At 43.9% G+C, this 57,671-nt stretch carries 39 protein-coding genes (1 of these 39 cut by a window edge); 24 read left to right on the top strand and 15 right to left on the bottom strand.

Annotation, left to right across the window (positions count from 1 at the left end; genetic code table 11):
• Window positions 1–190: 190 nt before the first annotated feature.
• From katG to gap, 5 genes are all read right to left on the bottom strand, one after another.
• Window positions 191–2,419 (bottom strand): catalase/peroxidase HPI, encoded by a 2,229-nt coding sequence (katG, locus tag DN068_RS01185; protein ID WP_110997046.1) that lies wholly within the window; start codon window positions 2,417–2,419, stop codon window positions 191–193.
• A 297-nt stretch (window positions 2,420–2,716) separates the two neighbouring features.
• The gene (locus tag DN068_RS01190; protein ID WP_110997047.1) at window positions 2,717–2,950 is read right to left on the bottom strand and encodes a VF530 family protein; all 234 of its coding nucleotides are present in this window, start codon (window positions 2,948–2,950) and stop codon (window positions 2,717–2,719) included.
• A 132-nt stretch (window positions 2,951–3,082) separates the two neighbouring features.
• Complete coding sequence (locus DN068_RS01195; RefSeq protein ID WP_110997048.1) at window positions 3,083–4,087, bottom strand: phytanoyl-CoA dioxygenase family protein; 1,005 nt, start codon at window positions 4,085–4,087, stop codon at window positions 3,083–3,085.
• Window positions 4,088–4,417: 330 nt separating this feature from the next.
• The gene (locus DN068_RS01200) at window positions 4,418–5,629 is read right to left on the bottom strand and encodes a phosphoglycerate kinase (RefSeq protein ID WP_110997049.1); all 1,212 of its coding nucleotides are present in this window, start codon (window positions 5,627–5,629) and stop codon (window positions 4,418–4,420) included.
• A 133-nt stretch (window positions 5,630–5,762) separates the two neighbouring features.
• Window positions 5,763–6,776 carry a type I glyceraldehyde-3-phosphate dehydrogenase gene (gene gap, locus DN068_RS01205; RefSeq protein WP_110997050.1) on the bottom strand — a complete coding sequence of 338 codons (1,014 nt, stop codon included), beginning with the start codon at window positions 6,774–6,776 and terminating at the stop codon, window positions 5,763–5,765.
• A 440-nt stretch (window positions 6,777–7,216) separates the two neighbouring features.
• Here gap and DN068_RS01210 point away from each other — a divergent pair, with 440 nt between their 5' ends.
• The 13 genes from DN068_RS01210 (at window position 7,217) to DN068_RS01270 (ending at window position 30,521) form a co-directional block, all read left to right on the top strand.
• The gene (locus DN068_RS01210; RefSeq protein ID WP_110997051.1) at window positions 7,217–12,595 is read left to right on the top strand and encodes an Ig-like domain-containing protein; all 5,379 of its coding nucleotides are present in this window, start codon (window positions 7,217–7,219) and stop codon (window positions 12,593–12,595) included.
• A 114-nt stretch (window positions 12,596–12,709) separates the two neighbouring features.
• Window positions 12,710–13,075 (top strand): S-adenosylmethionine decarboxylase family protein, encoded by a 366-nt coding sequence (locus DN068_RS01215; protein ID WP_207798828.1) that lies wholly within the window; start codon window positions 12,710–12,712, stop codon window positions 13,073–13,075.
• Window positions 13,076–13,077: 2 nt separating this feature from the next.
• Window positions 13,078–14,364 (top strand): DUF4178 domain-containing protein, encoded by a 1,287-nt coding sequence (locus tag DN068_RS01220; protein ID WP_110997052.1) that lies wholly within the window; start codon window positions 13,078–13,080, stop codon window positions 14,362–14,364.
• A gap of 10 nt (window positions 14,365–14,374) precedes the next feature.
• Window positions 14,375–14,566: a hypothetical protein gene (locus DN068_RS01225; protein WP_110997053.1), complete on the top strand. Its 192-nt coding sequence runs from the start codon at window positions 14,375–14,377 to the stop codon at window positions 14,564–14,566.
• A 19-nt stretch (window positions 14,567–14,585) separates the two neighbouring features.
• Complete coding sequence (locus DN068_RS01230; RefSeq protein ID WP_110997054.1) at window positions 14,586–16,142, top strand: polyamine aminopropyltransferase; 1,557 nt, start codon at window positions 14,586–14,588, stop codon at window positions 16,140–16,142.
• Between the two features lie 492 nt (window positions 16,143–16,634).
• Window positions 16,635–18,257: an FAD-dependent oxidoreductase gene (locus DN068_RS01235; RefSeq protein ID WP_110997055.1), complete on the top strand. Its 1,623-nt coding sequence runs from the start codon at window positions 16,635–16,637 to the stop codon at window positions 18,255–18,257.
• The gene (locus DN068_RS01240; protein ID WP_110997056.1) at window positions 18,254–19,315 is read left to right on the top strand and encodes a hypothetical protein; all 1,062 of its coding nucleotides are present in this window, start codon (window positions 18,254–18,256) and stop codon (window positions 19,313–19,315) included. Before DN068_RS01235 ends, DN068_RS01240 begins: the two co-directional genes overlap by 4 nt.
• A 377-nt stretch (window positions 19,316–19,692) precedes the next feature.
• Entirely contained in the window at window positions 19,693–26,088 is a 6,396-nt protein-coding gene (locus DN068_RS01245; RefSeq protein WP_110997057.1) for an FG-GAP-like repeat-containing protein, read from the top strand.
• A gap of 11 nt (window positions 26,089–26,099) precedes the next feature.
• A complete protein-coding gene (locus DN068_RS01250) occupies window positions 26,100–26,576 on the top strand; it encodes a hypothetical protein (RefSeq protein ID WP_110997058.1) in 477 nt (158 codons plus the stop codon).
• 69 nt (window positions 26,577–26,645) lie between these two features.
• Window positions 26,646–27,263, top strand: coding sequence for a hypothetical protein (locus DN068_RS01255; protein ID WP_110997059.1), 618 nt, complete (start codon window positions 26,646–26,648; stop codon window positions 27,261–27,263).
• A gap of 14 nt (window positions 27,264–27,277) precedes the next feature.
• Window positions 27,278–27,760 carry a T9SS type A sorting domain-containing protein gene (locus DN068_RS01260; protein ID WP_110997060.1) on the top strand — a complete coding sequence of 161 codons (483 nt, stop codon included), beginning with the start codon at window positions 27,278–27,280 and terminating at the stop codon, window positions 27,758–27,760.
• A 159-nt stretch (window positions 27,761–27,919) separates the two neighbouring features.
• The gene (locus DN068_RS01265; protein WP_110997061.1) at window positions 27,920–29,011 is read left to right on the top strand and encodes a hypothetical protein; all 1,092 of its coding nucleotides are present in this window, start codon (window positions 27,920–27,922) and stop codon (window positions 29,009–29,011) included.
• Window positions 29,012–29,198: 187 nt separating this feature from the next.
• Window positions 29,199–30,521, top strand: coding sequence for a chloride channel protein (locus DN068_RS01270; protein ID WP_110997062.1), 1,323 nt, complete (start codon window positions 29,199–29,201; stop codon window positions 30,519–30,521).
• A gap of 89 nt (window positions 30,522–30,610) precedes the next feature.
• Here the strand turns inward: DN068_RS01270 and DN068_RS01275 are convergent, their stop codons facing one another.
• From DN068_RS01275 to DN068_RS01295, 5 genes are all read right to left on the bottom strand, one after another.
• Window positions 30,611–31,288 (bottom strand): aquaporin, encoded by a 678-nt coding sequence (locus DN068_RS01275; RefSeq protein WP_317047129.1) that lies wholly within the window; start codon window positions 31,286–31,288, stop codon window positions 30,611–30,613.
• On the bottom strand, window positions 31,288–31,704 hold the full coding sequence (locus DN068_RS01280; protein WP_110997173.1) for an arsenate reductase ArsC: 417 nt from the start codon (window positions 31,702–31,704) through the stop codon (window positions 31,288–31,290). The genes DN068_RS01275 and DN068_RS01280 overlap by 1 nt, the downstream gene beginning before the upstream one ends.
• Before the next feature lie 9 nt (window positions 31,705–31,713).
• Window positions 31,714–32,181, bottom strand: a complete 468-nt coding sequence (locus DN068_RS01285; RefSeq protein ID WP_110997064.1) for a DUF6428 family protein — start codon at window positions 32,179–32,181, stop codon at window positions 31,714–31,716.
• 48 nt (window positions 32,182–32,229) lie between these two features.
• Entirely contained in the window at window positions 32,230–32,619 is a 390-nt protein-coding gene (locus DN068_RS01290) for an ArsR/SmtB family transcription factor (RefSeq protein WP_110997065.1), read from the bottom strand.
• 280 nt (window positions 32,620–32,899) lie between these two features.
• Window positions 32,900–33,373, bottom strand: a complete 474-nt coding sequence (locus DN068_RS01295) for a YbhB/YbcL family Raf kinase inhibitor-like protein (protein ID WP_110997174.1) — start codon at window positions 33,371–33,373, stop codon at window positions 32,900–32,902.
• Window positions 33,374–33,704: 331 nt separating this feature from the next.
• Between DN068_RS01295 and DN068_RS01300 the strand changes: the two genes are divergently transcribed.
• The 3 genes from DN068_RS01300 (at window position 33,705) to DN068_RS01310 (ending at window position 36,389) form a co-directional block, all read left to right on the top strand.
• A complete protein-coding gene (locus DN068_RS01300) occupies window positions 33,705–34,013 on the top strand; it encodes a hypothetical protein (protein WP_123985193.1) in 309 nt (102 codons plus the stop codon).
• A gap of 86 nt (window positions 34,014–34,099) precedes the next feature.
• Window positions 34,100–35,317, top strand: coding sequence for a sensor histidine kinase (locus tag DN068_RS01305; protein ID WP_110997067.1), 1,218 nt, complete (start codon window positions 34,100–34,102; stop codon window positions 35,315–35,317).
• A gap of 10 nt (window positions 35,318–35,327) precedes the next feature.
• A complete protein-coding gene (locus DN068_RS01310) occupies window positions 35,328–36,389 on the top strand; it encodes a response regulator (protein ID WP_110997068.1) in 1,062 nt (353 codons plus the stop codon).
• Here the strand turns inward: DN068_RS01310 and DN068_RS01315 are convergent.
• The gene (locus tag DN068_RS01315) at window positions 36,382–36,741 is read right to left on the bottom strand and encodes a hypothetical protein (protein WP_110997069.1); all 360 of its coding nucleotides are present in this window, start codon (window positions 36,739–36,741) and stop codon (window positions 36,382–36,384) included. The genes DN068_RS01310 and DN068_RS01315 overlap by 8 nt on opposite strands.
• An 849-nt stretch (window positions 36,742–37,590) precedes the next feature.
• On the opposite strand from DN068_RS01315, the gene DN068_RS01325 reads away from it, so the two are divergent.
• Entirely contained in the window at window positions 37,591–38,121 is a 531-nt protein-coding gene (locus DN068_RS01325; RefSeq protein WP_110997071.1) for a hypothetical protein, read from the top strand.
• A 124-nt stretch (window positions 38,122–38,245) separates the two neighbouring features.
• Here DN068_RS01325 and DN068_RS01330 read toward each other — a convergent pair whose 3' ends face one another.
• Window positions 38,246–42,061 (bottom strand): VWA domain-containing protein, encoded by a 3,816-nt coding sequence (locus DN068_RS01330; protein ID WP_165836245.1) that lies wholly within the window; start codon window positions 42,059–42,061, stop codon window positions 38,246–38,248.
• Window positions 42,062–42,227: 166 nt separating this feature from the next.
• Between DN068_RS01330 and DN068_RS01335 the strand changes: the two genes are divergently transcribed.
• Window positions 42,228–42,872 carry a response regulator gene (locus DN068_RS01335; protein WP_110997073.1) on the top strand — a complete coding sequence of 215 codons (645 nt, stop codon included), beginning with the start codon at window positions 42,228–42,230 and terminating at the stop codon, window positions 42,870–42,872.
• On the opposite strand, the gene DN068_RS01340 is transcribed toward DN068_RS01335, so the two are convergent.
• Window positions 42,799–45,837: a ligand-binding sensor domain-containing protein gene (locus DN068_RS01340; protein ID WP_110997074.1), complete on the bottom strand. Its 3,039-nt coding sequence runs from the start codon at window positions 45,835–45,837 to the stop codon at window positions 42,799–42,801. The genes DN068_RS01335 and DN068_RS01340 overlap by 74 nt on opposite strands.
• Before the next feature lie 319 nt (window positions 45,838–46,156).
• On the opposite strand from DN068_RS01340, the gene DN068_RS01345 reads away from it, so the two are divergent.
• Window positions 46,157–47,218: a T9SS type A sorting domain-containing protein gene (locus DN068_RS01345; protein WP_110997075.1), complete on the top strand. Its 1,062-nt coding sequence runs from the start codon at window positions 46,157–46,159 to the stop codon at window positions 47,216–47,218.
• A gap of 30 nt (window positions 47,219–47,248) precedes the next feature.
• On the opposite strand, the gene DN068_RS01350 is transcribed toward DN068_RS01345, so the two are convergent.
• Both DN068_RS01350 and DN068_RS01355 read right to left on the bottom strand, forming a co-directional pair.
• The gene (locus DN068_RS01350; protein WP_110997076.1) at window positions 47,249–47,884 is read right to left on the bottom strand and encodes a response regulator; all 636 of its coding nucleotides are present in this window, start codon (window positions 47,882–47,884) and stop codon (window positions 47,249–47,251) included.
• A complete protein-coding gene (locus DN068_RS01355; protein ID WP_110997077.1) occupies window positions 47,866–50,868 on the bottom strand; it encodes a sensor histidine kinase in 3,003 nt (1,000 codons plus the stop codon). Before DN068_RS01355 ends, DN068_RS01350 begins: the two co-directional genes overlap by 19 nt.
• 327 nt (window positions 50,869–51,195) lie before the next feature.
• Here DN068_RS01355 and DN068_RS01360 point away from each other — a divergent pair, with 327 nt between their 5' ends.
• The 5 genes from DN068_RS01360 to DN068_RS01380 all read left to right on the top strand — a co-directional run.
• Entirely contained in the window at window positions 51,196–52,821 is a 1,626-nt protein-coding gene (locus DN068_RS01360; protein WP_110997078.1) for an arylsulfatase, read from the top strand.
• Between the two features lie 112 nt (window positions 52,822–52,933).
• Window positions 52,934–54,910, top strand: a complete 1,977-nt coding sequence (locus DN068_RS01365; RefSeq protein WP_110997079.1) for an alkyl/aryl-sulfatase — start codon at window positions 52,934–52,936, stop codon at window positions 54,908–54,910.
• Window positions 54,911–54,950: 40 nt separating this feature from the next.
• On the top strand, window positions 54,951–55,754 hold the full coding sequence (locus DN068_RS01370) for a DUF2490 domain-containing protein (protein WP_110997080.1): 804 nt from the start codon (window positions 54,951–54,953) through the stop codon (window positions 55,752–55,754).
• 152 nt (window positions 55,755–55,906) lie between these two features.
• Complete coding sequence (locus DN068_RS01375; RefSeq protein ID WP_110997081.1) at window positions 55,907–56,938, top strand: DUF481 domain-containing protein; 1,032 nt, start codon at window positions 55,907–55,909, stop codon at window positions 56,936–56,938.
• Between the two features lie 45 nt (window positions 56,939–56,983).
• On the top strand, window positions 56,984–57,671 hold the start of the coding sequence (locus tag DN068_RS01380) for a tetratricopeptide repeat-containing sensor histidine kinase (RefSeq protein WP_110997082.1). It continues 1,415 nt past the right edge of the window; the window shows 688 of its 2,103 coding nt (coding positions 1–688); its start codon is at window positions 56,984–56,986; the stop codon falls past the right edge of the window.

Here is a 57,671-nt window from a genome sequence, read left to right on the forward strand (position 1 = left end):
TCGTCGAAGTGACATGCGCGAGTATATAATCACTGGTCATCCGGGGCAACGAGGGATCCCACGATAACACAAGTCCTACATTACGCGGGACTTCTTTTAGATGATTCACAATAGTTTGATTATTTAGGCAAAGCAATCAACAAAAAAAGGTGAGCTATTCAGCCCACCTCCTTAGCTACAATTTAATGTCCTATTTTAAATCAAAACGGTCAAGGTTCATTACTTTGGTCCATGCCGCAACAAAGTCGGCAACAAATTTGTCCTTTGCGTCATTACAGCCGTACACCTCAGCGACAGCACGTAATTCTGCATTAGAACCAAAAATGAGATCAACGCGCGTTGCTGTCCATTTCAACGCATTAGTGACCCGGTCGCGGCCCTCAAACAGGTCTGCGGCTTCAGAAGTAGCACTCCATTTGGTTTGGTCATCCAGCAGGTTCACAAAGAAATCATTAGTCAGCGTTTCCGGTTGATGGGTGAATACGCCGTGTTGTGAATGATCGAAGTTCGTATTCAGCACACGCATACCGCCCAGCAGTACCGTCATTTCCGGGACAGACAGATTTAGAAGTTGTGATTTGTCAACCAGAAAAGCCTCCGCTTTGCGTGCATACCTTGCTTCGGCGTAATTACGGAATCCATCTGCCACCGGTTCCAGTGCATCAAACGATTGTACATCCGTTTGTTCTTGCGAAGCATCACCCCGGCCAGGAGTAAATGGAACGCTGATATTATGACCTGCACCCTTAGCAGCGTGTTCCACACCTACGCAACCACCCAGTACAATCAAATCGGCTAAAGAGATACCCTGGCCACCTTTAAATTCCTTTTGTATGAGCTCCAGTTTTTCTAAAACTTTTTTCAGTTGTGGCGGATCGTTTACAGGCCAGTTATTTTGTGGTGCCAGTCTGATACGCGCGCCATTAGCACCACCACGACGATCGGAATCGCGATAAGTAGATGCCGATGCCCACGCAGTAGTAACCAATTCAGAAACGGTTAATCCAGAGCTAAGTAATTTACTTTTTAATGTTGCAATATCTGCGTCGCTGATAGCTTTGTAAGACGGTTTTGCCACCGGATCCTGCCAGATCAGTTCTTCCGCAGGCACTTCTGCGCCGAGATACCGGGAACGCGGGCCCATATCGCGGTGTGTGAGTTTAAACCAGGCGCGTGCAAACGCATCTGCAAATTCATCCGGATTTTCGTAGAAATGACGAGAGATCGGTTCGTAAATCGGGTCAAACCGCAAGGACAAGTCCGTAGTCAGCATTGTTGGTGCATGACTCTTGCCGGCTTCGTGTGCATCAGGCACACTGCCAGCGCCCGCATCGTCTTTCGGTTTCCATTGAAACGCACCCGCCGGACTTTTCGTCAATTCCCATTCGTATTCAAATAGATGTTTGAAGAAATCGTGTCCCCATTTCGCAGGAGTCGTTACCCATGCGCCTTCCAGACCGCTGGTAATCGTGTGTCCTGCATTGCCGGCGCCATAAGTATTTTTCCAGCCCAGGCCCATTTCTTCAAGGTTGGCTGCTGCTGGCTCTTTGCCTACAAATTTTCCAGCATCCGCTGCACCGTGTGTTTTACCAAAACTGTGACCACCTGCAATGAGTGCCACTGTTTCATAATCGTCCATTGCCATGCGGCCAAATGTTTCACGTATATCATGTGCAGCTGCGAGTGGATCTGGATTACCATCCGGACCCTCGGGATTTACATAGATCAAACCCATCTGCACCGCAGCCAGTGGATTTTCCAGCTCTCGTTTGCCTTCATAGCGTTTGCTGCCCAGCCACTCTTTTTCGTTACCCCAATAAGTTTCTTCGGTTGCTTCCCACATGTCTTCACGACCACCACCAAAGCCAAAAGTTTTAAAGCCCATTGACTCAAGGGCCACATTGCCCGTCAATATCATGAGGTCGGCCCAGGAAAGTTTTTTACCGTATTTCTGTTTTACCGGCCAGAGCAGACGGCGTGCTTTATCAAGATTTACATTATCGGGCCAGCTGCTCAGCGGTGCATAGCGCTGCATGCCCCTGCCACCGCCACCACGGCCATCGGAGATGCGGTAGGTACCAGCGCTGTGCCAGGCCATACGGATCATCAGCGGACCATAATGACCATAGTCGGCAGGCCACCATTCCTGTGAGGTTGTCAGTATATTTTCAATGTCTTTTTTTACAGCTTTCAGGTCGAGTTTGCTGAATTCGTCGGCATAGTTAAACCCTTTGTCCATCGGGTTGGAATGCGCAGCGTTTTGCCGCAGGATAGTCAAATTTAGCTGGTCAGGCCACCAGTCGCGATTGTCGGTGCCGCTGCCAGCACTTTGTTTCAGTTGTCCGCCCAGAAATGGACATTTGCTGCCAGCTTCCGGATGGTGTTCTGATGCGTAGTGGAGCGTGTTATTATCTTTCATAGCTAAACTTTTGATTATATCAAATTTATCGAAGTTTGGCCATCAAAATGCTGCACGACAGATAAACTGTTTTTAGTCTAGAATAGAGTAATTCGATGCAGGGCCACACAGGGCGGTTTCGGCTGGATTAAATTTTGACGATTCTTTAATCCGTCAATTTGACGACAATGGGAAGCGGTATTTTTCGCATTAAATTTCTTATGTCGCCAACTTTATCGCTCCGGTTCTGCCTGAGTTGCGTCGCAGTCCGTTCATCTTTAGTGCTGCTATGAAACAGATTTTGTTGCTCCGGTTTTGCTATTGAAAGACGCCGCGGCTGGCGGTTTTCACATAAAGGTCTTCCACTTGTTTGCGCGCCCAGGGCATTTTACGCAGGAACTTGAGACTTGATTTAATGCTTGGATCGGTATTAAAACAATTGATTTCGATGTATTCACCCAGACGTTCCCAGCCATAGTAGTCAACCAGTCGGTTCAATATCATTTCAAGCGTAAGGCCATGCAGCGGATTGTTGGGCTGAGCGAATTCCATGCTGCAAAATTAATGTTTAAAGCTGAAAGCCTAAAGCCTAACGCTCCTGTGTTATGTCTCTGCTCTATACTTGGGTTTAAAAAACAAAGTAATAAAATGGACACTTTGAGCCTTAAGCTTTAGGCTTAAAGCCTATTTCCACACTTTCCGGTCGTGTGCGTCAATTGGTTTGTAATTAATGTACTGCACAATACGCGGTTGCATGGCCGTATTACGACTACTCCCGTGTGGCAGTGTCTGACTCCAGAGAATAAAATCACCAGCGTTGGCCTCGATTGGTATGGCGCCTAATGCATGCAGGTTTTCCTGGCGGGGATTCACGCCTGCCGGTAATGAATGCAGCCAGTCTGCAATTTTGTGCTGAAAGCCTGGTACCAGTGTAAATGCGCCTTGATTGGGCAGGGTATCGGACAGATAAAGGATACCTTGTGTGCCAAAAGGAATTGGTAAATCAAGGCTCACATCCCAATGCAAATCCGGACCGGGGAATTGCCAGTTCGCCGTTTCAGGCGGATTAAAGCCGACACGGTCTGTGGTTTCCCAAAGATCGCTGCGGCCCCAGAGTTGTTCAAATGCAGCTCTGATTTTCGGTGACCGTCGGTTTTTTTCAAGAATGGCATCCTGAAATAATTGTACCATAATGCCCTGCCTGGCGGGATGCGGTTCGTACCAGCTTTCGGAATTATCTAGATCGATGTTCAGGAAATCGGTGATGACTTTTATAGTGGTCGCACAATCTTCTGGTGAAACAGCATTGCGGATGATTACATAACCATGTTCGTCCCAATGACGAAGATCTTCGTCGCTAAGCACAGCTGTTGCAAGTGTTGCAGTTGATGACATACCTGTCACAGAATCATTGAATCGCTTAATACGGCTTATTTCTATCTCCTGATTGTTGACCTCCAAAATCCAGTCTTCGAATCGGGAAAGAGTAGGCGCTTCGTTGTAGAGGTATCTTAATGTTTGCTCGAGACCAAGATTTAAAGCGGTGAGCAGTGTGAGATCCAGTTCCCATTCTTCCGACAGATCTGAGGAGCCGAGTGTACCGTTGCGTTTGGCTATTGACTTGGCATAAAACCGGTTAAGATGCAGGATGCCCAGTCTGCTTTCTTCTGTAATAGCAGGAAATTCCATGGTGTGGTGATTTGGAAACTAAGATAGAAAATGGCGCTGAAAGCTCAAGGCTGAAAGCATAAAGCTTTTGTGCAGCGGCTGATTTCGAGCAAAGAGTTTTCCCGCAAAATGGGAAAGAGGCAAAGGGCGCAAAGTTTTTTCTCACGGCGTACATAAAGGCGCTAAGTCTATTTTATCGTTCACCATTGATTTTAAATTACGCCTAATACAGTCGCAAGTAAAAACCTTTGCGTGGTCGTGTGCGCCGTGAGAGATATTTCCTTTGCGGCTTTGCGTGAAAACAAAAAAGCCCGCGAGTCGCGGGCCTTTCTCTATTCAAATGAAATTGTCTTAATTTTTGATTGCTGCGATACCTGGCAGTTCTTTGCCTTCGAAGAATTCGAGCATAGCGCCGCCGCCGGTAGAAACGTAGCTTACTTTATCAGCGAGGTTGAATTTATTTACTGCTGCAACACTGTCGCCACCACCTACGAGCGAAAACGCGCCGTTGTGTGTAGCTGCTACAACCGCATCAGCGATTGCTTTAGTGCCGTGCTGAAATTTATCCATTTCGAAAACGCCCATCGGACCGTTCCACAAAATGGTTTTAGAATCTTTAATTACTTTGCTGAAGCTGTCTACCGCCATTTGGCCGATATCCAGACCCATCCAGCCTTCAGGGATTTCCTGGTTGATGGCTGAAGATGTATTTGCGTCAGCGGCAAATTTATCAGCGAGGATGCTGTCTTGTGGCAGGTGAATGCAAACACCTTTTGCTTTTGCTTTGCTCAGCAGATCCAATGCCATTTCCAGACGATCGTCTTCACAGAGAGAATTACCAATGTGACCACCCTGAGCTTTAAAGAACGTATAAGCCATGCCACCGCCGATGATAATATCGGTTGCTTTTTCCAACAGGTTTTCGATGATCATGATTTTATCAGAAACCTTTGCACCGCCAATGATAGCTGTGAATGGTTTTTGCGCGCTGTGCAGCACTTGTTCAGCTGCTTTTACCTCACCTTCCATCAGCAGACCGAACATTTTTTTACCGGCAGGGAAGAACTGCGCGATCACCGCTGTAGAAGCGTGTGCACGGTGTGCGGTGCCGAATGCGTCATTTACATAAACATCGCCCAGTTTAGACAATTTTTCTGCAAATGCTGCGTCGCCTTTTTCTTCTTCTTTATGATAACGGAGATTTTCGAGCAATAATACCTGGCCTGGTTGCAAAGCTGCTGCTTTTTGTGTTGCTTCATCACTGATGCAATCCTCAGCAAACTGAACATCTGTACCGATCAGTTGCGACAAATGTGCAACAATTGGTTTCAGGGAGAAATCTGCCAGTGTAAGGTGCGGCTTTTTCTCGATGTCCTTCAGTGGACGACCCCAGTGGCTCATCAGGATCACGCTGCCGCCGTCCTGGAGTACTTTGCGGATAGTTGGCAATGCCGCGCGGATGCGGGTATCGTCAGTGATCTTGCCATCTTTGATGGGAACGTTGAAGTCAACACGGATCAGTGCTTTTTCGCCGGAAAAATTATGAGTAGTAAATGAAGACATAAAGAATGTTTTTAAGTCAGAGTTCCGGAATCCGGTGATGACTGATTACCGAAGTTTCGATAAAAAGCAGGAGGTATTGGTTAAAAAGAAAATAAGCGAAGCTGAAAGCCTCGCTTATTTCTAAAAATACAAATTATTTGCTGATCAGACCAGCGAAATATTTAACGGTGCGAACGAGCTGAGAAACATAGCTCATTTCGTTATCGTACCAGCTAACAGTTTTTACCATTTGTGCATCACCAACAGCGATTACTTTAGTTTGTGTAGCATCGAACAAAGAACCGAAGTTAGTACCGATGATATCGCTTGAAACGATTTCATCTTCGTTGTAACCGAAAGATTCGTTAGCCGCTGCTTTCATTGCTGCGTTTACTTCGTCAGCAGTTACTTTTTTACCGAGGATGGTAGTCAGTTCAGTCAATGAACCAGTTACAGTTGGTACGCGTTGTGCGCCACCGTCCAGTTTACCTTTCAGTTCCGGCAGTACCAGACCGATTGCTTTAGCAGCACCAGTAGAGTTAGGAACGATATTTTCAGCTGCAGCACGTGCACGGCGCAGATCACCTTTCGGATGTGGTGCATCCAGTGTATTCTGGTCGTTAGTGTACGCGTGAACTGTAGTCATGAGACCAGTTTTGATCTCGAATTTTTCGTGCAGCACCTGTGCCATCGGAGCGAGACAGTTGGTAGTGCAAGAAGCACAGCTGATGATTGTTTCAGAACCATCAAGGATATTGTGGTTAACGTTGAAAACGATTGTTTTCAGGTCGCCTGTAGCCGGAGCAGAGATTACTACGCGTTTAGCGCCTGCAGTAATGTGTGCCTGAGCTTTTTCAGCGTCAGTGAAGAAACCGGTACATTCCAGAACTACGTCCACATTGTGCTGACCCCAAGGAATTTGCGCAGGATCTTTCTGAGCGTATATTTTGATTTCGTTGCCATTTACAACGATTGCATCGTCTGTATGTTTTACATCAACGCCAAAACGACCCTGAGCGGTGTCATATTTCAGCAGGTGTGCCAGTACGTTTGGTTTAGTCAGGTCATTGATAGCTACTACTTCAATTCCTTCCATGTTGTAGATCTGGCGGAAAGCCAGGCGGCCGATACGTCCAAAACCGTTAATGGCAACTTTTACTTTACTCATTGTATGATTGATTTAAAATCAGAATAGAAATGTGCCCGCAAAGGTATAATTCACGTTTATAAAAACCAAAGGACACTGTTTTGATATAGATATATCTTCTATAATGAAGTGAAATGCGCTTAAATCTTTGGTCTGCAATATGTATTTTATTATACCTCTTATGAAGTATTTTAATGTTTTTAAACTGTAAACCAGCCGCTTGCTAAGTGGCATTAAATATTAAAGAAATATTCGCAATTGTTATGAAAACGAATTTCAAACAGGTAGTTTTACCCGATTATAAGCCAGGCATTGCGAATATAGAGGCTGTGTAATACTTTTACGTTTCATTTTAACATTTATTATAGATTTTAGGCGACGTCGGGTGTTTGTTGGGGAACAAAACCTGATGTTGAGTATCTGTAATTTTTTAAAGTGTTTTTTATTTTTAATTTATATATATGAAGAGGATCTTTACCCTTATGGTAATGCTGTGCTTCTTTTTACAGCATTCTGCTAAAGCCCAAATCAACGGACAGCAACCCGGCACAGCGCTCAGCATATGTGACGCGTCCTCATTGTCTATTGGTACGGTACCAGGCTATAACGGCGGTGGTCTTCCAAACAGTTGTCTGGCGGCTGGCGCATTAAATCCTTACTGGTACACGTTTACGGTTACGTCGTCCGGTACGATCGGGTTTACAATCACGCCTAACAACGGCAATGATGACTATGACTTTGCAGTCTATGACATCACGAATACGCAGCCATCTAATGCGGCCAATGCACCATTGGTAAGTTGTAACTATAGTGGTTATACAGGTACCACAGGTTGTACGGCAGGCGGTTCCGGCTCATTCAACAGTGCCAATGGCTCCAATCAGAATCAGTTGATCAACGTAACGGCTGGTCAGACATTCGCATTGATTGTAAGCCACTATACCAGTTCTAACCAAAGTGGTTATGATCTTCAGTTTACTGGTGGTTCTGTAACGCCGAGCCCATTGCCTCCGGCTTTAGATACGGCTTATGTGAGCAACTGTAATGAAAAACTGAATGTAACTTTCAACCAGTCTGTTCAATGTTCCAGTATCGCATCAAACGGTAGCGATTTTTATCTGATGCCGGGTAATATTGCCATTTCTGCCGCAGCAGGTGTTGGTTGTGGTACCACCACTTTTACCAATCAGGCGGTACTGACATTACCTAATAATATAGCAGTTGGTAACTATACGCTGCATGTGAAAGTCGGTTCTGACGCAAACACGGTAACGGATGTTTGTGGTAACAATATCCCGACTACCAGCATTGCTGCATTTACGGTAAGTCCGGCTCCGCAACCTAATGTGACATTTGCTATTACTACTGCAAATACGCAGTGTCTGTACAATAACAACTTTGATTTTAATAATACAAGTACTGTTGCTTCGGGTACTATTTCGTCTTATGCATGGGAATTTGGCGACAATGGCACAGCTAATTTTACCAGTGGTTCACATGCTTATGGGACTGCGGGAAATTATACAGTAGAACTGACCGCTACCACCAACCAAGGTTGTATCGATAGCGTGAAACATACGTTAGTGGTGCTCTCATCTCCGGGTGCGCCAGCTAAAGTAAGTCCGGTAAATTACTGTCTTGGTCAAACTCCGGTGGCTGTAAGTGCAACGCCGTCTTCCGGCAGCACTATCAACTGGTATGCGAATCCTACAGGTGGTCCGGCTGGTACAACGGCGCCAACTCCTTCTACTACTGTTGCCGGTACTTATACTTTTTATGTTTCGCAGACATTGACCGCTACTGGTTGTGAAGGTCCGCGCGATAGCATTAAAGTAATTGTAAAACCTCTGCCTGCGACGCTTACTGCCAATTCTAATTCACCTGTTTGTTCCAAAGACACGGTAAAATTGACGGGCAATTCTTCGGATGCCGGTGTTACTTATGCCTGGACAGGACCGAATGGTTATACTTCAACTTTGCAAAACCCAACGGTTGATTCTGCGACAATGGCTGCCGGTGGTGTTTACAAAGTAGTGGTGACCTTAAACGGTTGTAAAGATTCTGTTGCTACTGTTGTGACGATGAAGCAAACACCGTACAATCTCACAGCTTCTTCCAATACGCCAGTTTGTTCTGATGCGCTGAATGTATTACATCTGCTTTCCGGTTCTTCTAATCCGGCTGCAACTTATAGCTGGGCTGGTCCGAATGGCTATACGAGCAGCGTGCAGAATCCAAATATTTCACCTGTTTCTGTAAGCATGGCGGGTACTTATATGGCCACTGTTTCTGCGAATGGTTGTAGCGATACAGTGAGCACTGTTGTTGCGGTAAACCAAACACCTGTTGGCCTGACAGCGAGCAATAGCGGCCCGGTTTGTTCTGGTCCGACGAAGTCAATTCAATTGTTTGCAAACACAACCACTACGGGCACACCTACTTATAGCTGGGCTGGTCCGAACGGTTATACATCCAACCAGCAGAATCCGACAATTACCGGTTTGACAGTTGCTAATTCGGGTAAATACATTTGCACGGTAACACTGGGAACTTGTAGCGATACAGTAAGTACAACAGTTACCATCAAACAAACACCGGTTAGTCTGGTTGCCACTTCGAACAGTCCGCTTTGTTCTGGTGCGGCTACTAATATTACACTGAATGCGACAACGACAACTACAGGTACTATTACTTATGCCTGGTCAGGTCCAAATACATTTACTTCCGCTATTCAGAACCCGACGATCAACGGTGCAACCGTTGCAATGATCGGCAGATATATTGCTACGGTAACATTGAACGGTTGTAGCGATACTGTTGGCGTGAATGTAGCGATCGGTCAGACACCTGTTGGTCTTACAGCTTCTTCAAACAGCCCGGTATGTTCTGGTCCGAACGGAACGGTAACACTGCTGGCTAATACATCTACTCCGGGTGCGGTTACTTACAGCTGGAGCGGTCCGAACAGTTATACATCAGCTTCGCAAAATCCTTCTATTACTAACGCTGCGGTTGCAATGTCTGGTAAATACACGGCTACCGTGACTTTGAATGGTTGTAGCGATACCGTAAGTACAATCGTAACTGTAAAACAAACACCCGTAGGATTGACTGCTTCTTCAAACAGTCCGATCTGTTCCGGTGCTAATAACAACATCAATCTGCAATCAGCTACCACCACTACTGGTGCTACTTTCAGCTGGGCCGGTCCGAATGCTTATACAGACAATGCACAAAACCCAGTGATCAACGCCGCGGCTGCGAACATGACGGGTAAATATATTGCGACAGTTACACTCAATGGTTGTAGCGATACGGTGAGCACTATGGTTACGGTGAATCAGACACCGGCTGCACCGACTTCAGTTGATACAGTATGGTATTGTAACAATGGTACCGCAACTGCATTAACCGCAACTGGTACTAGTCTCAAATGGTACACTGCTATCGGTGGTACTGCGTCAGCAACAGCTCCGGTTCCTTCTACAGCTACTGTAGGTGCTACCACTTATTATGTAACTCAGACTTCAGTTGCAGGTTGTGAAGGTCCGGTAGATTCTATTATCGTAATGGTGAAACCAAATCCGGCAAGACCAACGGTGACGACTCCGGTTGCTTACTGTCTGAACGATGTTCCGGTAGCATTGATTGCTGCTGCTGCAACTGGTGGTACCCTTAACTGGTATACTGCTATTGGCGGTACTGGTTTTGGTACAGCTCCGATTCCTTCTACAGCGACTGTGAATACTTACAAATGGTATGTTTCACAAACAGTAAACGGCTGTGAAGGTAAAGTCGACAGCATTCAGGTAACGGTGAAACCACTGCCTGTGCCTCCTGTAGTAGGTTCTAACACGCCTGTTTGTTCCGGTACTGGTAATACACTTAACCTTACTGCAAGTTCTACGTCTACAGGTGTAACCTATGCGTGGACTGGTCCGAACAACTATACTTCCAGCACTCAAAATCCATCCATCTCTGCACCGACAACTGCTGCAACAGGTAATTATGTTGTGACAGTTACGCTGAATGGCTGTATCAAAAAAGACAGCGTTGCGGTATTGATCAATCCGACACCGGTAGCACCTACTGTGGTACCAACCGTTGCATATTGTCAATATCTGCCGACAACTATTCTTTCTGCTACACCGGTAACAGGCAATGTGCTGAAATGGTATACAAGCAGTACAAGTACTACGCCACTGGCAGGTGCACCAACACCATCTTCACAAGTGCCAGGTACTTTCACATGGTATGTAAGCCAGACTTCACCGCAAGGTTGTGAAGGTCCGAGAGCTTCTATTGCAGTGACGATTAAACCAAAACCAACATTGCCTGGCGTTGCGCCATTATATACTTATTGTCAGTTTGAAAGCGTTCCGGCATTGACTGCAAACGGTCAGAACCTGCTGTGGTATTCTGGTCTGACGGGTGGCTTAGGTGATCCGAATGCGCCAATTCCTTCTACACTGGTGCCGACAACAACGACCTTCTTTGTAAGTCAAACGATTAATGGTTGCGAAGGTGACCGTGATTCTATTAAAGTGACCGTATTGCCAAAACCAGCGCCACCGGTCGTAGTAACGCCAATTTCTTATTGTCAGTACAGCACGGCTCAGCCGGTTACAGCAACTGGTACAGGTTTGAAATGGTATGCAGCGCCAACAGGTGGTGCAGGTGCTACCGTTGCTCCGGTTCCGAACACAGGTTATGAAGATACCATCAGCTACTGGGTAACGCAGACGGTGAATGGTTGTGAAAGTGATCGTATGCGTTTGGACGTAATTGTAAACTATCAGCCAAACGGCATCATTACCGCTACAAGTGCTAATATTTGTCAATACTCACTTGATACATTTAATTACTTCGGTAACGCTCGTCCGGATGCAGTATATGACTGGACTTCACTCTTCCAGAAAAGCACATTGATGAGTGGTTCCGGTCAAGGACCTGTTGTGGTTCGTTTCGATTCCGTAGGATCTATTACAGTTCGCATGCGTGTCGATAACAAAGGTTGTTTGAGTCCGGAAGCTGCGTTTACAGTGAATGTGTCGCCTGCACCGGTAGTTCGTATTACATCAAAAGCGGAGGCTTGTGAGAACGAAGCAGTTGTGGTTGCTATGAATTATGCTTCTATTCCGGTAACCAAATTTACCTGGGGCCTTGATGGCGGTCAGATTCAATATGGTGCTGATGCGGGTCCGCTGGGTGTAATCTGGAAAACACCAGGTAAGCACGTAGTAACACTTGTTGCAACGACCGATTCAAAATGTCAGAGTCTGCCAACGATTGATACTGTCATGGTTCATCCGCTGCCAGATGCACGTATCCTCGGCGCTTCGGCGACAGATGTGTGTTCAGGTGACAGTGTATTGTTACGTGGTAGTTTACCAGATTCTGGTACGGTGATGACATGGTCTCCGGTAACACAGTTTGGAGGTATGACAGAACCAGATTCACAAAATGTTTATGCAAAAGTGATTACCAGCGGTTCCATCAAACTCACGGCGACAAACGAATTTGGCTGTAAAGCGAGCGACAGTATCATGATTACAGCAAAACCTTGTTGTCAGATCTACTTCCCGGATGCATTTACGCCAAACAAAGACGGTAAAAATGATCTGTTCCGCCCGATCACAATCGGACACCACGAGATCAGTTCATTCCGCGTAGTGAATCGTTATGGTCAGGTCGTGTTTGAAACAGCTGATGAAGAAAGAGGCTGGGACGGTAGTTTCGGTGGTGTAGATCAGCCGATCGGTACTTACTATTATTATATCAAATACAAGTGTGACGGCAAGTACATCGAAGAGAAAGGAGAGATCACACTGGTGCGATAGAAAGTGAAAATTCAAAAATAAAAAACAAAAGCTTCCACAATTTGTGGGAGCTTTTGTTTTATCCCTAACTCCTAAAAGGGAATTCCGGCATAAACCCGCTATCAATTTTTTACTATGTTTGCGTTCATGGAAAGCTATAAACCCGGGCTGCATATAATTTCAACCTTTTCAGCGCCGGTATCATTTCTGACAGATGCAACCAACTGCCGGAAATTCTTTGATCATATCATTTTACAACTTGGTCTTACGGATGTTGGAAGCGTATACCATTCCTTTTCCAACGGAGGTTTCACAGCAGTAATCTGTCTTACAGAATCACATATTTCTATACATACCTGGCCGGAATATGGTATCGCCACGTTTGATGTATTTCTTTCCAGTTTCAAAAATGATAACTCGGAAAAAGTGCGTAGATTTTACAGCGAAACCATTCAGTATTTTCAGGCGACAGAAATCAACAAACAGGAAATAACCCGCTAGTTATGTCTGAGCTTACTCAAAATAATTCTGCCGGCTGGACTCCTCAACATATTTATTGCCCGCAGTGTAAAAAAGACATCAGCTATTATGATGTAAAGGGAAGCATTTGCTTTGAGTGTCCCGAATGCCATACTTATTTCGAGTATGAACAGCCGCACATAGAAAAACTCCGGCACTTCGATTCAAATCAGGTGGTGAGCCCTTCATTGCCAATTGGAACCATCGGAACCATTCATGAAAAGCAATACATGGTCATTGGTTTTATGGCCAAGAAGGAAGTCGGCGATCCCGCCCGATGGATGGAATATGTGCTGTTTAATAAAGAAACCGGTTATGCAATGCTGGTCGAGTTTAACGGTCATTGGATGTTTTCGCAGAAAGCCGGAGCGAAATATCAGGCGAAATATCTGGGCACCAACAACTATGTAGTGAACGATGGGGAATTGGTCTACAAACTATATCATAGTTATAAGTTCTCGATCACCTATGCGGAGGGTGAATTTGACTGGAACATCATCGAAGATGAAGCACTGATAGCGTATGAGTATATCAGCCCGCCGTACATGCTCGTGCATGAAAATCATCCGAAACGCTCCGATTGGTACCGGAATGAATATTTCACCGCTCAACAGGTTGCAGACGCATTTGGTGTTACTAAAGGTTCTCTGCCATCGAGGAAAGGAATCGGTGCAATACAGCCTTCTCCGTTTGATGAATTGGCTGGCCCTTTAAAAAAATTTACACTGATAGCTGTTGCAGCAGTCATCATTATTCAAATATTATTTGCTTTCTGTAAACCAGTACAGCAGGTAGAAAAAGGTACTTACTATAGTGTATCCGATTCTGCATCATCCTGGAATGGCAGCGGAAAAGCAATTATGACGGGCTCTATTCCCATCACACAAAGAGGTGCTGTAGAAATAACTTTGCGTGCTGATATTGATAATGACTGGGTGGAACTCTCGGGCACATTTTACAATGAAGCCACCGGAGCACAATATGAATTTACCAAAGCGCTGGAATATTATCATGGTTATGAAGATGGTGAAAGCTGGTCGGAAGGAGATAAAGAAGGGACTGTGGTGATCAGTGATATACCTGCAGGCAATTACCGGATGAATATTTATCCTTATCGCGAAGGAAAAAAAGATACGACTGTCGATGTTACCGTTGAACAAAATACCACACTGTTCTCCAATTTGTTTACAATTCTGGGGGTAGTGCTGGTAATTCCCGTTATTATGTGGGGACGCAGAAAAGCATTTGAAAAACAAAGATGGGGCGATTAAAAAAGAGACAATGGATTTCTTTAAAGAATTTTTGAAGATCAAATATTATATCCTTGCCGTGTTGGCGGCCGTGACTGTGTTTGTATGGTCGGGTTATTCCGGTACGCGTATCTGGGGCGACGGGCTGGATAGTAAAGAAGTACACGGAGGACCCGGAGGCGGGTCACGTGGTTTTTATCACAGTCATTTCTATCATAAATAACCGAGCGTTTTTTTAATTTATGGATAATATAGTTCCGGAGTCATCACCGCGGAGTGAGCGTGAAAAAAGCGGCCAGCTATCATTGCTGCTGTTGCTTTCTGTTTTTGTTATTGCCACTTGCGGGCTTATCTACGAACTCATTGCAGGTACGCTTGCCAGTTATTTACTGGGCGATTCAGTGACACAGTTCTCCACCATCATTGGTGTTTACTTATTCTCGATGGGCATTGGTTCATGGTTGTCAAAATACATTGATGGTCATTTGCTGAAGTGGTTTATTCGTGTAGAAATATTGGTAGGTATCGTCGGTGGGCTCAGCGCGCCTTTGTTGTTTATTTTGTTTGAATATGCGGCATCCTTTCGTGTTGTATTGTACTCATTAGTTGGATTGACAGGTATTCTGGTAGGGCTTGAAATTCCTTTACTGATGCGCATTCTGCAGCGCAGCTTCGCCTTTAAAGATCTGGTGTCGCGTGTTTTTACATTCGATTATATCGGTGCGTTGCTGGCTTCGTTGATCTTCCCGCTGATCCTCGTTCCCTACATGGGATTGATTCGTACCTCAATATTTTTTGGATTCCTGAACATAGCGGTCGCAGGTTTTCTTTTATATCAGTTTCCCGAAACAAAACCTTTCCGTCGCCGGTTTATGACAGTCATAGGTGCTACTACCGCTCTGCTGCTCGCGGGTTTTATTTATTCCGAGAAAATTATGGCCTGGACAGAAGGAATGGCTTTTCAGGATAAAGTGATTTATAGTAAGAGCACACCTTATCAGCGAATTGTTTTAACCCGGAATGATCACGAGCTTCGATTATTTCTCAACGGAAATTTACAATTTAGTTCTGCTGATGAATACCGTTACCACGAAGCATTGATTCATCCGGCGATGCAGGCATTGCCTTATGCCAAGAAAGTACTGGTGCTTGGTGGCGGCGATGGTTTGGCGGTCAGAGAACTGCTGAAATATCCACAGCTGGAAAGTATTCACCTGATCGATCTTGATCCGGGAATGACGCATCTGTTTACGCACAATAAGATGTTGCTCGACTTAAATCAACGCTCGTTCCTTAATCCTAAAGTAAAAGTAACGAACGGTGATGCGTATCGTTGGATACGAGAAGATACCAGCCACTACGATCTGATTGTGGTTGATTTTCCAGATCCTTCCAATTATTCGATCGGTAAATTATACAGCAACTCATTTTACAAAGAAGTGTATCGTGTGCTGGACAGCAATGGTATCGCAGTGATTCAATCTACATCACCTTACATCGCGCGTAAATCTTTCTGGTGTATTGCGCATACTTTGTCAGATGCGGGATTCAATACCATTCCGTATCATGCTTATGTGCCGTCGTTTGGTGAATGGGGGTATACATTGGCATTGAAAAATAAAAACTGGCGTGGAGATGGTCCCTTGCCTGCCGGTCTTAGATATATCAATGCTGCCACGATAAAGGATATGTTGTTTTTTCCACCGGACATGGCAGAACAATCTACTGAAATTAATAAGCTAAATAACCAGGTACTCGTCCGTTATTTTGAAGATGACTGGTCGCCGTATATACACTAACGGCCTCCTCTAACGCCTCCGAAGGAGGAGAACGCTCAACGCGAGTGGACTAAAATTATGTGGGATTCACAACTGACAACTGACCACTCACAAATTGGCATAGTAGGAGTATGGTTCGACTCCGCTCAGCATGACACAAGATGTAGACGTTGAGTACATCAGAGATCTCTGGTTCGACTCCGCTCACCATGACACAAGATGTAGACGTTGAGTACATCAGAGATCTCTGGTTCGACTCGGCTCACCATGACACAAGAAATCAGCCATCAGCGATGAGTACATCAGAGATGCCTGGTTTGACTCCGCTTACCATGACATAAGATGTAGGTGATGAGTACATCAGAGATGTTTGGTTCAACTCCGCTCACCATGACGTAGATGTAAACGTTGAGTACATCAGAGATCCCTGGTTCGACTCGGCCCACCATGACACAAGATGTAAGCGTTGAGTATATCGGAGGTTTTCGGTTTTGACTTTTTAATTTATTTGTAATGAAAAGACGACAGTTCCTTAAACAAAGTTTACTTGCAGCGCCTGCTATTATGTTAGGCGGTTTGAGTCTGACTGGTTGTGAGCGTAAAAGAAATCTGAGTGAGATCAAAGGAGGCATTGTTGGTGCCAATAGTAAGACCGGTCATCTGTTGCGTAATGCACAAAATCTTCCGGCGCCGTCGTCGACGATAAAATGCAAAGTGCTAATTGTGGGCGGTGGTATTGCAGGTCTGTCGGCCCGACGTTGGTTAGAAAAAAATGGAGCACAAGATGTGTTGATGATCGAAATGGATCATCAACCCGGCGGTAATGCTTCTTACGGAAAAAATGAAGTATCGGCTTATCCCTGGGGGGCACACTATCTGCCGGTTCCGGATCTGCGCAATAAGGAGTTGCTGGATTTTCTGATTGCAACAAATTCTATCACCGGTTTTGATGTGCAAGGGCTTCCGGTTTATAATGAATATCATCTTTGTCAGGATCCCGAAGAAAGACTTTTTATCAATGGTTATTGGCAAGAAGGATTAGTGCCGGAAGCAGGTGTGTCGGCTGAAGAAAAAATACAGATCGCTCGTTTTTTCAAATTAATAGAGCAGTTTAAAATAGCCGTTGGCAGCGATGGAAAAGATGCGTTTGCGATTCCTCTGGATCATTCTTCACAGGATGAACAATTCACTGCGTTAGATAAAATTTCTTTCGAACAATATTTAGACGAGCAAGATTTTACTTCACCCTATTTGCGTTGGTATCTTGATTATGGCTGCAAAGATGATTATGGTGCCAATCTGAAAACTACTTCTGCCTGGGCCGGTATTCATTATTTCGCTTCGCGGAAAGGGAAGGGCAGTGGTGTCAATTCATCTGCTTTGCTGACCTGGCCGCAGGGAAATGGTTTCCTGATGGAACATCTGAAACAGCAGGCCACGAGCAATATCTTATCAGGCCATCTAGCATTTCGTGTAGATCCAAATGATGCGGGTGTATCGGTTTGCTGCTACGATGTAAAAGCTGAAAAGACGATCAATATTCAGGCGGAGAAAGTATTAATAGCAGCACCACAGTTTGTAACGAAACATTTATTGCACGGACTTTCCACGCCAGAAAAAATTGCAGCGGCGGAAGATTTCCATTACGCACCCTGGATGATTGCAAACATTACATTAAGTGGATTGCCGCAGGGAAAAGGCATGCCCCTTTGCTGGGATAACGTGATCTATGGCACGGCATCTGTTGGTTATGTAAATGCCAATCAGCAAGATCTTTCTGATAGCCATAAAAAAGTGTTGACTTTTTATCTGCCGTTAAGCAGCGAGGACCCTGTAGCCGAACGTCAAAAAGCTTTTAATAAAACTTATAATGACTGGCTGCGGGAAATAATCAACGAACTGGAATTTGCGCATGAAGGCATCACCAATTATATCGCGCATGTAGATATTTGGGTTTGGGGACATGGCATGATTGCACCACGACCAGGTTTGATTTGGGGGAATGAAAGAAAAGTTGCGGCTACGCCGATTGACAATAAGATCTTTTTTGCACATTCTGATCTGAGTGGTATTTCTATTTTCGAAGAAGCGTTTTATCAGGGCATACGTGCCGCCAATGAAATCTTAGCCTCATGAGTCAGCACCGCACACAGCCCTGGATAAAGGACGCTCGCTTTGATTCGGTATTTATTTTGTTGCCCCCATTTTTATCCTTGTTAGTAGTGTGTTTGCTTCCGGGTATTTTTAAATCTACTTCGGAAATGCCATTGTCTGCCTGGGTGATACTGGTGTTGTTTATCGATGTGGCGCATGTGTACAGCACATTGTTTCGTACGTATTTTAATCCGGCGAGATTCAACAGTAAACGTTCGCTGATGGTGTTGGTGCCAATCCTTTGCTACCTGGTTGGTGTATTGTTACATGGTATCGACGGACTCCTGTTCTGGCGGGTATTGGCCTACCTTGCAGTTTTTCATTTCGTCCGGCAGCAATATGGTTTTATGCGTTTGTACAGCAGGGGAGAAGATTTGCCGCGCTGGTCCAAACAGATTGATACGCTTGCCATCTACAGCGCTACAATTTATCCGATCATTTATTGGCATTGTCATCCCGACCGGAATTTTAACTGGTTTGTGGATGGTGATTTTTTATTGAAAGGAACAGCAACGGTCAGCAGTTTTGCTGCAATTGTTTATTATAGCATTTTATCAATCTATTTTTTTAAAGAGCTTTTTTTCATTTCGAAAAAGGGCAGCGTTAATATCCCACGCAATCTGCTGATCATCGGAACAACGGTCTCCTGGTATTTTGGTATCATTTACTTTAACGGTGATCTCGCGTTTACTTTACTGAATGTGGTAGCGCATGGAATTCCCTATATGGCCTTGATCTGGACCACCGGGAAAAAAGAAGAATTGCGCCAGCCGAAAAACAGTTATCCGAGCCGAATGGCTTTTGTAAAAAAATATGGAGCCGTTTTCTTTATCCTTTCACTGGTTGCGCTGGCTTACTTAGAAGAAGGGCTATGGGACGGGCTTATCTGGCGGGAACATCATACTGTTTTTGGTATTTTCTCAGCATTGCCTTCTGTCGACAATCATTATTTGCTCGCATTGCTGGTGCCATTGCTGGCATTGCCACAGTCCACCCACTATGTCTTAGATGCTTTTATTTGGAGAAGGAAGGACGGGTAATATTTCTACCTAATGAGTTTTCCTTTTTGTGTGGAGATGTGGCGAGCGGGGGGGAGAGTATTTGTGTTTTAGAAGTCAGCTATGCGTGTTCTGTCTTTTTATGCTGCTAGTAAGTGCTAATGCGCCTTTGTGTTTTTCTATAATGATGAATGGTGACTTAAGGTAAAACGCAGGGAATTAGTTTTTTTGCGTTTTAAAAAAAACGTAAAAATATTTTTCTCATGGATTATAAATAGCTTTTTCATCTCTGTGTGGTTCTAGAACTGTGGCAAGGTTTATCGGATGTGAAGAAACATGTCAGTTTTGTTTAGCGTGCCATCCAAAATCTGTTAAAATTTGGCACTATTATTGAACATGTGGAGCATAAAAACTCCTCTATGTTAAACCGAATCCTACAGCGCAAAAAATGGATAGGAAAGCTTTGCGCTATAGTTCTTTCTACTAGTGGTTTTGCGGCAAGTGCACAAATCATCAATTATGAACCGCTTTATAACAGTAGTAACTTCTCTAGAAGTATAGACCTTTCCAAGCCAGTAGGTGTTTTGGAAGGACAACATTCTGTTACACCCTCAGGGGCGGCAACTTATAGTATTCCCATTAAGATAGCTCCTGGTACCAACGGCCTGGTACCTTCCATTTCTATCAGTTATAATTCCCAAACGGGAAATGGCTTGGTCGGTTATGGATGGAATCTGGGCGGCATCAGCATGATAACGGCTGCGCCGCATACATTGTACTATGATAACGTCAATTCACCTTCTTCTGTCGATGATAATTATCTGCTTGATGGTAGCCGTTTACTAAAGAATCCAAACAGTCAGAGTGATAATGCTGAATACCTGACCGAAGTAACAGACTTTACACTGGTGCGGCAAGTGGGCGGGAACAGTCAAAACTTTACTTCATTCGCTGCGCTGAGCAAAGATGGTAAGATTGCGGAATATGGTAGCGATCCAAATGCCCGTGTATCGCGCGCAGGAACATCGCGATGGTACGCCTGGTACCTCAATAAAGTGACTGATGAGTCTGGCAACTACATGACGTATAATTATACTGACATAAGCGGAGAGAAACTCCTGTCGGAAATCCGCTACACAGGCAACGATGCGGCCGGTTTACAACCGTACAATAGCGTGAAATTTATCTACGGGGCACGCAAAGACGAAAACACTTTACAGAGTTTGGAGGGAGTGGTATACAAAAAGAATCTGCTACAGCGAATTGAAATATATGCAGAGGGTACCTTGTTCCGAACATATGAGTTTACCTACGGAATGTCCGATAATCTTTCTTTTTTAAAGGAAGTAAAGGAAACAAATGGTACTGGTACCTCTCTTAATGCAACGTCCTTCAAATACGGTGATTTGACAGATGATCCGGTCGTCACAAGTACGGGTAATGTAGGTAATGACTATTCTGCTGCAGACGTCAATGGCGACGGTTTTACAGATATTATCGTACCTAAGGTCGCTTTTTCAAATTTATGTTCCTATAAGAGCACTGGTTATAAAGTGTACGCTGGCAATGCGAGTGGAAGCAGTCTGCAGCTATATGCAGATATAACATTGCCTGATGCTGAGTATTTAAGTAGTGGTATTAAAATAACAGAGCTTTCGTCGAAATTAATAAACCCTCAGTATCAAAAAGTAGTTGCAACGGATTTTGATGGCGATGGTCGGGATGATATTTTAAGAATAGAAACTTTTGTAGAAGCGGGACAGAAATGTTCAACCTCGGAAACAAGGACTCGGGGGATAAACATTTTATACAGTAAGGGAAATCGACAGTTTGCGCAGCAAAATTATACATTGCCGAATGTAAACAACGGGAACGTAGGATATGAGCTATTCGCCAAATCATGTTTGCAGATTGGGGATTTTGATGGAGATAAAATACCGGAGGTAATGTTGATCGTACGTAATCCCTGGTATTATTACCGCACCAAATTGTTTTGTTTTAAGCAAGGTGTTGGCGTGATTGATGTTTCCGTGACGCAGCCTATTGCTGAAGCTTTCGATGGCGCTGATCAGATATTTGCCGGCGATTTCGACGGCGATGGTGATATGGAGCTTTACTTGAGAAAGGACAAACGAATTGATGTATATGCTTTAACATTTAATGGAAGTTCCGCACAAGTAGATTTAGTGAAGAGCTCTTCTTTTGCAGTGAGCGACAATTGGGATGCCTGGCCTGGGGATTTCAACGGTGATGGACTCACTGATATGTTTATTATAGATAAAGACGCAGAAGCAGGTCCTCGTACAGGTGGATTACCGGGCGGAGCGAATTTTCAGCCGTCTCCCGCAGTAGCATACAGTAATGGGACAGGATTTGATGTCAACGCATTTAACTATGGGCATAGCAATTCGCCCGTTCTGAATTATAGTGAAATACACGACCAGGGAAATAATCAGTTCACACATGACTGGATTGTTATCGGCGACTACAATGGCGATGGTAAATCTGACGTACTACATGAGTATAAAAGTACGCTTGGAGGCTTTAGTCATTTGGAGACTTACTATTCTCTGGGGTACAATGCATGGTCGTACAGTGCTTATGAGCCAAATATTGCTTTTCCTGATAGGCTGGGACCGTTGGTACAGGTTACAGATGTGAATGGTGATAACCGAAATGATATTTTTACGGGATCAAACCTGATTACCATTAGGCCAAATGTTACGGATAAACTGCTTGAAAAAGTAAGAACCGGATTAGGTAACGAAACATCTTTTGAATATAGCTCATTAAGTCAGTCGGCAAGTTTTAGCAATGATTTCACTGCTTATGGTATAGACTTAGTTACCCGTGTAGTGCCAATTACCAATGTAATGCGTGCTACCACCAATAGCGGTCTTACGGGCATCAGTCCAACGGTTACTTCTTATTACTATAAGAACCCTGTACTACATCTGATGGGCAAAGGATTTATAGGATTCATGGGTTTTAAAGCTGTAGATAGCACTGCTAATAAAATAATAGAGACGCAAACAAAAATCCAGGAAGTTGTAACGAGTAATCCTCGAATCCGTGTATTACCTGCGGGCAGTAAATCAACTACGTCATTGATTGCTCCTGCGCAGACGCTGTCGGTGGGCGAACAGACGATAACGTTGAAAAGAGTAGGCAGTTCTGACATTTTCGCTACAGATCAGACCATGGAAAATGGTACGGATTATCTGAGTGGCGTTACTACAACAGCGGTTAGCAATTACGATAATTACGATAACGTAACGTCTGCAAATAATAATGTTGCCAATGGCTTGGAACAAACAACGACGAGTGCTTCTTATGTAGTTGCGGCAAACGGTTATCCTTACCCCTCAAAACCTGATGTACAAACCATAACTAGTACGCGACAAGGTAACGCTTCTGTAAGTTCGTCTAACAAGTATACTTATGGAGCGAAAGGTTTGCTGACCACTTCTGTCAGCAGTTTTGGACTGCCCAATGCCGTTACCACGAATTTTACTTACAGTTTATGCGGTAATATCACGCAGGCTACAAAGACGGCCAACGGTGTGCCAGCCATCACAGGCACTACCGGATATGACAGTAAATACAGATTCGCTACGCAAACAACAAACAACCTTGGTCAGTATAGTAATTTCACCTACGATCCTAAGTTCGGAGGTTTATTAACGGCAAGAGGCATTGACGGACTAACCACAACGAATGTATACAACAGCTTTGGTGACCTCATACAAAAAACAAGTGCGACCGGCGTAACTACTGATATTTCTAAGACCTGGGATGTGCAAAATGGTGCCTACTGGTATTCATGGACCGCCGCGGCAGGGTCACCAGATGTAAAAAAATGGTATGACGGACTGGGGCGTGAAATACGTACTGATGTAGCCAGCATGAATAATCAATGGACAACACAAAGAACTACATATGATGCTCGTGGGAATGTAAATACGAAAACTAATACTTATTTATCTTCTGAATCACCACTGATTACAACGAACGCTTACGATGAATACAATCGTTTAAAATCGTCTGGTAATAGCGTTTTTGGTACGGTGCAAAATACAATCGGTTATAGTGGTGGGAATATGATACAAACCACTACCGATGCAGCCGGGCGTATCAGTACAAGAACAACTGATGCAGCAGGTAGACTGATTAAAGTGAATGATAATGGTGGACAACTAAATTATAGTTATAATAGTCGCGGCAACATAACCATTGTAGCACAGGGCTCCAATACGTTTATATCGAATATTTATGACGTATATGGACAGAAAATAAAGACAACCGACTTTAGCAGCGGCATTACTACCTATGAGTATGATGCCTATGGCAGACCAACAGCAGAAACGGACGCCCGGAATAACAGACATACTTTTACTTACAATCAGCTAGGTGATATTGCGCAGAAAAGCGGACCGGAGGGGACAACGACTTATACCTATTATAGTGCAGGAAATGGATTGGCGAACCAACTGAAAAATGTGACGGCATTCAGTGGCGTTATGGAAGATTTCACCTATGACAACTACGGAAGAATAGCTAATCAGAAAAAGACAATCACAGGTCAGGTATTTCAACACAACTATACCTACAATGCGCAAGGACAAGTGGTCACTAAGATGTTTCCATCGGGTTATACAATCCGGAATAGCTACGATGGAGCCGGTTATCTGACCAATGTGCGGAATGACTATTATGGCAATCCTTATCCCATCTATACAGCACAAGCGATCAATGGTAGTGGACAGGCAACTCAATATACATTGGCAAATGGCATACGGACAGACATCAGCTATTACTATGGTTTACCGACGAGTTATGTAACAAACGGTGCAAGCATCCAAAACTACAGTCTAAGCTACGATTATACGACAGGAAATATTACAAGACGGGCCGACAATCTCAACAGTTTTGCCGAAACGTTTACTTACGATAATCTGGATCGATTAACGCAAGCGGCAGTAACCGGTAATGTTACACAGCCAAGATTTGGCGGTATACTAGGTGGTATTAGAGGACCAATATTGGGCGGCGGCAACATTATTTCGCCTGTCAGCTATCCAGCCAATACAATTACGTACGATCAAGTCTCCAACTATAGTTGGGGCAATATCAAAAACAAATCGGACGTAGGCGACTATGACTATAAAAAGCACGCGGTTTATTATGTCAGCAATGCTGCAGGCAATATCAATACCCTGCAGCAGGATGTTAGCTATACACCGTTTAACCGACCGGCCAGTGTTTCCGAAAACGGTTATCAGCAAACATTTCTTTATGATGACGCTTATGATCGTGCGCAAAGTGTGTTAAGACAAAACGGTACGATTAAAGACATTCGCTTTTATATGGGCGATTGTGATATCGATATTGATTCGGTTGGCTCAATACGGTATATTCAGTATGTAGCAGGTGGTGATGGACTCGCAGCAATTGTAGTGATGGAAAACGGACAAGATAAAGTGTACAGTGTGTACAAAGATCATCTGGGCTCTATTCTGAAGCTAACTGATAATGCAGGTACTGTTGTTGCAGAGCAGAATTTTGACGCCTGGGGCAGAAAAAGAAATCCTGCGGACTGGAGTAACAATAGTGTGCCAGCTGTGCCCAATTGGTTGATACGAGGTTATACAGGTCATGAAGATATGCCGCAGTTCGGTCTTATCAATATGAATGCCCGTTTGTATGATCCGCTATTAGGCCGTATGCTTTCACCAGATGATTATGTTTCCAATCCTTCTTCAACCCAAGATTACAACCGCTATACTTACGCACATAACAACCCGCTGAAATATATAGATCCGGACGGCAACAATCCTTTTTTGCTGGTCGGTGCAGGAGTTGATATGGGCCTTTATTTGTATCATGCGGCGACTGCGCCAGGTGGATTACATCGTAATTTCTCTACTGAAGGTCTTCTTATCGCAGGTTTTATGGGCGCCTGGCAAGGCGGTTTAAGTTATGGCATTGGTGAATATTTTAAAGCCGCGGATGTAATTGCCGGCACACCGGCGGGTTGTTTCTATACCAGTAAGGATCTTTTACGTGAAGGCGCTCGTGCATTAATGCATGGTGGGACATCGTTTCTGACTTCTGGTGGTAATCCTAGTGCTTTTTATGCGGGGGCATTCGGCTCTGTAGCTGGTAGTCTTGCTACTTTATACGGAGGTTCTGTTTTAAACAGTGATATAGGTAGTTCTGTGTTTTCTGCCGGTGTGGGTGGTGCCGCTTCAGCGATGACGGGTGGTAACTTTGTAGAAGGTGCGGCGACAGCGTTGATCAATCATTTGGCGAATCAGTTAGCGCATAAGATGGAAGCTGTTAAAGCCATCTGGAATAAACCAGGGGAATATGATCTTAGCGTGGCTGGACTGCTTCGGTGGTATATGGTTGAAGGAGGGGCAGACTTTACTCCTGGCAGAGAAGCTGCTTGGAATCTAACAAAGGCATTGCAAAATGACGGGCAGATTATTGAATCGCTAATCACTCCTGTGCGAAATGGCAACGATGCAGTTGAAGGGTTATATTCTCAGGACGTTTCAACCTACAATACCTCGTCTGGATATGCATTGGGGAGTATTAAAATGTATTTTATATTAAATACGAGAAACGACGTTAATGGAAAATATCTTCCCGTTGGATTTTCTGATTATTATAATTTTGACGCTCATACAGACAGGTCCCCCATAGCTGAAGCCGCTACTACTTTAGGTAGAGCTATACCAGGAGTATATTATAATATTCGATATGGCATTACCCCTCCACAATGGTATATTGATAAATATTACAAACATTAATTTGGAAAAATATGGATAGAATAACTTTTAAGAAATTGCAGGAGACTAATAGGTGTACAATAATTATTGCTATTTTTTTTGCACTGGCTTCCTGTACAAGTCGCGATAACAACAAACAATATGCTGATATCGATTTTATTACTTGCACGAATCTTAAAGATTCATTTAAAGTAATGAAATCTGAATTTAGGGCTAATCAAGCTCTTACCATTGCAGAAGTCAGTGAGAATGATAAGAAGCTATTACTAAATAGATTCCAATATTTTCCTGTTGATTCTATGGGGGCTAAAGCGGCTGGCTATGTTTTCATTTCGACCCGTTTGTTCAGTTTTACTGACGAGTATATGTATTATTTAGCGGACTATGAGGCCCTGGGCCGGCCGGCCCAACATGCTTACAAAAAAGATGGTTACTATATTCTAGGCATCTCCAAAACAAAAAACGAAATCGTTTTCTGCGAAAATTTTCCTGAGTTGCCTCCGCTTTAAAATGAAGTAAAATGTTAATGGATATTTCATCAACAAAAATCAAACGCGCAAATTAATAACTAAGAATCGATGAGCAAATTAATCAGTCTGGCTTTAGTTACTATGGTCAGCATATTCCTTTTTTGTCCAGTATTCGCGCAGGAAAGCTATTCAAAAAACAATCTGACTTTTTCCGTAGGGCTTTTTCAGCAAGTGCGGTATAAATTCTATATCTCGAATGGGACATATGAGGTCCAACAGGACGAACTCTGGAATGCATCGCCATTTCGTAGAATTATTGAAGGATTGGAGGTCCGGAATACAGGACCGCTTATATTGGGGTATTTGCGGAGGGTGTCAAAGAAAATAGCTGTTGGGGTAAATGTCAATGGTGGCCACTACAAACGTATTTATTACAAGGATGTTTACCAATCTCTAGCCCATATGGGAATTGCTATTGATGGTCGCTACTATTATTACGCCAAAAAGAAATGGGAATTCTATGGTGCGGTTTCAATGGGTGTGCGGTATCAAAATCTTTATTCAGATGTACCAAATGAGCTCGGCTACTTTCACATAAAGTCTTTTTCGCCGATTTATCAGGTTTCACCGCTGTGTGTCACCTATGGAAAGAAAACAAAAGCCTTGGCAGAATTGGGTATCGGCTATAAAGGATACGCCAGCTTGGGTATTCAGATTGGATTATAAACTTAAAAAATAAAATGAAAAAAATAGCACTCTTATGTATCGCCATTGCTGGGGTTATAACCGCAAGGGCTCAGATTTTTCAAACTGCTTATAAGCGTTGCGGCATTTATTATGATTATGATGCTACGGGTAATCGGGTCAAACGATATAACGATTGTCAACTGTTTGATCCGAATAATCTCGGCGGCACTACTAATCCATTGCCAGGCGGCGGCGCAATCTCCAGGATGGCGGGAACAGACAATGACGATAATAATGACGTATCACTAATTACTATCTACCCGAACCCTGCAAATGATTTTGTCAATATCCGCTTGAGTGAAACTGCAGAACATGTGCATTTTCACCTGTATGATGGCAAGGGAAGTATTGTGCAGGCAGGTGATATTTCCGGTCAGGAATATCGTTGTAATCTTGGTGCGTTGGCGCCGGGATTATATCATCTGAATATTCTTTATCAGGGAAAGCCCTACAGTTTTAAGATTACCAAATTGTAACATAGCATTGCAAGGCCAGGAGCGGGAACAATTTTTGTTCCCGCTCTTTAATTAAACAAAGACTAACACTAGTGGTTTGTGTTTAAAATCTGATGAGATTAGACGGCACTTTTTTCAGGCAAATTTGTGTGCTGCAAATTTGTATTTTAGAGATCACCGATGCGCACCATCTTCTTTTTATTGTTGTTCTCTGTTGTTTGGTTTATCTGCAGTTGCTCCAATGTGCCGGTACCACCGGGTGTTGTAAAGGAGAAACAGCAATTCGTCGTTTCTCAAAAAGAAATGGAAGGCACAGATTATATTTATCAGGTAACATTTCACGGTGGGTATATTATTTGTTTGCTTTGGAATAAACAGATAATGGTCTTTGACACGAGCCTGAATTATATTGAGTCGATTAGCAGGCGCCTTGGCAAGGATTCAATTCAAGGTCTGATATCGAATGATGATACGACTGTTGCGTATAATAACAGACATGTTTGGTATTTAGGAGAAAATATGGAATGGATAATCCATTCCGGTACGGATGCAAATCCTTTTTTCAAAATGCTGTATACAGATAGTGCTTACGAAGTGTATAGCTGTTGCATGGGCGAATTTGGAGGGATCGTTTCATTCAGGCAAAAACAAACAGGTAAAGTGTTCGCGTACCCTGCTACCTGTGCTACACAGGTTTTGTATTATGACGGGCATTATATTGTGGGTTCACAGCTGTCTCATTTGTCAGGCTATTCCAGCATTATATCCATCAAAGATCCCTCAGCGTTAATTCCCAATGATGATAGCAACAAGTTCTACTGTGGCTGGAGGGGCAAGTTGTCTGACAGTATGTACGACTACAATTATTTACAGCATTTAAGGTTGCCCGGGGTTACCGAATATTTTGGTCAGGCACATAGCTGTCTCCTCGCAACATTTTCTTACGGCGGGGAATTATATTCCATTTATGACCAGGGAAGTGAATACACAACACAACAATATTTGCTGTTGGGTCGTCATCAGAATTATGATGTAATTGTGGAGGATACGCTGCGATCGTCCAAAGAAATAGCGACGGATCCTAAAGTTGCTGTCCATAATGGAATGGTGGCGGTTGCGTTTAATACTGGTAAGTGGATTGGAATGGGGGATTCAGCCCGATACTTTCAACAGACCGAATTGTTACTGGTTAAAAAGGATCAAATTGAAATCCTGCGAATGAAGCTTCCCACCCAGACCTATTTCGAGCTGATGAAAAGAAATCATGCTTAATTTGGTCATAACCGCCTTCGCTTTACGATTTTATAGGTGTAACTGTGAAGTTTTTGATAAAAAAATATAAAATATGTAATCATTCTCGTTAAAATCACGGAACTTTGCGACGCAAATGGGTTCCTTGTCCATAGAAACTCAGGTGCAATTGACTGGCAGTTAGTTAAAAAGCTGCCTACTGAATCATATGAGTTACCGGATTTCCGTGAAGCGACAACATTATGGTCGTCTGCTTCTGATGTCACTGTTAGTTGGAATTTTTGCGTCAGCATTGGCTTTTGGCCTGAAACACCTTACCGAACACGTAGAGACTTATGTGTTTAGTAATTTCTCCAGATCTTCCGCTTGGTTTATTATTCTTCCTTCTGTCGGAATGACCGCAATTTATTTTCTGCGGAAATACTTCTTCAAGGGAAAAGCGAATAAAGGTGTTAAAGAAATTTACCGCACCATTGAAGACCGTAGAGATGAACTCCCGGCGTATAAAATTCCATCCCATTTTATTAATGGTTTTCTGACGGTAATTTTTGGAGGCTCCACTGGTGTTGAAGTTTCGACAGTAGTTGCAACTGCGGCAGTAGGGTCGGCGGCTTATAATAAAAATGCAGTTGCTAAAAGTTATAAAACAGAATTGATCTGCGCAGGCGTTGCTGCCGGTGTGGCAACCTTATTTAATAGTCCGCTCGGTGGGCTGTTGTTTGCGATTGAAGTGATTTCACGCAGAACAGACAAGTCGGTATTGCTGGCTACACTTTGCGGCATTTTACCTTCGGCGATCTTGACATTGTTCTTACACGAAGAACCACTGTTTCATGTTTCAACGTCTCCGTGGAATCCTGATGCGACCTTTGCTGTAATTGTTTTATGTGCGATGTGTGCGTTCATTTCCATTTACTTTACGCGCGTGCTGATTTATGTGAAAAAGAAATTCGCAGCGATCGACAATAATTTTCTGCGCGTTAATATTGGTGCACTGATTGTGGGTGTTTCCATTTACGTGTTCCCTCAGTTATTTGGCGATAGTTACCATGCGGTCAATTCGCTGTTTGCTGGCGGCACCATCCAGTATTCCCTGAAAATAATTTTACTGTTGGTCAGCCTTATTGCATTGAAGCCATTAGTCGCATCACTGACACTCGGTGCCGGCGGCGATGGTGGGGTCTTTGCACCAAGCATTGTAGTAGGTGCAATCTTAGGTGTAGTTACCGCTACGACTTCCAATCATTATTTCGGAACGCATTTTTCACTAGGTAATTTTATGGTGTTCGGTATTGCTGCAGCATTGAGCGCGGCTATTCACGCACCACTTACTGCCTTGATGCTTGCTTGCGGCATTGTGCCGGGCGGGTTTGCTTTGATCGTTCCAACATTCCTGGCTTCTTTTGCGGCACGCTATATTGCACATTATTTCTGCGAATACACTGTATATAGTTACGAGAATCCGTCATCAGAAAAATATCCGCATCGTTGGGTAAGACAGATTTACCGTGATCGGGTTAATAGAGATTAAACTTGCGAACGCCTTTTGTGGCGGCATTGCAGTGGTGATATTTAAAAAAGCAGAGACTCATGTCTCTGCTTTTTTAGTTGGTTGTGTCGTCAATTGATTTGCCTTTTCGTTTTTAAGACTGATATTTCGCCTTTGAGTAATTTCCAGCAAGGGACCGCGAGACAGGCGCCTATAACCGGTGCCAGCAGATAAATCCATAAATGGTGGATATGCCCTGATACAACAGCCGGAGCAAGAGAACGCGCAGGATTCATAGAGGCGCCACTTATTGGTCCGGCAAATAAAGCTTCCAAACCCACTACGCCTCCAATGGCAGCACTGACGAACACTGCTCGCATTTTGCCTTCGGTTGCTACTTTTAGAATTGTCAGCATAAGAAAAAATGTAAGCACCAGTTCAATTACAAAAGACTGTAAGTCTGAACCTGCAGGTATCGTAGCACCCAGAAATGTATTATGAGGAAAGACTAATTTCAGAAAAATGCTGGCCAAAAGCGCACCGGTCAATTGACTGAGAATGTATGGTAGTAATTGTTTGGCCGGAAATTTTCTTGCTATAGTAAATGCTACACTTACCGCGGGATTGAAATGAGCGCCTGAAACATTTCCCAGTGCATAAATCATACTCATCACAATCATTCCAAAAATCATTGCAATACCGAAATGCGTCACCACACCACCGGAGGTTTGATCGATGATGATGGCACCCGTGCCGCAAAATACAATGGCGAAAGTACCGGTCATTTCTGCAAAATAGTTTCGCACCACTAGTTGAAATGTTCTTTAATAAACGTTTCGCAGTAGATTTTGATCTGTTGTCTTACTTCGCGGAACATCTGCTTTATTTCGTCTTCAGTTCCTGTAGCTTTCGCCGGATCCGGGAAGTTGTGATGAAATTGTGCTGCTTTGTTCGGAAAGTATGGGCAAGCTTCTTTGGCATTATCACAAACAGTAATGACGAGGTCAAAGTCGATATTCCTGTATTCGTTTATGTTGTTTGAAGTATGCATTGATATATCAATTCCATCTTCGGCCATCGTCGCAATAGCTTTCGGGTTTACGCCATGAGTTTCAATTCCTGCGCTATAAATTATTGCCCTTCCATTAGCAAAGAATCTTAAATAACCTTCTGCAATCTGGCTGCGGCAGCTGTTTCCTGTACAGAGGACAAGTATCTTCTTCATGAATATCATTTAGCAGCAATCGCCACCGGGTGTACAGCAAGATGATTGGATCGTCAGTTCGGATAATGATATTTTTTTCTTTTCAGGAATACCGCAAGCGTCTTGAGCCAGACATGCCGTTTGTTTTGACTGGAGCAAAAACTCACAGCCGTTAAAGTCTAAACCGAATTTTCCTATTGTGTTTTGTTGATATTCAACTTCGATTTCGAGATCATCGCTGCCTAGTATCGGACTGGATAAGTTTAGTATGTGCAGGAATTTTTGCGGTGCAAGACGGTGGTCATAATCGCCGGCTTCCCAGAGCTGAAAATTGGCCATCGTTTCCTTGCGTTCAGTTCCGCCACAGTCTATAAAATGTTTTGTTACCAGTCCCACCTCCGTAACATGAAAGTGCATTGGCAATATCGTTCCGTCTGGCAGTTTGAAAACAATCGCAGAAAGATTTTTTAATGCTGATTTAAGTTCGGATATCTTCATTGTTCGTTTCTTTTAATCGCAATATTACGATGAATGAAGTAAAAAAACTTAGCAGCAGTTTTCGTCTGCTGCGCAATTTTTTGCTTCAGAACTGCGCGTTACCTCCGGGCTACAGCGGTAGTGGCCTTCCGGAATGTCTGTGAAAAAAGCAGATAAAATGTCCCTGATTTGATACCATGAAGTTGGATTAATGCAGTAGCAGACGCTAGTTCCATCTACAGTGCCTTGTATTAGTCCTGCAGTTTTTAATTCTTTGAGATGCTGTGAAATCGTAGCCTGAGCGAGTCCTATTTCATCAACAATACTTCCGCATACGCAAGCATTTGTTCTTAAAAGGAATTGAAGAATTGCAATACGCGCAGGATGGGCAATCGCCTTCGCCATGTTGGCAAGATCATTCTGTTGTTGTGTGAATAAACCGGATTTGGTGGCTCCCATAGTGACTAATACTCACCACAATATTATAAATCATTTTTCTGTTTTCAATATTAATTTAACATTAAATTTTACATTCGTTAATCGGCTGAAACCGATAATGGGCGCTGTTATCAGTTGGCGTTTCTTTTTATCTTTGGCATGATTTTTATATCACACCGCGATGCAATTTTATGTGCTGAAACATTTTGCTGAAGGCAAAATGTTTCTTAATCAATATCGGGCTGATGATTCAGCATGAAATTGGGTTATCCGTATTCGTTACCCCTGTACTTTTTTATCCTCAGTGGTGGTCATGATGTGGGTTTTGCGATGGCCGTTTATACGTGCCCATAATGTTTCCCTGCGCAATAATATGTCCTTCCATTTCCTGCTGCAATGCCGTTTTATCCGCCCCTGCAGGTAGGTCAATATCTGTGTCCAACGCGAAAATGTAAAAGAAATACCGGTGCGTGCCGGCTGGTGGGCAAGGCGCATGGTAGCCAGTTTTTCCTGCACTGTTGTTGCCGCTTATGCCAGGGTTGCTGTCTTCTTTTATTTCCTTTATGGGATCAATATTCCATTCAATCCAATGGTCAAAAATTCCTTTTGGCGCATCCGGATCTTCTGCAATAAGTGCCAATGTTACTGTATTCGCCGGCAGTCCTTCAATTTGTAACGGAGGATTTATTCCATCGCCATCACAAGTGTATCTGGCAGGCATGGGACCTTCATTGATGAAGGCTGAACTCGTGATTACTAATGTCTTTGTTTCCATTGAAATGATTTTTAAAGAATGAAGCGAAATATTCCAGGCAGGTTGGTATACGAAATTACGAATTACAAGGTCTGCGATTTTTTTCTGCTTCCACAAATTCTGTTTTATAGCGAAACGTCCGGATACCGAAAATGCGGAATGCGCTGACAGAAATGGATTTAAAAACAGTGCCAATATATCGGCTTCGACGAAATAGTTTTTTCCATCGACGAAATTTGTTTGCAGCATGTCGAAGCATAGGGCGTAGATGTCGAAAAGCAATGTGGATGGCCTTTTGGGCGATGTAGGTTTGCATCAACAATCAATCAAAAACAAACTAAAAAACACAGTCATGAAAAACATCGCTTTAAAATTCGTCCTTGCTCTGGTTATCGTAAGCACAGCTGCTGCTAATAACAACACAGCCCGCGTTGCTACCTTCCAACGCCGTATCGGCAATCTCATCAGTTTTGAACTTGTTTCAGCTTTGGGATCAGAGGCTAAAATTGAAATCGAAGATCAACTGGGGAACATCGTGACAACCCGGTCTTTTTATAGCAACTCAGTGAATATCCCAACAGAAGAATTGAAAACTGGTACTTATAACTATACTATTTTCAATGGCGATAAAGCATCTGGTGGAACATTTAATATTAAATAGTCGCCGCAAGGGCAGTCAGAAGGTTTGAGGACAACATATAACGGTTAAAATAATAAATATGTATATTTACGATATATGTTTTTGGGATGAGTGGAAACAAAGCTATTGGTTTCGATGTGTTATTTGATAATGCATCTCTGGGAATTCTGGTGGCAAACCATCAGGGAACTATCCTGTTGACCAATCCATTTTTGCTTCGACAGTTTGGTTATGAGGAAACAGAATTAGTAGGTCAGGAGGTCGGAAAGCTTATCCCTGCTCGTCTTTATGAACAGGCACGACTGGCGAACCGTTATTTTTCTTCAAATGGAAAGCAGCCAAAAGAAGCGGGCATTGATTTATACGTCAGGCATAAAGATGGGACTGAATTTCCTGTTGAAGTGAGTTTGAGTCATTATGAGGCATCCGGCGACAAGTATATAATTGCGTACCTCAGCGATATTTCCAGAAGAAAGGAAGTAGAACAGGCGCTCCAACAATTAAATGATGAGCTGGAACAAAAAGTAGAAGACCGTACGCAAACCCTTACCGGTGCTGTGGAACAACTGGCTGCGCTGGTTGCCGAAACAGAAGCAAAAGACGCAGATTTGCGCACTGCGCTTGAAAAGGAGAAAGAACTCAGTGAGTTGAAATCAAGATTTGTGTCAATGGCTTCACATGAATTCCGGACACCGTTAAGCACAATCTTATCATCCGCTTACCTGATTTCTAAATACGAAGAAAAAGAAGATCATTCCAAAAGAGAAAAACATGTACACCGGATCGTGTCCTCTGTAAATATGCTGGCGGATGTGCTGAATGATTTTCTTTCTGTGGGAAAAATTGAAGAGGGTAAAATACAAGTGCGCTACAGCGTATTCGATATAATAGGGTATCTGACTGAAGTGGTAACGGAAATGAATTGTCTGCTCAAGCCAGGGCAGGAGATTGTTTACAGCCACCACGGAACACCAGATGTAAGGTTAGATCCTGCATTGACCAAACATATTGTATTGAACCTTTTATCCAATGCAATCAAATTTTCGCCGGCGCATACAAACATAAAGCTGAATACGGTGTGTAAAGATCAGATGTTTAGTTTATCGGTTACCGATAAAGGAGTCGGCATTCCTGATGAGGATCAGCAACATTTATTCGGGCGGTTTTTCCGGGGAACTAATGTTACCCATATTTCAGGAACAGGGCTGGGGTTACATATAGTAGGGAAGTATACCGAATTGATGAACGGCTCTATCGCTTTCAGCAGTAAAATTAACTGCGGAACCACTTTTAAGTTACAGTTCAATATTTCCGGAAATACTTAAAAACCACATCATGCAGAAAAAAATCCTCCTGATTGAAGACAATGCAGACATAAGGGAAAATATGGCAGAGATTCTAAGCCTTGCAGATTATCAGGTTTTTGCCGTGCAAGACGGTAAAGAGGGCATCAGCACTGCGTTGAAAGAAATGCCAGACCTTATTCTTTGTGATATCATGATGCCGGTGCTGGACGGTTATGGGGTATTGCATATGGTGCAAAAAAATCCTGTGCTGCAAGACACGCCTTTTATATTTCTCACGGCAAGGTCTGAGCGCAATGAAATTCGACGCGGCATGGAACTCGGCGCAGACGATTATATCACCAAACCTTTTGACGGAACTGAATTATTAAGCGCAGTAGATATGAGGCTCCGAAAGGCTGACCGGTTAAAACGGCCTGCTACAAGTATTTTACAGACGTCAGATGAATCTTGTGCGATATCATCCGGTAAAGATTTGTTGCTTGAGTTGGCAGGATGCGGTAATCTCAACCGTTATAAGAAAAAGCAGATAGTATATTGGGAAGGCAGTCATCCTACCCGTTTATTTTATGTGCAGAAGGGAAAAGTGAAAACATTCAAGCGGAATAACGACGGTAAAGAGTTTATAACCGGGTTATTTCGCGATGGAGATTTTGTAGGTTACACGCCTTTGATGGAAGACACGATGTACCGGGAAACTGCGGAAACACTGGAGGATACAGAGCTGGTTGCAATTCCCCGGTCGGAATTTGAAATTTTACTGGCAGATAATCCGGCTTTGATGAAACGCTTTGTTTGTATGCTGGCACAAAATATTGATGAAAAAGAAGAGCAGTTATTGTCAGTCGCTTACAATTCAATGCGAAAGAAAGTTGCGGATACATTGATCATGCTCTGCAATAAATACAATCCCGAAAATAATCCTGATTTCCAGATAGATCTTTCAAGAGAGAATATGGCAGCAATCGTTGGTGTAGCTAAAGAATCGCTGATACGGATGCTCAGCGAACTGAAAGACGAAAATCTGATTGGCCTGCAAGGAAGTAAAATTAAAGTGCTCGACTATCTGGCGTTGAAACAGATGTTCAATTAGCTGGTTCGTTCGCCAGAAACGATTGGAACGACAGAGTGTTTTCACTGGCATTGCTTGCCAGTCTCCGTACGTCCGCTTTGAGTCGTGTGCATTGCACTAAGTCTGCATCGGTGGCAATATCCAGTTTTAGTTTTTCTATCAGAATTCTCGCGTCATGTCTTAACAATGCAATGATCTGATCTTTTTCCAGAAAAGATTGTTGAAACCGTTCTGCTTTTTCAACAAACGCAGCATTTACTTCACGGCGCACTGCTTCAGACAGTTCTTCCTTTAGTCGGATATTCCGGTTCCCAAGCTCCTCCAATTCGATCTGCGCCTTTCGTACGGCTTCGATATGTTTAGTTTTTTCCAATGAGCAATTGTGTTAGGTCGTAAAAAGGATGTTTACCGGGGCAACTACCGGGCAAAAGTAATCTGCCGTTTTCTGGCGTTCAATGATGTTTGTCAGTCTTGAAAATGACGGTCATTAGTATTGGCTAATCAAAACAAAATCATGCCAGGATTGCCGTTTTGAGTGCGTTGTGTATTGGTGATATACGAAATTTATTTGCCTGCGGCTTTATTGTATGTTTTTGTTTTGGCTGATTTTTTTTGCCGCGGCGCGATTAGCGGCTGTACGATTCTTGCAGTTATCAGCGATGCGCGATTTTCTGATGTTGTTTCTGCCAATGTGATATCGTCGTGAACGGTACTAATGATGTTATTCGGACACTAGCGATTTAATATTTTTAATTATTGCCGATTGCGGTAGGTTTAACCATCATTGGTTAGTCATTGCATCCATTTTAATGCCAGCGCTGAGGGCAGGGTATTGATGATTGCGTCTGTAACGTTGAATGAATTGGGCACTGTTGATTTTAGACTGGCGCAGAATATGCTTCAAGGTGTTTATCCTCTACCGATAAGTGTTAATGAAACTATTTATTTTTTACACGCGAAAGACTGTTCTGCCGGGCAGTCTTTTTCATTAGAAGCAGTATATTGTTGCATGGTAAAAATGGTGTTGAATACAATTTTGTTTTTGTCTCAGGATAGCCGGACAATCATTTTCGGAATTGGCGCTTTGATTGTTTTAATCACAATATTGGTGTGGATGCGCCGGCAGGGTAAGCGATAGTTTGTTGACGGAAGCGACTTTTTTAACTAATCCCGCACATTCGTTGGCACATCTTTGTTATGCGTTTAGTGAAATGTGTAACTCATGAGAAGGACATTCATTTTTTCTGCTGCATTTCTTTTAATGGCCGCAGAGCAGGTACGGGCACAATCTTCGGATATCACAACCAGAAACAGCTGGCTAAAGATCGGCGCTAATGTAGGTGTTCCGGTAGGGAACATCAGCGATTACAGCAGTTTTACTGCAGGCCTTGAATTAAAAGGTCAGTTCCTCGAAACGCCACACCTCGGTATCGGTTTGACCACAGGTTACAATCATTATTTTGCCAAGAATGGTTTTCAGGATTTCGGAACCATTCCGTTGGGGGCCTTTATTCGTTATTATCCGCGCAGTAAAGGATTCTTTGCAGGACTGGACCTTGGTTACAGTTTCGTAACCGGCTATGACGGCGCCACCGGTGGTTTCTATCTGAAACCACAACTCGGTTACCATAACTATAACTGGAATTTCTTCGGTTACTTTAACGATGTATTTCGCAGCACCGATGATGGCGGCGATATAGGAAGCGTGGGCGTTGGTGCCACTTACAATATTCGATTTAGAAAACATAAATAGCGGAAATGTGCTATCTCTATTGGGATCTGATTGCGAAACTCAGGAAAATAGGAAGAGGTCTCCACAATGGAGACCTCTTTTCTTTATTACAAACCAGTCCGATGACCCGAACCTAAAGCCTACACTATTCTTTTATCAGCTTCTGCACATCTACACTGCCGTTAGCTTTTGTAGTTTTCAACAGATAGATTCCCGTTCCCAATTGGTTGATGTGAATCATCTGACGATTGACAGATTGCTCCGGCGTGTAGCGATATAATACTTCTCCCGAAAGCGATACAATTTCCAATCTGGTAATGAATGCAGGGCAAGTAACAGTGATATCTCCCGCTGTTGGATTTGGATAAACAGATACGATATCAGATGCCGCAGCACAATTACTGAGATTCACAGGTGCGATAGCGCTGTAGCTGATTTTGCCATTTGCTTCCCGGAGCTTGAGGCGATAGTACCAGCGTGCAGCACCAGGATTTGCATCCGTAAAAGTATAAGTTTGTTTACCTGTTTTTGATTCTAGTGTTGCTACGGTAACAAATTTATTGTCGGCACCGCTGCGTTCCACGTTAAATTGAGTAAGATCATCCGCAACCGCATTCCAGTTCAATACGGCATCACAGTTTTTAGCATTGGCTCCAAATGAGGTAAGATTTACTGCCAGAGGTGCTATGATGGTTACCAGATAATCTTCAACCTCCCCTTGTGGCGTAGCACCAAATGGATAAGCAACAGTAGAAGAGTCGCTGGAAAGACGCAAACGCAGGTAGCCACTTGTTGCTGTGAAATTCTGTTTCGGTCCGAAGAATACTACATTGTAAGTAGCATTACCGCTATTGGCCGGAACCAGAATTCTGCCGGATGTTTTTCCTTGTGCATTAAAATTGCCGTTGTTGTCGTAGTCGAGGAAACCACTGATGTATGCAGGATTGGCAGTTGTGTTGGTAGCCGTTACCTGAAACATTACAGAATCACTGTTTACGGTTGGTGTGGTAGATACCAGCCCGTCTTCCTCATTGCCGTCACCATCTGCGTTAGCGCTTGCTTTGGCTGTTGCTTCAGTACCTGGTGCAATAACACCGAGCGAAAGACCTGCAGCCACGGTAGTGCCCGCTGCGATAGATACGGTGCTGTCACCAAGATCATATCCTAAAGGAGCATCGCCATAATCGAAACTTACACCGGTAATAGGTACCTGACAATTATATGCAGCTTCACAACCATCGCTCGAAAGCACATGTATTGAAATTGCCGCATAACGGTTGGCAACATCAGTTGGTGTTGGTGTATAGACAGCGGTTGGTACAGCAACAGAACCAGCGTTGACAATATCGCCAGATGATGCACTCGTTAAGCTAACACTTGTGGCGTTGGTTGTGGTAGCGTTCAGACTGATGGTATTTCCTGCTGCGATGGCTGCAGGGCATGTCCAGCTGATGGCAGGCGCAGCATTTACCGTTACGCCTGTTGCATCCTGCACTGTATCAGTGCTGCCGCCTGCATTATATACAGGAGCAATTCCGTTTACAAAAGAAGCCATGTTGAAGTTCGCGGAACCGGCAGCAATATCTATCTGGAAAGTACTTGTACCAGAAGGCAGTTGTTGCAACGGTAATTGTTGCACGCCACTTTTTCCGGAGAGGGCATAACTCACGTTTGGATAAGCTGGATCCAGCAATGCTGGTTGTGCCAGTTGCAAACCATTAGTGAGATTGTATGGTTCACCTGCAAATGTGGCGCCTGTACCTGTCAGATTCAGATTTTGAATCAGGTTGTAGAACGTGATGCCAGCCGGAGCAGGTTGTGTGTTCGGATTGTTGATCGTTACCGTTGCTGTTACATATGTGCCAGGACCTGCGCAAATGCTGGTTGGTGTAATGCTTACACTAGTAGTGATCTTTTGTGGCGTTTGCGAACAACCCGAAGACGCAGCAATCGTTACATCGTCGCTTGTATGAGCGGCCAGCGAACCATTGTAGCCATAGAGGCCGGTCAATGATCCGACAGTAAAACCTGTATCTGGAAGAATGAGTGTATTTGGAGTGCCTGTTGTTACAATTACGCTTGCATCAAATGTATTGGCGAGTGTGGGCGCTGCAAGTGTATCCTGCATTACATAAGTGTAAGTAACGGTTTGGCCGGGAGCGATGTTTGGCGCTGGTTTGTATGTTATCTGGAATGAAGAAGCAGAATAAGGATTAATAGTGCTTAAATTTTTAGGACCATGCCAAAAAAAGGCCATCTCGGCATTGTTAGTCCAGCCAGTTTGGTTTACCAGCTCTTGTGCAATTGAAGTCACGTCGACAGTTTGGAGTGAGGTATTTTGCGCGCCGGGAACTTGTACCGTTGCGCCTGTGTGATGTGCCGCCCAGGCGTCCCCCGGATGGCTGGCAGCGTTATCCCAAATACCTGCATTCGTTATTTTGATCCCGCCAATAATGGATGATACGCCATTGAATGCGCCACCCACTTGCGCTGTCAGTTTCGCCGAGATAATGGTGGCGCCATAAGGTACGCCAGATCCTGCACTTGTCGGGGGAAAACTATATACACCATTGGTAATATAGCCCAGTACCCCTCCCGTATAATTAAACGTAGCACCTTCCGCTGATGTGTAGCCGTTAATGGTGGCGGGGCTAACGAGTGTTCTGGAATAACCATCATAACCTGCCGTGGCTATGTCCGTTCCCGGATTAGCCATGCTGGCGGTTTGTACAACGGAAGCATCAATTGCATCATTGGTGCTGCTTATGAGTACAAGATTGGTATCGCCTGTAACCAGTTGCGGTACCACATTATTCGCGACAGCGCTGCCGGTATTGGTAATCTGTACCTGATACATCACTTTACGATCACAGGTCACCGCTGTTGCTTTATTGGTTACCATCAATTGTGCGCCGGAAGGGCAGCCAGAGCCAGATGCTACATTGCTGACATTATTATACGGATTCTGTTCCAGCGTATCGATGAGTCGTGATCTCAGATAATAAGGCAATGGTGCAAGTGCATGTCCGTTGCTGGTATCGAGATTCACTACTGCTACCACATTATTTTGACCTTCAAGGCCCGCATTGGTGAAGGTGTACGATTGGGAACTTCCTGTTGGGATGTTTTGTGCGGTTCGTTGATCAACAGCAGTGAGCGTTGCGCCGGCCATTGGACTGGCGTTATAGAATGCCGTTTGTATCGGGCCTGAATAATCGCTGGTGCCTGTGTTTTTTACAGTATAGCTAACGGTATTGTTGCTACAGTCATAGGCATCGATGTTGACGGAAAGATCCCATGTAGCTGCTGCTACCGCCGTACAGGAATTTGTCAGCAGGCTATTAATAGTAGTAGCAGCGTTAGCACTTAGTGTTGCATAATCGGCTTCCTGGTAGTAGAGACCTGGCGTGGCCGCCATACCCAGAAGCGGGATACCCGCGGCATCTGCAACTGCGATCACAACCACTACACCGCCTGCCTGTTGTACGGCATTGGCATAATTAATTAATCCTGCACTAGCCTGACCAAGAGATGCATCGGTTATAATTAATAATACCTTTCTCGCATTCCGGCCACTAACAGGCGTTGTATTAATATTTTGGTAACCGTTTAATATTGCCTTGGTTACATTGGTTCCTCCATTAATGGTACGGGCTGCGTTTTTGTACGCGACAATGTCAGACAGATCCGTTGTATAATTTAGTCCCGCTGTGAGAAAATTGTATTGGGCATAACCGTCGCTGAATTCCGCCAGGGCAATACGGTTTTGTGTGTTGGCGTTGCCGAGGGCATGTGCCTGAGCCAGTTTTACAATAAAATCGCGGGATTGTACATTCTCTGTAGCATCTACAGAACCGCTCTGGTCATTGACGACCATGATATCCAGGCCGCATTGGGCAAAGGATTTGGTGGCCACTGTGGTGGACAGTAGCAAGAGAAGCATGGGTAATGTCTTCTTCATAGTTGTAACCTTGAGTTTTGAAACGAAAGCATGAAACGAAAGCATTGCAGCAGACAGGGCGATATGCTGCGCGATAAAAATAATGGTACAAATACTGGTATTTTGTAGAACTATAGCCACAAAAAAATCGTAGATAGTATTTTAGAGGTCCCAAACCACCACCATTATGCCAGATATTTTGATTGCTGATGATCATTCTGCAGTCCGTCACGGACTAGCATTGCTAACTCGCCGGGCTATTGGCGAACAGGGTTCTATCGATTTTGCAAGCTCCGGAGAAGAAGTATTAGAGCGGCTGAACCGCAAGGAATATTGTTTGTTGCTGAGCGATCTCGTAATGCCGGATCGTAGAGGAATCGGGCTCATCGGGGAGGCCCTGGCCGTGCAGCCGGATCTTCGGATTATTGTAATCAGCGTAGGGCCGGAAGAAGATTTTGCACCGCGTTGCATGCAGGCGGGAGCTTTTGCCTATATTAATAAAGGCGCTGAAGATGATAAGTTTATTGAAATGATCAGTGCGGTGCATGATGGTAAAGTGACCAGCCGTAAAAAGAATGTGGTAGAGGCGGCTCCAGTTCCAGATCTGAAAACGCTGGCTTCTTTTGATGATCTTTCAAAAAGGGAACGCGAAATTGTTTCGCTTTTGCTGAAGGGCATGGGCGTATTGGAAATCGCCAATAGTTTATCCATCAGTGCTTCGGCTGCCAGTACGCTTAAGGGCCGGGCTTTTCAGAAGCTTAATGTTCAGTCGGTTGTTGATCTGACCCGTCTGGCATATTATCACGGGCTTCATTCCGATGGGGAATCATAATATTAAATGTAGTGCCTTTGCCGGGTTCTGAATCGGCAATGATCTTTCCGCCAATAAGGTCCAGTAATTGCAGCACAATAAAACTGCCGTTTCCTTTCCGGCGATCTGTTTTGTCTTTATTGAGAAATGCTTTCAGGCTTTCTGCATCAAATCCTTTACCAGTGTCGCTTACTGTAATGACCGTATATTCGTTAGTACGGTAAGCGGCCAATGTCAGGGTGCCATCGGTTGTGTTTTTATTGGCATTGTCCAAGAGGTTTCGCATCACGGCAGACAATATATCCCAGTCTGTTTCAAGATGGACGTCTGTTGGCACCACGATGAGTTGGTTGGCGCTGGCCTGTATGATATCAGTGTATAAAATTTCAATCTTCTTAAAAAGCTCATGCAGGTCTATCTCTGTATAGCTTGCCGAAAAAGTATCATGCTGACTGAGTGCCCAGGTAAAGAACTGGTCGGTAAAACTATTTAACGAAGCGGTGCTGTTTTTTAATTCTTCAAGATGTACGTTTAATGCTTCTGGCTTCATTCGCGCATGATCACTGGCTACCCATTTACTGATTGTGTGCAGAAAACGGATCGGTGAGCGCAAATCATGCAGCACTGTAGTAATGATATTGTTTTTGGTCTGATTACTTTGTTTCAGCGCTTCTTCTGATTGTTTCAGTTTGTTGACCATCCGATGAAGATCACGCGTCTGTATCGTTACCTGCATTTTAAGTTTGCGGTTGCGATTGCGCAGTATCCGCGTGCGCAGTCTGATGAACCAATACACCATTGCGATGATAAAAAAACAGAGCAGCAAATTGAAGATGGTAGTGCGGTACCAGAATGGCGTGACCCGGACTGGCAAAACCAGTTGTGTATACGCACTGGCTTCCATGCCTGATATTTTTCTTACCACCAGAGAAAATTCTCCGGCGGGAATCCGGTCTATAATAATTTCACCATTTGCAGGTACCGCATGCCAGTCTTTTTCCAGTCCTTCTACTTTAAATTGCAGTCGCATGTTTTCGGGATTGCCGAAATAAGGACTGCTTACAAGGAGCGTTAACCGGCCATGGTCAGGTTTTAAGACCAGCGTGCTGTCTATGTTGGTCTCTTTTTCGTCTATGTAAATATGCTCCAGGTAAATGCCCTGGTTGGGTAGCGAAAGATGTATTTTATGCGGATAAAACCAGACCAGCCCTTTAATGCTCGGTAGCGACAACATGCTGTCGGACGTCCAAACATAAGAGGGATTAGCAGCATTGAATTCGTTTGTCGGAAGATGATCTTTTGTTGTAAACGCGTAGAAAAAAACATGCTCCGATTGGCCAGCTGCATAATCGAGCAGCGCTTGTTTGCTAACCTTGTATAAGCCGTCATTGGAACTCAGCCAGAAATAACCGCGGCCGTCGTCGATAATAGCGTTGACTGTTTTGAGTGCGTGCGAAGGCCCGTCCGGCAATCTGTGGATATGACCGTTATCGTACAGATACCAGCCTTTGCCATAGCTGGCGATCCATATGCGCTGTGGCTGTTCTGCATACAATTGGCGAATGGTCAGTGAATCGAGTATCGACCTGTAAAGCTTATTGTTCTTGAAATCATACCATTTTACGCCAGACCAGGTAGCCAGTAAAAACGTATCATTACCCTGCGGATAGCTGGCAAATAATTCTTGTCCTTCAATAAGGCCCGGAATTCTTTTTTCCGCAATGAGTGTGTCATGCGTTACTTTTCCTATTGAAAAGCTGGTGCTGAAAATAAATGTATCTCTGTGTAAGGGATTTGGGTAGATAGCCGATAGATGGGATGCTAACGGCGTAATTGCTTTGGAATGGCCGGTAGCAAGATCTATCCGTTCTAACATTAGATTAGGCGCATAATACAAGCCTTTTTTTGCAGTGTCATACCACACGGCTTTCACCTGCGTAGTCAAGGGACACTTCTTTGTCGTTCCATCTTTTCGGTAAAGAATATCCTGGCTTAGAATACCTTCATTCGTCACTGTCTGACTATGAAATCCCTGGTTACCTGAAATATCAGGCGTTTGCGGTGTATAAAAATCGGAAGGTGTTAAGACAAATAAACCAGATACAGCAGAGCCGATGTACCATTTATTGTTTTTCTTATCGAAATAAGCGCAGGATACAGCAGGTATTTCGATGCCATCAAAAAGAGATTCGCTGCTTAGTGTATTATGGTTCAGATGCAGTCGATACAGTTTTTTTCCAGCGTAGATATACGCTCCGCCCCGGTTGAGTGTTGTAAAATTTCCGCGTTTGAATTCCGGATCACTCCAGAGCGGGCCTTCTAATCTAATATTATTTTGAAGTACGCCATTGGTCCATATAGCAGTGATGCCGCCAGCCCGGAGCAAGGCTAGACTTTCATCAACCAGCACAGTGTTATGATATCCGGGATTTCCCTTTAATGCAAATTTGATGATCTGACTGGATGTGATATAATAGCCAGCCGCAGATTGCAGAAGGTACAAGTTGAATTGCGATGTGCCGTACTCGATTTGAAAAGCAGTATCGTGTGCGATCGTTTTCATGAACGACAGCGGAACGGCTGATCCCTGATCGGGTATTTCAAGGTCCGGTTGGGTAATCAGTCTGGGAGTAGCGGCATCTGGCGAAGCGTTATCATCTACCCGAAGTATATTGAGAATACCACCCGTCGCAGCAAAAATATTGCCGGCCGCATCATGTGTTACATTAAATATGCGGTCGGAGCGCAGCCCTTTTATATTGTCTGACTCGAATACGGTGAACCGTTGCCCATCGAAACGGACCAATCCCATTTGTGTGCCCAGCCAGCAATAACCTTTACGGTCAAACTGAATCCCGGTGATACTGTTTTGCGGCAAGCCATTGTCGGTAGTGTAGTTGACAACTGTATAGGTCTTTTCCCGGGCGAATGAAAAAACAGATAAAAAGATGAATAAATAGAATAGTGACAGCCCCCTGTAAAACATTCCGAATCGGTGATCGTGGAAATTAGAATACCAAGTTAATATAAATGGTTGACAGTTGACAGTGAACAGTTGACAATGGGCAATTCTTATGGAGTGGCGGGTAAATGTTATTTTTAAGAGATAAAAAGTTTAAGTCTGAATCCTGTTGTCAGCTAGGTCTGAGATTTCGCTCAACTGAGGGTTATAAGAAAGCGATTGTGATTCACCATTCACCAACATGATTAAAACTGCTACACGAAAAGTATTTATCCGTAGGTAATTTTAGGAAGATCGTATTGTGTTCGTCTGGTCCGCAAGGAACAGATTTAAAATCTTGCCTATGAAAAAGATGTACTTAATGGTGCTGCTGCTCACTATCATGACGGCAGCTCGCGGGCAGACTTTTATCTTCACGCCATTGACTACACCCGCCGGTTGCAACCCCGCCGATAATTATACGCTGTACACTTCCTTTACATTAGACAGGATTGTGGTTACGCAGATTTACAGCGATGATGGCGTCACCGGTTCATTCGCATTTGAAGTGTACGTGAATATTACCAATGTCTTCGCTGGCAACCTTGTCAGCACGGGCAATTTTTACAATTACACACCCACATTGTATTCTACCGTGCCTAATGTGCCGCCGTCCATCACAAATACATCCAATATTATTCCGCTGGGGACTAACACCATATCGAATATTCCAACCAGTACCAATCCTACATACGTTGGGTCGGCGAGTGCGCTGGGACTTGTATTAAACGGCGTTTACACAGCACCGGATACTTTGGCTTTGTTTGGTTATGATTCGGCATCGCTGGAAGTAAATCTTCCCTGTATCGGTGATCAGATACCGACGGTACAGCCGCTGCCGGTGACCATGTCTGCGCTGCAGGGACGTGTAGTTAATAATAAAGTCAATCTTTACTGGACTACTTTTAGCGAGCAAAACCATGCTGGGTTTAAGGTGCAGCGAAGTGGCGACGGAAAATCCTGGGAGCAGATAGACTGGTTGCCTAATTCAAAAAACGATCAGACAGAAGTGCAGACAAATTATTCCTATGTAGATCAGTTGCCATTGGCCGGTAATAATTATTACAAACTAATACAGGTAGATAAAGACGGGCGCAGCACACAGAGCAATGTGGTGGCTGTGAAGACAAATAATGAACGCGCAGGAAAATATACCGTCTATCCCAATCCGGTTAAAGATCTGCTGAAGGTATCGGCAACGACACCAGAATCATTTTCGTACAAACTGATCAATGCAATTGGTATGCAAATAGCCAGCGGCACCGTCACAAATGGTCAGACGAATATCGACGTGCATCAATTTGCAAATGGCCTGTATATACTGCAATTACAAGATCAGACCTATCCGGTAGAAATCCAGCGGTAGCATAAGCCCTGAGCCTTACGTTTTCTGCTTTTAGCTTGAAATCTGGAATGTCTGCATCAGATGCGATAGTGCCACTGCTGTTGGTACATTTAGTTTCTCGAAAATTCTGCGCTTATAAGTATTCGCCGTGGAATATTGAATATTGAGGATGCCGCAGATCTCCGGAAGTCTGTGTCCTTTCTGTATCAACCGCGCAATTTCGAGTTCGCGTGAAGAAAGGTTATCGAAAGGATTTTGTGATTGTTCTTCCGTTTCTCTTTCCTGCAATATTTTGCGCAGTGCCGTATTGATATAATGTTCGCCGTTCAACACCTTCCGAAAAGCATGAACAATCTCCGTATCCGAAGCTGTTTTGTGCAGAAAGCCTTTCGCGCCTAATTGCAGACATCGTTTGCCATAAATATCTTCCGTGTACATAGAAAATATGATCACAGCGGTGTCTGGCGTGGTGGTAGTGAGCCATTGCATCAGGCTGGCAAAATCAGTGCCTGGCATATTGATATCTAGCAACAAAGCGTCGTAGAAATTAGATTTCACCAGTGTGATGACCTCTGTTTCAGAAGCGGCTTCGTGCACATTGTCAGTTGCAATATGGTCCTTGAGAATCGTTTTGATGCCGGCGCGCACTATTCCGTGATCATCGGCAATCAGGATGTTGGTTGACATAGTTTAAGATTTGAAAGTGTGACAATGGTTCCTTCGTTTAGTTTGCTTTCCAACTGCAATGAGATATGAAGCATGCGACAAAAATCAGTGATGAAGCGGTAACCAAGTCCTGTACCGGTAGCTTCGGGATTCAGCTGGTATGTTGTTTCAGGTTGCGCCCGCATCATCAGATCCTTAAGTACCGCGGGTTTCATGCCGATGCCGCTGTCTTGTATTTTTATAATTGCTTCTCCATTTTTGTTAAATAAGGAGATTCGTATGGTGCCGTTTCTGGAATATTTATTTGCGTTATCAATGATGTTGTGCAAAATAATTTTCAGCATCTGGTAGTCAGTGCGAATAAAAACAGACGGTGGCAGGTCCGCGTGAATTTCATTATTATGTGTTTGCCTTAATTCCTGGAAAAAGGATGCTGTCTGTACCAACAGCCGGGAGAGATTCACATCGGTTATTTCCGTTTGCCCATGCATGTTTACCTTTTTGATCCAGACGCCGAAGTCTTTTACAAACTGATAGATATTGGATGAAGTTTTCTTCATTTCTCTGCTGAGTTGCTGGGTTTCAGTATCAGCATAACTGTATTCGACGTCCATCTGTTCAAATGCATTTGATAAAAAACGAAGCGGAGATTGAAGATCGTGCGTGATGATCATTGAAAGCGTTTCTTTAAATGCGATATTCCGCTGCAGGTCTTCTTTTGATTGTTCCAGTTCTGCAACCACCGTTTCCAGGTCTTCAATCAGCGCATCCTGCTCTTTCGTTTTCTCTGCGACTTGCTGTTCCAGCTTTGTTTTTTGTTGCAACAGTAATTTGATACGAAGCCGGTACAAAAGGTAGAGCGCGGTTATAAATAGTGCAAGCACCAATAATTTAAAAAGTACTGTTTCATAGAAAAGCGGACGCACGGAAAACAGGATATCTCTGCTGATAACATTCGCCAACGCAAAGCCTCCGCGCTTGCGGATTGTGAGCACGTGATCACCGTTGGACAGATTATCCATTTCTACCACATTGTCGTCATTCAGGTTATACCACTCTGAATCATCCAGACTATATTCCAGGTGTTGATTATAATCGTTGCCATAATAAGGGGAGGAAATATAAAATCGTACCCGGTGTGTTCTTGAAGGCAATGCCAGATTGTTTAAACCCAGTGGTAGTACAGTTGTATCTGCGATCACTTTATCAAGGAAAATGGCCGCATTGGGCGGGATGGGGTAAATGCTGTCAGGCGGAAATTGTACCAGTCCCTTCAAAGAAGGAAAAGAAAATTTTCCGTTGCCAAGAACAATGCCTGATGGATTACAACCGCCGTTAAATTCGTTGGTGAGGAATCCATCGCGATGGTCGAAATAGTAAAAATAGGGCGCGTTTGTTTTTCTCTCCAGCCAGATATACAGATCATTTAAGTTGAAAAGAAATAATCCGTGGTTGGTACTCAGCCATAACCGTCCGCTGTAATCTGGCAGAAAGCAATGCACATAGTCGAGGTAATGATTTTTATCTGCCGGATAGGCAATCAGTCTGTTGTGATAAAGTGCGTAGAATCCATTGCCGTAAGTGCCGATCCAAAGTGTGCCATGATATTCGTACAAGCTACGGACAAATACATTTTTTAGTTCAGTTATTGTATCAACATGGTTGTTGGACAGATCCACTTTTATCAAACCCTGCTTGCCACCGATCCACCATTTGCCGTCATAAGATGGAATGAAAGTCGCAATACGGAAGGGGCGTGGCAGGCCAGCAGGTTCCGGGAGCCATTTTACAGCGTCGCCTTCAATGCATGCGAGAAAATTAGAATCGGCAGAAAGGAGAATCGTACCATCTTCTGTCTGTTGAAAACAATACACAGGTCTTCTGAATGGGATTTTCCGGATTGCTTGCAATTGACCGTTCAATTCATAGATGCATGAAGAATCTTTGTCTCTTTTATTGAGCAGGTAGGTTCCTTGTGTTGTTTTAAAAGCTGCGCTTGCAAAGAAGTTTGCAGAGAATGGCTTGAATTGCTCCGGATATAAAACACCCTTAGCGGTTAGAACGCCGTCCTGTTGGAAAGGCACCTGCGCATAAAATATATTGGTGGTCTCATTGCCAGTGGCAACATTTCGGAAGAACTGTTTCCGGAATATATATATGCCATCCGCAATGGTTCCTACAATTGATATTCCATAGTCAGGCAAGTCCAGGAAGGACGCAATATTGGCAATTTTTCCAACGGCCAGTACCGGTGTTAATAATGCTGTTTGTTTATCAGCCTGTATCTGCAGCCGGTATAAAGTGTCGTTAGCTCTGAGGTAGATCAGGTTATTTTGCCGGGTCAGAGAAACCTCATTGTTGTCGGAGTTGCCAGGAAGTTTTACAGTTTTGCCATCACGCACCAATGTTATCTGGCTGAACGAAGTGAATGCTGTATCTGCTGTAATGATTTGATTGCCCTGATTGAGATAATAATAAAACCCGTTCAGACAGGTGATGCTGTTCATGTAGGAATGACCGCTAGCATTAGTTGGCATAGCCCAATCGGAAATCTGTCCGGTGTTGATTTTTTTTACGCAGCTATCGTGCAGTTTTGCCGCCATTCCTATTAAAGGACGTTCAGCGCCTTGCCGGAATAATTCCTGTTTGTCGATTGGTTTTAGCGTATTGTATGGGGTAACATAGAAACATCCGATGTTTTCGGTCTGTATATAGATGCGGTTGTCATGAGTGAGGCCAACGTGAAATAACCTGCTGACCGGCGTTCCGCTTTCAGAATGATCATATGTTTCAAATCGCTTGCCGTCAAATCGGATTAAACCAGACTCCGTTGCGATCCAGACAAATCCGTTTCGGTCGTTTTGTAATCCTTTGATGGTATTCGGTAAGCCGTTCTCACTGTTGAAATGCGATACATCATAGCCCAAAAACTGCCCGCTACAATAGGGAATCCATATTGTGAGCAGATAAAAGGTGCAACATAACAGTCGTGAGCAATATTTCATTGACGCACAATTGTAGGTTTATGTTATCGTTGAACCACAGCCAGTAAAAGACAAACAACCATAGGAACAGGGAGCAAATGAATAATGGTGACTTGTTTGGATGTAGCTGTCTTGAAGATAGTTAAAACTGCTACAAAATAAAAATATCACATATGTTATATTCGTCTTAGAAAGGCCTTTTTGATATGAAGCCTTGTTTTTCAGTTATATAAAAGCATAAAATGCCTATTGCGATTTGCTGCATCGCAGCTACTCCCGATAGTTTTCGCTTACACATCTCCTTTTACAGAAACCCACTTGTTCTTAAACAATATTAAACACTACAGTATGAATCGTCGAAACATCAAAGTGCTATTGTTGTTGTTTATAGCATTTTTTTCAACCACATCGGTTTTTGCGCAGCAGAAAAAGGCCCGGCCTAAAAAGCCCAACATTATCATGCTGATTTCAGATGATACGGGCTGGGGAGACCTTGGCGTGTATGGCGGTGGTGTAGGCAGAGGTATGCCAACACCTAATCTCGACCGCATGGCTAAGGAGGGTATGCAGTTTTGGAGTTTTTATGGACAGCCGAGTTGCACACCCGGCAGAGCTGCAATGATGACCGGCCGTATTCCCAATCGCAGCGGTATGACTACTGTGGCTTTTCAAGGACAGGGCGGTGGCTTGCCGGCAGCGGAATGGTCATTGGCTTCCGTTTTAAAACAAGCGAATTACAAAACCTATTTCAGTGGTAAATGGCATTTGGGCGAAGCGGATTATGCGATGCCGATTGCACATGGTTTTGATAAAATGCAGAACGTAGTGTTATACCACCTCAACGCTTACACTTATGCATTCCCTTCGTGGAATCCGGACATGACGCCAGATATTCTTGCCTTCTTTAAAAAAGTAACAACCGGCGTATTGGAAGGTGAAGCGGGTGGTAAAGCAAGAGAGGTAACGAAAGTGACAGAAGATAATATCGCAGAGCTGGATATGAATATGACTGAAAACGTGCTGAAACAACTGGATGAATATGGCAAAGGTGGCAGTCCGTTTTTTATGTGTGTGAATTTTGCGAAAAACCATCAGCCTAATTTACCATCCAAACAGTTTGCAGGTAAATCGCCGGCAAAAAGTAAGTATGCCGATTGCGTGGTGGAGATGGATTATAACGTCGGCCGTGTGATGGATAAAATTCGTCAATTGGGTATCTCAGAAAATACTATTGTGATTTATACCGTAGACAATGGCGCCTGGCAGGATGTGCACCCTGATGCGGGGTATACGCCATTCAGAGGTTCTAAAGGTACGGACAGAGAAGGCGGCAGCCGTGTGCCGGCTATCGCCTGGTGGCCAGGACAGATTCAGGCGGGCAGCGATAGCCATGATATCGTAGGTGGTCTTGACTTGATGGCTACGTTTGCAAGCCTGGCAGGTATTACATTGCCTACTCAGGATCGTGAAGGAAAGCCAATAATATTCGACAGTTATGATATGTCGAACGTGCTGTTTAAAGAGGGCAAACCACTGCGTGACAAATGGTTTTATTTCACAGAGGCAGAATTATCTCCGGGTGCTGTGCGAGTAGGTAAATTTAAAGCCGTGTACAATATGCGTGGCGATAATGGTGCACAGGCCGGTAGTGATATGCCAGGTCAGCAACTGGGCTGGCGTGGTGATGAACAATATGTTGCTACGGTACCTGCTATTTATGATTTGTGGCAAGATCCGCAGGAACGCTATGATTTGTTCATGAACAGCTTTACGGAAAAAACCTGGACGATGGTGGTCTTCAACAAGGCGATACAAGACCTGATGCAGACTTATATTAAGTATCCGCCGCGTCCGCTGCAAAGCGAAACATTTACCGGGCCAATGGAAATAAATAAATTCCGGACCATTCAGGAAGCTAAAAAGCTGATGGATCAGAAAGGTGTGAAATTGCCTGATCTGGGTAATGAAAAATAGGAGTGTAAGTTAGTAGCTATGAGTGGCGGGTTATGAGTTGTACGTTATAAGTTACAAATTGTAATTCGCCATTCACCATTAACTGTTCACCATTCACTAATAAAAAGCCACTATGAAAAGGAAAATATTTACAGCACTGGTGACAATAGCGGGTTTTAGCTATATGGCAAATGCGCAGACAAATGCAACGCCGAAAGAAGCGACTTCTTTCACTAAAAAGAAACAGGATGAATTAAAATCCTATTTGCCTTTCGGCGACCAAACCGATTATGAGAATGCACGGAAAGGGTTTATAGCAACGATTGATGCCGGAGAAATAAAAGATGAAAACGGCAATGTTGTCTATAGCATGAAGCAATATGATTTCATCAAAGGGCAGGCGCCTGCAACCACCAATCCAAGCCTCTGGCGGCAGAGTGAAATTAACAGCATCAATGGATTGTTTAAAGTAACGGATGGTATCTATCAGATCCGCGGTTTTGATCTTGCCAACATGACGTTGATAGAAGGGAAGACTGGCTGGATTATCATTGACCCGTTGCTTTCTCCGCCAACAGCAAAAGCGGGGTTAGATCTTGCGAATGCAAAACTGGGCAAACGGAAGGTATCTGCAATTATTCACACACACAGCCATATCGACCACTTTGGGGGAATACGCGGCGTGGTGGACGAAGCTGATGTAAAAAGCGGGAAGGTGCCGATCTATGTACCTGAGGGTTACTTTGATGAAGCAATCAGTGAAAATGTAATGGGTGGAAATACAATGGGACGACGCGCATCGTACATGTATGGTAACCTGTTGCCTAAAGAGGCGAAAGGTACACTGGGAACAGGTTTAGGACAAACGACGTCGACCGGCTTGGCGGGCATTCTGGAAGGTACCGATGTGATCAAAAGCCTGACAGGGGAAACACGCGTAATTGATGGTGTAACGGTAGAATTTATTTATACGCCGGAATCTGAAGCACCCGCAGAAATGATGTTCTATTTTCCGCAGTTCAAGGCTTTCTGCCAATCGGAAGATTTAAGTCATACGCTGCATAATCTCTATACGCTCAGAGGTGCCAAAGTTCGGAATGGCCAGAAATGGAGTGAATACATTGATCGCGCCATTGCTAAATGGGGTAATGATGTGCAGGTGTCTTTTGGTTCCCACCACTGGCCTACATGGGGCAACGACAATATTAATGTCTACATGAAAAGCCAGAGAGATTTGTTCCGTTTTATCCATGATCAAACCCTTCGTCTTGCGAATGAAGGATACACGCCAATTGAAATCGCCGATATGATAAAGCTTCCGGCGGGTCTCGACAAGCAGTTTTACAATCGTGGCTATTATGGCTCGGTAAGTCACAATGTGAAAGCACAGTATGATTTGTATTTCGGCTGGTTTGATGGTAACCCTGCGGATCTTGACCCTTTGCCACCCGCTGACGCAGGGAAGAAATACGTTGAGTTTATGGGGGGAGCTGCCAACCTATTAGCGCAGGCAAAAAAATCTTATGACAAAAGTGAATACCGTTGGGTAGCGCAGGTAGTGAATCATCTTGTGTTTGCTGATCCTACGAATAAAGAGGCACGCAATTTGTTGGCCGATGCATATGAGCAACTGGGGTATCAGGCAGAATCAGGACCATGGCGTAATTTCTATCTTTCTGGCGCTAAAGAACTGCGGGAGGGTGTGAAAGTATTGCCTTCGCCGAATACGGCCGGACCAGATATGGTGCGTGGTATGTCAACCAGTTTATTCTTCAACTACCTGGCCATGCGCTTTAAAGGCACTGAATCTGCCGCTGCCGCAATGAAATATAATTTCAATATCACCATGCCTGATGTAAACGAAAAGGTTGCGTTGATGATTGAAAACGGTGTCTGCAATCCGAGAGTCGGCAGTCTGCTGCCAGACCCGGTAACCGCTTCCATTACGATTAATCGCAAAGATCTTGACAGGATCAGCTTAGGTGAAAAGACATTTAATGATCTGGCTGCGGATGGCACTATCAGAATCACTGGCGATAAAGCTGCATTTGCCAGCTTTCTGGGGATGATTGATAAATTCAACTTCTGGTTCCATATTGTAGAACCATAGCGAGGAGTGTATCGTTCTGAAGATTATTTAGCCTGGAAAAATGAATTATACAAAAGCAGGATTGATATTATTGCTCTGCATAGGGGCGCGGTTTTCCTTACGGGGACAAGCCGCGCCCTATACTATGGGATTTATTCCTGCGTCTATTGAAGAGGTAGACGTTGCTTTTCCTCTTTATCAGAAATGGCATCTCAGCGGACAAGTGGACGGACAAATGGTAACGCAGGGGGCTTACTCCAACAGTAATCCTTTTGCTTATGTGCAGCGCGCTGTGGCCCGCCCCTGGATTATTTATTCCGGCCTGAAGAATATGAAACTATGGCTTGGTTATGCACACAACAAGAAATATGAGATTGCGGAAGCAGGGAATTATGAAACGCTGGAACAACGTCTGATCATTATGGGAACGCTGACACAGCCTTTGCCTAAAGGAAGTCTTTTTGAACAAGTACGTTTCGAAACCAAATTTTTTGATGACCGCAATGGGGAACCTCAGACCGTACCAAGGCTGAGAGCGCGCTTTGGTGTGAATCATTTTTTGGCCCAGCACAGTAAAAAGCCCTGGTTTCAGTCGGCCAACATCTCTTATTACGCAGAGCTGATGCTCAAATTTCCTCAGCCGGATTATGCCAACAGCCATTTTGATATTTTCCGGATGTCGGTTTACTACAGTGCCGGCATTACACCCAATCTGCATTTTCTGATCGGCGGCATTGGTCAGATGCAGTTGCGCACCAACGATACACAGTTTGATGTTTATTATGGACCGCTGCTTTCGTTTAAATACAATTTCGTTCGTCAGGTAAGGGAAACGTTTGATAATATTGACGGTGGCGCGGATTGATCGAAGAATTTTGACCATTTTATGCCAGGTAGATCATGCACCATAATTCGATTCCGCTCACCGAGACCATACAATTCTGATATTTTACCGTTTGCCGATTTTGTTGTACTGCCGTAATTTTAAGGAAGCAATTCAAACTTAAAAATTTGAAGATGGCAAGCAATAAAACGGTACAGTGGCTGGTCGCCTTGTTTTGTTGCCTGTTGCCGGTATCCGTGCTGGCTCAGCGTGATTCGCTTGTGCTCAAAAACGGCGACGTTATCGTAGGGCAATTGAAAATGCTCGATGACGGCGTTGCCACAATTGAAACTGACTATTCAAAAAATGATTTTCAAATAGAATGGTCGGGTATTACAGCAATTTATTCTCAGACGCATTTTCTGATTGTTTTAAAAGATGGGCGAAGGATGAATGGCGAGCTGCATTCAATTGCAGCACCTAAAGCTGTAATGATTATCACCTTGCAGAAGGATACCGTACATACAACTTTGTCAGAAATCGTTTTTCTGAAAGGAGGGAAATTCAACTTCCTGAGCCATGCGTCTGCGAGCATTGATCTTGGTCTGAGTCTTACCAAGGCAAATAATTTGCGTCAATATAACAGTCGCACTACACTTGGCTACCGTGCTAATAAATGGGAGGTGCTTGCCTTTTACAGTGATCTCAGGTCCAAACAGGACAGCATTGCGCCAACAAAGCGCACAGAGTTTGCAATGACTTTTCGTTATTTTTTGCCTAAAGACTGGTTCCTGAATTTTACGCCGGACCTGCTTTCCAACACGGAACAGGCCATCCAGCTGAGGACAACCGCCAGAACCGGCGCAGGAAAATTCTTTGCACGCAGCGATAAGTTATACTGCGCGCTTGGGGCAGGTTTATCGTTCAATAATGAAACATTTTCAAATGAAACCCCTTCACGGAAAAGTCTGGAAGCCTATACAGGCATGGAGTTAAATCTCTTTGGACTGAACGATTTCAGCATGGTGAGCAGCGTATATGTTTACCCTAGTTTAACAGAAGCGCGTCGTTGGCGTACCGATTTTTCACTTGATACCAAATATGATTTGCCGTTGAATTTTTATATCCGGATCGGCGGTACCATCAATTATGATAATCAGCCTGCGGTTACCGGCAGAGAGTTAGACTATATCGTAACACTTTCCGTTGGCTGGGAGTTGAAATAGGAAATTGTATCTTCTGTTTTATATTTTTAATTTTCCGGAATTGATATGTTCTGGACTGTTCCCGCAAAATTGAAAAATGGTAGCAAATATTACCTGCTAAGTCGCTCCAATTGTGGGATTGTACTTTTTGCATTCTTTATAGTTTGCTTTTTTTCCTGCACAAACAGCAGCAAAAGAAAAACAACCAGACATTTTTCCGATGCTTTGTTTGAACGTGGAGATTCATTACGCAACAATGTTTCCAGCGTTGCAGCATTGGCGTTTGTAGATTCTGCATATAGTACATTTCCCGAAGTCAGTACTGCGGATAAATATTACTATTACTCGTTTCTTGGCCGGTTGTGCGGAGGAACGGGGTCAAAGCAGTTTCCGTATTGCGAAGGCAATTACGTGGACAGCATGTTGTGGGTGATCGAATATAATCAACTGACGGATGAAATGTGGAGCGAATATGCGGCTGCGTTACAGAAAAAGCAAGGTTATTACATCGCTCATCACGACTATAATAAAGGATATGAGCTGATTACTCAGGCCAGGCTGATCAGTGCGCAACACCACGACACTGCGGCGGAGCATCGTTATTCTTATTTACTTGCAGACGTCTTATATAAGAAAGGCCGTTACGCAGAAGCAGCGAATTATTATAAGGATGCATTGGCAACAGCATTGAGTACACTTTCAGGTAATACACGGATTTATGAAGCCCAAAGGCAAATGAGTAACGTGGCGTTGT

This window comes from Taibaiella soli (genome assembly GCF_003236175.1).
In the GTDB taxonomy this organism is placed as follows: domain Bacteria; phylum Bacteroidota; class Bacteroidia; order Chitinophagales; family Chitinophagaceae; genus QKTW01.

Excerpts from the sequence above, each read along its gene's own strand:
- katG (WP_110997046.1), bottom strand. The coding sequence starts at position 2,419 with ATGAAAGATAATAACACGCTCCACTACGCATCAGAACACCATCCGGAA.
- DN068_RS01190 (WP_110997047.1), bottom strand. The coding sequence starts at position 2,950 with ATGGAATTCGCTCAGCCCAACAATCCGCTGCATGGCCTTACGCTTGAA.
- DN068_RS01195 (WP_110997048.1), bottom strand. The coding sequence starts at position 4,087 with ATGGAATTTCCTGCTATTACAGAAGAAAGCAGACTGGGCATCCTGCAT.
- DN068_RS01200 (WP_110997049.1), bottom strand. The coding sequence starts at position 5,629 with ATGTCTTCATTTACTACTCATAATTTTTCCGGCGAAAAAGCACTGATC.
- gap (WP_110997050.1), bottom strand. The coding sequence starts at position 6,776 with ATGAGTAAAGTAAAAGTTGCCATTAACGGTTTTGGACGTATCGGCCGC.
- DN068_RS01210 (WP_110997051.1), top strand. The coding sequence starts at position 7,217 with ATGAAGAGGATCTTTACCCTTATGGTAATGCTGTGCTTCTTTTTACAG.
- DN068_RS01215 (WP_207798828.1), top strand. The coding sequence starts at position 12,710 with ATGTTTGCGTTCATGGAAAGCTATAAACCCGGGCTGCATATAATTTCA.
- DN068_RS01220 (WP_110997052.1), top strand. The coding sequence starts at position 13,078 with ATGTCTGAGCTTACTCAAAATAATTCTGCCGGCTGGACTCCTCAACAT.
- DN068_RS01225 (WP_110997053.1), top strand. The coding sequence starts at position 14,375 with ATGGATTTCTTTAAAGAATTTTTGAAGATCAAATATTATATCCTTGCC.
- DN068_RS01230 (WP_110997054.1), top strand. The coding sequence starts at position 14,586 with ATGGATAATATAGTTCCGGAGTCATCACCGCGGAGTGAGCGTGAAAAA.
- DN068_RS01235 (WP_110997055.1), top strand. The coding sequence starts at position 16,635 with ATGAAAAGACGACAGTTCCTTAAACAAAGTTTACTTGCAGCGCCTGCT.
- DN068_RS01240 (WP_110997056.1), top strand. The coding sequence starts at position 18,254 with ATGAGTCAGCACCGCACACAGCCCTGGATAAAGGACGCTCGCTTTGAT.
- DN068_RS01245 (WP_110997057.1), top strand. The coding sequence starts at position 19,693 with ATGTTAAACCGAATCCTACAGCGCAAAAAATGGATAGGAAAGCTTTGC.
- DN068_RS01250 (WP_110997058.1), top strand. The coding sequence starts at position 26,100 with ATGGATAGAATAACTTTTAAGAAATTGCAGGAGACTAATAGGTGTACA.
- DN068_RS01255 (WP_110997059.1), top strand. The coding sequence starts at position 26,646 with ATGAGCAAATTAATCAGTCTGGCTTTAGTTACTATGGTCAGCATATTC.
- DN068_RS01260 (WP_110997060.1), top strand. The coding sequence starts at position 27,278 with ATGAAAAAAATAGCACTCTTATGTATCGCCATTGCTGGGGTTATAACC.
- DN068_RS01265 (WP_110997061.1), top strand. The coding sequence starts at position 27,920 with ATGCGCACCATCTTCTTTTTATTGTTGTTCTCTGTTGTTTGGTTTATC.
- DN068_RS01270 (WP_110997062.1), top strand. The coding sequence starts at position 29,199 with ATGAGTTACCGGATTTCCGTGAAGCGACAACATTATGGTCGTCTGCTT.
- DN068_RS01280 (WP_110997173.1), bottom strand. The coding sequence starts at position 31,704 with ATGAAGAAGATACTTGTCCTCTGTACAGGAAACAGCTGCCGCAGCCAG.
- DN068_RS01285 (WP_110997064.1), bottom strand. The coding sequence starts at position 32,181 with ATGAAGATATCCGAACTTAAATCAGCATTAAAAAATCTTTCTGCGATT.
- DN068_RS01290 (WP_110997065.1), bottom strand. The coding sequence starts at position 32,619 with ATGGGAGCCACCAAATCCGGTTTATTCACACAACAACAGAATGATCTT.
- DN068_RS01295 (WP_110997174.1), bottom strand. The coding sequence starts at position 33,373 with ATGGAAACAAAGACATTAGTAATCACGAGTTCAGCCTTCATCAATGAA.
- DN068_RS01300 (WP_123985193.1), top strand. The coding sequence starts at position 33,705 with ATGAAAAACATCGCTTTAAAATTCGTCCTTGCTCTGGTTATCGTAAGC.
- DN068_RS01305 (WP_110997067.1), top strand. The coding sequence starts at position 34,100 with ATGAGTGGAAACAAAGCTATTGGTTTCGATGTGTTATTTGATAATGCA.
- DN068_RS01310 (WP_110997068.1), top strand. The coding sequence starts at position 35,328 with ATGCAGAAAAAAATCCTCCTGATTGAAGACAATGCAGACATAAGGGAA.
- DN068_RS01325 (WP_110997071.1), top strand. The coding sequence starts at position 37,591 with ATGAGAAGGACATTCATTTTTTCTGCTGCATTTCTTTTAATGGCCGCA.
- DN068_RS01330 (WP_165836245.1), bottom strand. The coding sequence starts at position 42,061 with ATGAAGAAGACATTACCCATGCTTCTCTTGCTACTGTCCACCACAGTG.
- DN068_RS01335 (WP_110997073.1), top strand. The coding sequence starts at position 42,228 with ATGCCAGATATTTTGATTGCTGATGATCATTCTGCAGTCCGTCACGGA.
- DN068_RS01340 (WP_110997074.1), bottom strand. The coding sequence starts at position 45,837 with ATGTTTTACAGGGGGCTGTCACTATTCTATTTATTCATCTTTTTATCT.
- DN068_RS01345 (WP_110997075.1), top strand. The coding sequence starts at position 46,157 with ATGAAAAAGATGTACTTAATGGTGCTGCTGCTCACTATCATGACGGCA.
- DN068_RS01350 (WP_110997076.1), bottom strand. The coding sequence starts at position 47,884 with ATGTCAACCAACATCCTGATTGCCGATGATCACGGAATAGTGCGCGCC.
- DN068_RS01355 (WP_110997077.1), bottom strand. The coding sequence starts at position 50,868 with ATGAAATATTGCTCACGACTGTTATGTTGCACCTTTTATCTGCTCACA.
- DN068_RS01360 (WP_110997078.1), top strand. The coding sequence starts at position 51,196 with ATGAATCGTCGAAACATCAAAGTGCTATTGTTGTTGTTTATAGCATTT.
- DN068_RS01365 (WP_110997079.1), top strand. The coding sequence starts at position 52,934 with ATGAAAAGGAAAATATTTACAGCACTGGTGACAATAGCGGGTTTTAGC.
- DN068_RS01370 (WP_110997080.1), top strand. The coding sequence starts at position 54,951 with ATGAATTATACAAAAGCAGGATTGATATTATTGCTCTGCATAGGGGCG.
- DN068_RS01375 (WP_110997081.1), top strand. The coding sequence starts at position 55,907 with ATGGCAAGCAATAAAACGGTACAGTGGCTGGTCGCCTTGTTTTGTTGC.